Source organism: Micromonospora sp. NPDC002389 (assembly GCF_040296095.1).
In the GTDB taxonomy this organism is placed as follows: Bacteria; Actinomycetota; Actinomycetes; order Mycobacteriales; family Micromonosporaceae; genus Micromonospora.
In genome coordinates this window covers 459,390-517,060 of record NZ_JBEOWP010000002.1, presented here as the reverse complement: position 1 = coordinate 517,060, position 57,671 = coordinate 459,390, and the positions used below count along the sequence as shown (strand labels likewise).

General features: G+C 72.5%; 48 protein-coding genes, 2 pseudogenes and 1 riboswitch (2 of these 51 cut by a window edge). Of the genes and pseudogenes, 16 read left to right on the top strand and 34 right to left on the bottom strand.

Features of this window, described 5'->3' with window-relative positions; all coding sequences use genetic code 11:
• Together ABT008_RS05550 and ABT008_RS05545 are read left to right on the top strand one after the other, a co-directional pair.
• Positions 1-980, top strand: the 3' portion of a protein-coding gene (locus tag ABT008_RS05550; RefSeq protein ID WP_350693867.1) for a DUF349 domain-containing protein. The gene continues 229 nt to the left of window position 1, outside the view; the window shows 980 of its 1,209 coding nt (coding positions 230-1,209); its start codon lies beyond the left edge, outside the window; its stop codon occupies positions 978-980.
• A 419-nt stretch (positions 981-1,399) separates the two neighbouring features.
• Positions 1,400-2,833: a pectate lyase family protein gene (locus ABT008_RS05545; protein ID WP_350693866.1), complete on the top strand. Its 1,434-nt coding sequence runs from the start codon at positions 1,400-1,402 to the stop codon at positions 2,831-2,833.
• 46 nt (positions 2,834-2,879) lie between these two features.
• Here ABT008_RS05545 and miaB read toward each other — a convergent pair whose 3' ends face one another.
• Positions 2,880-4,385, bottom strand: coding sequence for a tRNA (N6-isopentenyl adenosine(37)-C2)-methylthiotransferase MiaB (miaB, locus tag ABT008_RS05540; RefSeq protein ID WP_350693864.1), 1,506 nt, complete (start codon positions 4,383-4,385; stop codon positions 2,880-2,882).
• Positions 4,386-4,388: 3 nt separating this feature from the next.
• On the opposite strand from miaB, the gene ABT008_RS05535 reads away from it, so the two are divergent.
• Positions 4,389-4,655, top strand: coding sequence for a DUF2277 family protein (locus ABT008_RS05535; RefSeq protein WP_350693862.1), 267 nt, complete (start codon positions 4,389-4,391; stop codon positions 4,653-4,655).
• Between the two features lie 169 nt (positions 4,656-4,824).
• Here the strand turns inward: ABT008_RS05535 and ABT008_RS05530 are convergent, their stop codons facing one another.
• Positions 4,825-5,304 carry a hypothetical protein gene (locus ABT008_RS05530; RefSeq protein WP_350693861.1) on the bottom strand — a complete coding sequence of 160 codons (480 nt, stop codon included), beginning with the start codon at positions 5,302-5,304 and terminating at the stop codon, positions 4,825-4,827.
• A 377-nt stretch (positions 5,305-5,681) separates the two neighbouring features.
• Positions 5,682-6,671, bottom strand: coding sequence for a selenide, water dikinase SelD (selD, locus tag ABT008_RS05525; protein ID WP_350693859.1), 990 nt, complete (start codon positions 6,669-6,671; stop codon positions 5,682-5,684).
• A gap of 170 nt (positions 6,672-6,841) precedes the next feature.
• Between selD and ABT008_RS05520 the strand changes: the two genes are divergently transcribed.
• The 4 genes from ABT008_RS05520 (at position 6,842) to ABT008_RS05505 (ending at position 10,272) form a co-directional block, all read left to right on the top strand.
• Complete coding sequence (locus ABT008_RS05520) at positions 6,842-7,609, top strand: amino acid ABC transporter ATP-binding protein (RefSeq protein ID WP_502890347.1); 768 nt, start codon at positions 6,842-6,844, stop codon at positions 7,607-7,609.
• A 64-nt stretch (positions 7,610-7,673) separates the two neighbouring features.
• Complete coding sequence (locus tag ABT008_RS05515; RefSeq protein ID WP_350693856.1) at positions 7,674-8,552, top strand: glutamate ABC transporter substrate-binding protein; 879 nt, start codon at positions 7,674-7,676, stop codon at positions 8,550-8,552.
• Between the two features lie 23 nt (positions 8,553-8,575).
• Entirely contained in the window at positions 8,576-9,283 is a 708-nt protein-coding gene (locus ABT008_RS05510; protein ID WP_350693854.1) for an amino acid ABC transporter permease, read from the top strand.
• Complete coding sequence (locus ABT008_RS05505; protein ID WP_350693853.1) at positions 9,280-10,272, top strand: amino acid ABC transporter permease; 993 nt, start codon at positions 9,280-9,282, stop codon at positions 10,270-10,272. The genes ABT008_RS05510 and ABT008_RS05505 overlap by 4 nt, the downstream gene beginning before the upstream one ends.
• Before the next feature lie 70 nt (positions 10,273-10,342).
• On the opposite strand, the gene rny is transcribed toward ABT008_RS05505, so the two are convergent.
• From rny to ABT008_RS05455, 10 genes and pseudogenes are all read right to left on the bottom strand, one after another.
• Entirely contained in the window at positions 10,343-12,109 is a 1,767-nt protein-coding gene (gene rny, locus ABT008_RS05500) for a ribonuclease Y (RefSeq protein WP_350693851.1), read from the bottom strand.
• 592 nt (positions 12,110-12,701) lie between these two features.
• Positions 12,702-13,451, bottom strand: a complete 750-nt coding sequence (locus ABT008_RS05495) for a regulatory protein RecX (RefSeq protein WP_350693849.1) — start codon at positions 13,449-13,451, stop codon at positions 12,702-12,704.
• A gap of 13 nt (positions 13,452-13,464) precedes the next feature.
• Complete coding sequence (locus ABT008_RS05490; RefSeq protein WP_350694093.1) at positions 13,465-13,965, bottom strand: hypothetical protein; 501 nt, start codon at positions 13,963-13,965, stop codon at positions 13,465-13,467.
• 171 nt (positions 13,966-14,136) lie between these two features.
• A pseudogene (locus ABT008_RS05485) lies at positions 14,137-14,712 on the bottom strand (LAGLIDADG endonuclease); the annotation flags it as partial.
• Positions 14,713-14,751: 39 nt separating this feature from the next.
• Positions 14,752-15,603, bottom strand: a pseudogene (recA, locus tag ABT008_RS05480) (recombinase RecA); the annotation flags it as partial.
• A 185-nt stretch (positions 15,604-15,788) separates the two neighbouring features.
• Positions 15,789-15,989, bottom strand: a complete 201-nt coding sequence (locus tag ABT008_RS05475; RefSeq protein ID WP_131053787.1) for a DUF3046 domain-containing protein — start codon at positions 15,987-15,989, stop codon at positions 15,789-15,791.
• A 5-nt stretch (positions 15,990-15,994) separates the two neighbouring features.
• Positions 15,995-17,380: an MFS transporter gene (locus ABT008_RS05470; protein WP_350693847.1), complete on the bottom strand. Its 1,386-nt coding sequence runs from the start codon at positions 17,378-17,380 to the stop codon at positions 15,995-15,997.
• 66 nt (positions 17,381-17,446) lie between these two features.
• On the bottom strand, positions 17,447-18,586 hold the full coding sequence (locus ABT008_RS05465) for an acyl-CoA dehydrogenase family protein (RefSeq protein WP_350693845.1): 1,140 nt from the start codon (positions 18,584-18,586) through the stop codon (positions 17,447-17,449).
• A 27-nt stretch (positions 18,587-18,613) separates the two neighbouring features.
• Positions 18,614-19,315 carry a UdgX family uracil-DNA binding protein gene (locus tag ABT008_RS05460; protein ID WP_350693843.1) on the bottom strand — a complete coding sequence of 234 codons (702 nt, stop codon included), beginning with the start codon at positions 19,313-19,315 and terminating at the stop codon, positions 18,614-18,616.
• 83 nt (positions 19,316-19,398) lie between these two features.
• Positions 19,399-20,739: an aminotransferase class I/II-fold pyridoxal phosphate-dependent enzyme gene (locus ABT008_RS05455; RefSeq protein WP_350693841.1), complete on the bottom strand. Its 1,341-nt coding sequence runs from the start codon at positions 20,737-20,739 to the stop codon at positions 19,399-19,401.
• Positions 20,740-20,773: 34 nt separating this feature from the next.
• Here ABT008_RS05455 and ABT008_RS05450 point away from each other — a divergent pair, with 34 nt between their 5' ends.
• Entirely contained in the window at positions 20,774-22,018 is a 1,245-nt protein-coding gene (locus ABT008_RS05450; RefSeq protein ID WP_350693839.1) for a bifunctional pyridoxamine 5'-phosphate oxidase family protein/GNAT family N-acetyltransferase, read from the top strand.
• Positions 22,015-22,677 (top strand): leucine efflux protein LeuE, encoded by a 663-nt coding sequence (gene leuE, locus ABT008_RS05445; protein ID WP_350693837.1) that lies wholly within the window; start codon positions 22,015-22,017, stop codon positions 22,675-22,677. The genes ABT008_RS05450 and leuE overlap by 4 nt, the downstream gene beginning before the upstream one ends.
• Before the next feature lie 146 nt (positions 22,678-22,823).
• Here the strand turns inward: leuE and ABT008_RS05440 are convergent, their stop codons facing one another.
• The 11 genes from ABT008_RS05440 to ABT008_RS05390 form a co-directional block, all read right to left on the bottom strand.
• A complete protein-coding gene (locus ABT008_RS05440; RefSeq protein WP_350693835.1) occupies positions 22,824-23,750 on the bottom strand; it encodes a sporulation protein in 927 nt (308 codons plus the stop codon).
• Positions 23,751-23,761: 11 nt separating this feature from the next.
• A complete protein-coding gene (locus ABT008_RS05435) occupies positions 23,762-24,829 on the bottom strand; it encodes a hemolysin family protein (protein ID WP_350693834.1) in 1,068 nt (355 codons plus the stop codon).
• On the bottom strand, positions 24,826-26,175 hold the full coding sequence (locus ABT008_RS05430) for a hemolysin family protein (RefSeq protein ID WP_350693832.1): 1,350 nt from the start codon (positions 26,173-26,175) through the stop codon (positions 24,826-24,828). The genes ABT008_RS05435 and ABT008_RS05430 overlap by 4 nt, the downstream gene beginning before the upstream one ends.
• A gap of 525 nt (positions 26,176-26,700) precedes the next feature.
• Positions 26,701-28,254, bottom strand: coding sequence for a M28 family metallopeptidase (locus ABT008_RS05425; protein WP_350693830.1), 1,554 nt, complete (start codon positions 28,252-28,254; stop codon positions 26,701-26,703).
• A gap of 164 nt (positions 28,255-28,418) precedes the next feature.
• Complete coding sequence (gene mnhG, locus ABT008_RS05420; RefSeq protein ID WP_502890345.1) at positions 28,419-28,841, bottom strand: monovalent cation/H(+) antiporter subunit G; 423 nt, start codon at positions 28,839-28,841, stop codon at positions 28,419-28,421.
• Positions 28,838-29,101, bottom strand: a complete 264-nt coding sequence (locus ABT008_RS05415) for an MrpF/PhaF family protein (RefSeq protein WP_131053511.1) — start codon at positions 29,099-29,101, stop codon at positions 28,838-28,840. Before ABT008_RS05415 ends, mnhG begins: the two co-directional genes overlap by 4 nt.
• Entirely contained in the window at positions 29,098-29,706 is a 609-nt protein-coding gene (locus ABT008_RS05410) for a Na+/H+ antiporter subunit E (RefSeq protein ID WP_350693828.1), read from the bottom strand. The genes ABT008_RS05415 and ABT008_RS05410 overlap by 4 nt, the downstream gene beginning before the upstream one ends.
• Positions 29,703-31,205 (bottom strand): Na+/H+ antiporter subunit D, encoded by a 1,503-nt coding sequence (locus ABT008_RS05405; RefSeq protein WP_350693827.1) that lies wholly within the window; start codon positions 31,203-31,205, stop codon positions 29,703-29,705. Before ABT008_RS05405 ends, ABT008_RS05410 begins: the two co-directional genes overlap by 4 nt.
• A 37-nt stretch (positions 31,206-31,242) precedes the next feature.
• Positions 31,243-31,713: a Na(+)/H(+) antiporter subunit C gene (locus ABT008_RS05400; protein WP_350693825.1), complete on the bottom strand. Its 471-nt coding sequence runs from the start codon at positions 31,711-31,713 to the stop codon at positions 31,243-31,245.
• Complete coding sequence (locus ABT008_RS05395) at positions 31,710-34,547, bottom strand: Na+/H+ antiporter subunit A (RefSeq protein WP_350693823.1); 2,838 nt, start codon at positions 34,545-34,547, stop codon at positions 31,710-31,712. Before ABT008_RS05395 ends, ABT008_RS05400 begins: the two co-directional genes overlap by 4 nt.
• A 283-nt stretch (positions 34,548-34,830) precedes the next feature.
• Entirely contained in the window at positions 34,831-35,169 is a 339-nt protein-coding gene (locus ABT008_RS05390; RefSeq protein WP_350693821.1) for a hypothetical protein, read from the bottom strand.
• Positions 35,170-35,349: 180 nt separating this feature from the next.
• Between ABT008_RS05390 and ABT008_RS05385 the strand changes: the two genes are divergently transcribed.
• Positions 35,350-39,933: an ATP-dependent helicase gene (locus tag ABT008_RS05385; protein WP_350693820.1), complete on the top strand. Its 4,584-nt coding sequence runs from the start codon at positions 35,350-35,352 to the stop codon at positions 39,931-39,933.
• Between the two features lies 1 nt (position 39,934).
• Here the strand turns inward: ABT008_RS05385 and ABT008_RS05380 are convergent, their stop codons facing one another.
• Complete coding sequence (locus tag ABT008_RS05380; RefSeq protein ID WP_350693819.1) at positions 39,935-40,495, bottom strand: hypothetical protein; 561 nt, start codon at positions 40,493-40,495, stop codon at positions 39,935-39,937.
• Between the two features lie 114 nt (positions 40,496-40,609).
• Here ABT008_RS05380 and ABT008_RS05375 point away from each other — a divergent pair, with 114 nt between their 5' ends.
• Positions 40,610-41,443 (top strand): SAM hydrolase/SAM-dependent halogenase family protein, encoded by an 834-nt coding sequence (locus ABT008_RS05375; RefSeq protein WP_350694090.1) that lies wholly within the window; start codon positions 40,610-40,612, stop codon positions 41,441-41,443.
• Positions 41,444-41,467: 24 nt separating this feature from the next.
• Positions 41,468-41,710, top strand: coding sequence for a CPCC family cysteine-rich protein (locus ABT008_RS05370; protein WP_350693818.1), 243 nt, complete (start codon positions 41,468-41,470; stop codon positions 41,708-41,710).
• A gap of 52 nt (positions 41,711-41,762) precedes the next feature.
• Here ABT008_RS05370 and ABT008_RS05365 read toward each other — a convergent pair whose 3' ends face one another.
• The gene (locus ABT008_RS05365) at positions 41,763-42,980 is read right to left on the bottom strand and encodes a DUF8814 domain-containing protein (RefSeq protein WP_350693816.1); all 1,218 of its coding nucleotides are present in this window, start codon (positions 42,978-42,980) and stop codon (positions 41,763-41,765) included.
• Positions 42,981-43,091: 111 nt separating this feature from the next.
• Here ABT008_RS05365 and ABT008_RS05360 point away from each other — a divergent pair, with 111 nt between their 5' ends.
• A complete protein-coding gene (locus ABT008_RS05360; RefSeq protein WP_350693815.1) occupies positions 43,092-43,907 on the top strand; it encodes a zinc finger domain-containing protein in 816 nt (271 codons plus the stop codon).
• A 247-nt stretch (positions 43,908-44,154) separates the two neighbouring features.
• Positions 44,155-47,940, top strand: a complete 3,786-nt coding sequence (locus tag ABT008_RS05355; protein WP_350693814.1) for a hypothetical protein — start codon at positions 44,155-44,157, stop codon at positions 47,938-47,940.
• A 729-nt stretch (positions 47,941-48,669) separates the two neighbouring features.
• Here the strand turns inward: ABT008_RS05355 and pspM are convergent.
• The 7 genes from pspM to ABT008_RS05320 form a co-directional block, all read right to left on the bottom strand.
• Positions 48,670-49,452: a phage shock envelope stress response protein PspM gene (gene pspM / locus ABT008_RS05350; protein ID WP_350693813.1), complete on the bottom strand. Its 783-nt coding sequence runs from the start codon at positions 49,450-49,452 to the stop codon at positions 48,670-48,672.
• Positions 49,453-49,474: 22 nt separating this feature from the next.
• Entirely contained in the window at positions 49,475-50,347 is an 873-nt protein-coding gene (locus tag ABT008_RS05345) for a PspA/IM30 family protein (RefSeq protein ID WP_350693812.1), read from the bottom strand.
• 204 nt (positions 50,348-50,551) lie between these two features.
• Complete coding sequence (locus tag ABT008_RS05340) at positions 50,552-51,010, bottom strand: helix-turn-helix domain-containing protein (protein WP_350693810.1); 459 nt, start codon at positions 51,008-51,010, stop codon at positions 50,552-50,554.
• A 125-nt stretch (positions 51,011-51,135) separates the two neighbouring features.
• The gene (locus ABT008_RS05335; protein ID WP_350694088.1) at positions 51,136-51,624 is read right to left on the bottom strand and encodes a CinA family protein; all 489 of its coding nucleotides are present in this window, start codon (positions 51,622-51,624) and stop codon (positions 51,136-51,138) included.
• A gap of 85 nt (positions 51,625-51,709) precedes the next feature.
• On the bottom strand, positions 51,710-52,303 hold the full coding sequence (pgsA, locus tag ABT008_RS05330) for a CDP-diacylglycerol--glycerol-3-phosphate 3-phosphatidyltransferase (protein ID WP_350693808.1): 594 nt from the start codon (positions 52,301-52,303) through the stop codon (positions 51,710-51,712).
• Positions 52,304-52,359: 56 nt separating this feature from the next.
• Entirely contained in the window at positions 52,360-53,895 is a 1,536-nt protein-coding gene (rimO, locus tag ABT008_RS05325; RefSeq protein ID WP_350693806.1) for a 30S ribosomal protein S12 methylthiotransferase RimO, read from the bottom strand.
• 154 nt (positions 53,896-54,049) lie between these two features.
• Positions 54,050-54,973 carry an ornithine cyclodeaminase family protein gene (locus ABT008_RS05320; RefSeq protein ID WP_350693804.1) on the bottom strand — a complete coding sequence of 308 codons (924 nt, stop codon included), beginning with the start codon at positions 54,971-54,973 and terminating at the stop codon, positions 54,050-54,052.
• Positions 54,974-55,066: 93 nt separating this feature from the next.
• A riboswitch (guanidine-III (ykkC-III) riboswitch) is annotated at positions 55,067-55,132 on the top strand.
• Between the two features lie 60 nt (positions 55,133-55,192).
• Here ABT008_RS05320 and ABT008_RS05315 point away from each other — a divergent pair.
• Complete coding sequence (locus ABT008_RS05315) at positions 55,193-55,507, top strand: DMT family transporter (RefSeq protein ID WP_350693802.1); 315 nt, start codon at positions 55,193-55,195, stop codon at positions 55,505-55,507.
• An 82-nt stretch (positions 55,508-55,589) separates the two neighbouring features.
• Positions 55,590-55,832, top strand: coding sequence for a hypothetical protein (locus tag ABT008_RS05310; protein ID WP_350693800.1), 243 nt, complete (start codon positions 55,590-55,592; stop codon positions 55,830-55,832).
• A gap of 128 nt (positions 55,833-55,960) precedes the next feature.
• Here ABT008_RS05310 and ABT008_RS05305 read toward each other — a convergent pair whose 3' ends face one another.
• On the bottom strand, positions 55,961-57,671 hold the 3' portion of the coding sequence (locus ABT008_RS05305) for an FtsK/SpoIIIE family DNA translocase (RefSeq protein WP_350693799.1). Its footprint extends 743 nt past the window's final position; 1,711 of the gene's 2,454 nt are visible here — the last part of the coding sequence; its start codon lies beyond the right edge, outside the window; its stop codon occupies positions 55,961-55,963.

Genomic DNA, 57,671 nt, shown 5'->3' with positions numbered 1-57,671 from the left:
TCCGCGGGTCGCTGGCCGAGGCGCACGTGGTCGGCGACATCGACGCCCTCGCCGCGCGGCTCGACAAGCTCGCCACGGTGGCCGAGGAGAAGGCCGGCGAGGCGCGGGCCGCCAAGGAGGCCGCCCGCACCGAGGCGCTGGCGCGCAAGACCACGCTGGTCGAGGAGGCGGAGAAGCTGGCCGCCGAGTCGACGGGTTGGAAGACCGCCGGCGACCGGCTCAAGGAGATCCTCGACGAGTGGAAGACCATCCGGGGAGTCGACAAGAAGACCGACGGTGAGCTGTGGAAGCGGTTCGCCGCCGCCCGGGACGGTTTCACCCGCCGCCGGGGCGCCCACTTCGCCTCCCTGGACTCGCAGCGCAAGCAGGCGCAGACGGTCAAGGAGGAGCTGGTCGCCGAGGCCGAGAAGATCTCGGACTCGACCGACTGGGCGTCCACGGCCAACCAGCTCAAGGAGCTGATGAACCAGTGGAAGGCCGCGCCGCGCGCCTCCAAGGAGGCCGAGCAGCGGCTGTGGGAGAGGTTCCGGGCCGCGCAGGACGCCTTCTTCACCCGGCGCAGTGAGGTCTTCTCGGCCCGCGACAGCGAGCAGCGCGCCAACCTGGAGCGCAAGCAGGCGCTGCTCGGCGAGGCCGAGGCGCTCGACGTCGAGGGCGACCCGAAGGGCGCGCAGGCCAAGCTGCGGGACATCCAGGCGCAGTGGCACGAGGCCGGCCGCGTTCCCCGGGAGGCGGCGGCCGGGCTGGAGCGCCGGCTGCGGGCGGTCGACGAGAAGGTCCGCGAGGTGATGGACTCGGCCTGGCGCCGGACCACCCGCGAGGACAACCCACTGCTGGCCCAGATGCGGTCCCAGGTGGCCGAGGCCGAGGAGCGGCTGGCCCGCGCCCAGGCGGCCGGCGACGCCCGACGGATCAAGGAGGCCGAGCAGGCGCTCGCCTCCAAGCGGCAGTTCCTCCAGTTGGCCGAACAGGCCGGCTGAGCGCAGCTCGGACAACCCCGGTTCCCGATGTGGGAGCCGGGGTTTTTCCGTCGCCGAACCTCCTGGTCAGGGCGATGTGAACGTACGACATTTACAGGCAATCGAATCTATGGTTATCTGTGGAAAGCGTTTGCCCTCCGGGGCCAGACACGCCGAGCCACTCCGACCCATTTCGTCCGACGGCAGGCCGCACTCCGCGAACACCACGGCACCGCTGCCACTGGGCAGGGCAGTCACCGGCGCCGGGGCGTACCCCCTGCCGACCGGATGACGCATCGAGGCCGACGCCACGGGACGCACCACCGGCACCCGATCGTGGCGGGCCGCATCGCGGACGCGTCCGGGCAGCGACAGTCGATCCGCGAACACCACGCGTCGTCCGGCCCGTTCCGCGTACCCGAGGATGAGGAGAAATCTCCGTGCTTGCATTCGTCACGCGTCGCCTGACCCGGCGACTCGCGGCGCTGGCCGCCACGGCGGTCGCGCTGCCCACGGCGCTCGTCGCGGTGACGGCCGCCCCGGCCACGGCGGCGACCGTCGACACCAGCGCGTACTACGTGTTCGTGAACCGCAACAGCGGCAAGGCGATGGACCTGTGGAACTGGTCCACCGCCGACGGCGGCGAGATCCGGCAGTTCACCCGCGCCGACGGCAACAACCAGCAGTTCCAGTTCGTCGACGTGGGCAGCGGCTACTACCAGCTCCGCAACCGGCACTCCGGCAAGGTCGTGAGCATCCCCAACTCCAACGACGGCGTGCAGGTCACCCAGGTCACCGCCAGCAGCGACACCAAGCAGCACTTCCGGCTCGTCGACTCCGCCAACGGCGACGTCCGGTTCATCAGCCGGCACAGCAACAAGGCCCTCGAAGTGTGGCAGTGGTCCACCGCCGACGGTGGAATCGTCTCGCAGTACGCCGACATCGACGGCGCCAACCAGCGCTGGCAGTTGGTCCGGCTCGGTGGTGGCACCACTCCCCCGCCGAACCCCGGCCCGCAGACCGGACTGGTCGGCTGGGCCACCCAGAACGGCGGCACCACCGGCGGCGGCAGCGCCGGCACCACCACGGTCACCACCGCCTCGGCGCTGACCAGCGCGCTCAACTCCAGCAGCGCGGCGGTGATCCGGGTCTCCGGCACCATCAACTGCTCCGGGATGCTGCGGGTCCGGTCCAACAAGACCATTCTCGGCAACGCGGGCGCGACGATCGTCGGGTGCGGCCTCACCATCAACGGTGACCGCAACGTCATCATCCGGAACCTGACGTTCCGCAACTGGGGCGACGACGCGATCAACATCGAGCAGTCGGCCACCAACATCTGGGTCGACCACAACACCTTCAGCGCCGGGTACGACGGCGCGGTCGACATCAAGCGCGGCTCCGACTTCATCACCGTGTCGTGGAACCGGGTGTTCAGCCACGACAAGACCATGCTGCTCGGGCACAGCGACGACAACGCCAGCCAGGACGTCGGCAAGCTGCGGGTGTCGTACCACCACAACTGGTTCGACGGCAGCAACCAGCGCAACCCCCGGGTCCGCTTCGGCAACCCGGTGCACGTCTACAACAACTTCTACAGCAACGTGCGCGGCTACGGCGTGGCGTCCACGATGAACGCCGGTGTGCTGGTCGAGGGCAACTACTTCGAGAACACCCCCGACCCGTTCCACCGGGGTGAGGGCGACTCCGGCCCCGGCTCACTGGTGGCCCGCAACAACCACTTCGTCAACTCGGGCAGCGGACAGAGTGGCGGCAGCGTGGCCGGCATCCCGTACGCGTACACCCTGGACACGCCGAGCAACGTCAAGTCGATCGTGACGGGCGGCGCGGGCGCCGGACGGATCTCGGTCTGACCGCGCGGGTCGGTCGGGGCGCGGCACGCCGGGCCCCGACCGGCTCTCAGGGTGCGACGGCGCAGCCGCTCGTCGGCGCGGGCACCGCGGCCGGCGCGCCCACCGACGGCAGCCCGAGCAACACCCCGGGGGTACGCGGCGAGCGACCCGCCTCGGCCGCGTCACCGGCCCGGGTACGCCGGTGCGACAGCGGCTCCCCGTCGGCGTTGAGGTGGTGCGGGGCGGCGTAGGTGATCGCGGTGTGCACGATGTCACCCGGCCGGATCGCACCCGCCTCGACCGAACCGGTCGCGAAGTGCACCAGCCGGCCGTCGCGGGCCCGGCCGGACATCCGGCCGGTGCGCTCGTCCTTGCGGCCCTCGCCGACGGCGACAAGCACCTCGACGGTCTCGCCGACCAGCCGCTTGTTCTCCGCCCAGGTGATCTCCTCCACGCAGGCGATCAACCGCTCGTACCGCTCCTGCACGACCTGCTTGGGCAGTTGGCCGTCCATGGTCGCGGCGGGCGTGCCGGGGCGCTTGGAGTACTGGAACGTGAAGGCGGAGGAGAACCGAGCCTCGCGGACCACGTCCAGCGTGCGCGCGAAGTCCGCCTCGGTCTCGCCGGGGAACCCGACGATGATGTCCGTGGTGATCGCCGCGTCCGGCATGGCGGCGCGGACCTTCTCGATGATGCCCAGGTACTTCTCCGACCGGTACGACCGGCGCATCGCCCGCAGCACCTCGTCGGAGCCGGACTGCAACGGCATGTGCAGCGAGTGGCAGACGTTCGGCGTCTCGGCCATCGCGGCGATCACGTCGTCGGTGAAGTCCTTCGGGTGCGGGCTGGTGAACCGGACCCGCTCCAGCCCGTCGATCTCCCCGCAGGCACGCAGCAGCTTGCCGAAGGCGTACCGGTCGCCGAACTCCACGCCGTATGAGTTGACGTTCTGCCCGAGCAGCGTCACCTCCAGCACGCCCTCGTCGACGAGCGCGCGTACCTCGCTGAGGATGTCGCCGGGGCGGCGGTCCTTCTCCCGGCCCCGCAGCGACGGCACGATGCAGAAGGTGCAGGTGTTGTTGCACCCCACCGAGATCGACACCCACCCGGCGTACGTCGACTCGCGACGGGTCGGCAGCGTCGACGGGAACACGTCGAGGGCTTCGAGGATCTCCACCTCGGCGGCCGTGTTGTGCCGGGCCCGTTCCAGCAGCACCGGCAGCGAGCCGATGTTGTGGGTGCCGAAGACCACGTCGACCCAGGGCGCCTTGCGGACGATGTCGCCGCGGTCCTTCTGGGCCAGGCAGCCACCGACCGCGATCTGCATCCCCGGGTGCCGGTCCTTGACCGGCCGCAGGTGCCCCAGGTTGCCGTACAGTCGGTTGTCGGCGTTCTCGCGGACCGCGCAGGTGTTGAACACCACCACGTCCGGGTTGTCGTCGGCCTCGCCCGCACGGACGTAGCCCGCCTGTTCGAGCAGGCCGGAAATGCGCTCGGAGTCGTGCACGTTCATCTGGCAGCCGTAGGTGCGCACCTGGTAGGTGCGCGGGCCGCCCGCCGCTGCGGTAGTCATGACGTGCAAAGCGTAGCCGGACCCGTGGAACGGTCGGAACGAGGAGGAGCCGTGTGCCGGAGCATCAAGACTTTGCGTGAGCCGTACACCCCACAGGTCACCGACGCGGACGTGGAGGCCGCGGCGTTGCAGTACGTCCGGAAGATCTCCGGATTCCGGGCGCCGGCGGCGCACAACGCCGCCGCGTTCGACGCCGCGGTGGCCGCGGTCGCCGCCGCCACCCGCACGCTGCTCGACGAACTCGTGGTCCGCGGCGCCCGCCCGAACTGACGCCGCACATCGCTGCCGGCAGCTGGCAGTGCAAGGAAGGGCACCTTATTAACGCCTGCGGTAGAGGAAGGGTCCCCTGTTAACGGCAACCCTCGCGCTGACGGCTCGTGCCGTTAAGAGGGGGCCCGTGCTATGCACGAGGCGTTAACAGGGGGCCCTTCCTTACACCTCAGGCGGCGGCGAGGGCGGGGTTCACCGAGTCCGGGGTCCATCGCGAGCCCCGGCACCGGGACCAGCCCCGGCAGCGCGAGTCGGCCTCGGTGCAGAGGCGACGCTCGCTGAGCACCTCACCGTCGTCGGTCTCCCGCACGTCGAAGTGCACCGGCCGGATGCTGCCGTCGGGAGCGACCAGCAGGTGCCGGGTCTCGTCGAGCGTGTCGTCGCGCAGCAGGCAGTTGCGGTCGAGCAGCCGGGCCAGCGCCGCGACGCTGGGCAACTCGGGCAACCCGTCGGGTACGCCGTAGCAGTCCACGATCGTGGCGAACTCCCCCGGTGCCTGCCACACGTCGCAGATCACCGCGTACGTTGGCAACCGGGCCGGATCGGCCACGGCCAGGGGCATGACCACCCGACCGAGCGCCTCGGCCAGTGCCGGGTAGACCTCCGCCGGTCGTACCTGGTCGATTCTCCAGTTCCACAGCTCGGTCATGCCGCCTCCTCGCTGTGCTCGTTCCACCGGCCTCCGGATCGGGCCTTACTGACGATGGTGGGGGGCATTTGCCCCAAGCCGGGGGCAAGTTACCGGTCTGTGACCATTCTGGGCAAAATTTCCCGTCGCCGGATCGCTGCGGGTAGCGGGAAGGTGACAGTTTATCGGGTATGGTCCGCGCTCCCAGGCAGCGGCTCGCCGGGCCGGCGCAGCGCCAACCGATGCTCCGGTCGGGTCGACGCGGCGCTTCACCCGGGCGAAGGCCGACGCAGGGCACCCCTCGGCGCAGGACGATCCGGCGCTCGGCCCGAGGCCCGGCGCAGCGCACCCGGTGCTCGGCGCGGATCAGCGCAGGGATCCGGGCCTCGGCCCCACAGTCAGCGCAGGACGATCCGGTGCTCGCTGCGGGGCCGCAATTCGCCGATCACCGGGGCGCCCGGCACCTCGCCGGCCACCAGCAGACCGCCCGAGGTCTGTGCGTCGGCCAGCAGCAGTCGCTCGGCCTCACTGACGGCGCCGAAGTCGGTCCACGGGGTCACCCATTCGAGGTTGCGGCGGGAGCCGCCGCTGACGTACCCGTCGCGCACCGCCTCGGCGGCGCCGGCCAGATAGGGCACCTGGGCGGTGTCGATCACCACGGTGAGTTCGCTGGCCCGGGCCAGTTTCGACGCGTGGCCGAGCAGACCGAATCCGGTCACGTCGGTGCCGCAGCGCACCCCGGCAGCCACCGCCGCCCGGGCCGCGTCCCGGTTGAGTGTGGTCATCGCGGTGACCGCCTCGGGGAAGCTCTCCCCGGTGTTCTTGTGCCGGGTGTTGAGCACGCCGACGCCGAGCGGTTTGGTCAGCGAGAGTGGCAGCCCGGCCCGCCCACCGTCGAGGGTGATCAGCTCCTCCGGCCGGACCAGACCGGTGACGGCCAGCCCGTACTTGGGGCCGTCGTCGTCCACGCTGTGCCCGCCGGCCAGGTGACAGCCGGCCTCCCGGGCCACGTCCCGGCCGCCGCGCAGCACCTCGCGGGCCAATTCCAGCGGCAGTACGTCCCGGGGCCAGCAGAGCAGGTTGAGCGCCACCAACGGGGTGCCGCCCATCGCGTACACGTCGGAGAGCGCGTTGGCGGCGGCGATCCGACCCCAGTCGTACGCGTCGTCCACCACCGGGGTGAAGAAGTCGGCGGTGGTCACCACGCCGGTCCGCTCGTCCAGCCGGACCACTGCCGCGTCGTCACCGTGATCGAGCCCGACCAGCAGGTCGGCCGCGCCGGCGGCGGGACCGAGCCCGGCCACCATCGCCTCCAGCTCGCCCGGTGGGATCTTGCACGCGCATCCGCCGCCCCGGGCGTACCTCGTCAGCCGCACCCGTTCAGTCATCAGCCCATGATCTCCGTCACTGGGCGTGAGCACCACCGCTGACCGGCAATTTCGGACTTCAGGTCAGGATCCGGGTCGGTGTTACCGCTCCGTGACCAACTGAGTTGTCTACCGACATGTCGCCCCGCCTACAGTGGCCGCTAACCGAGGGTCATCCGGCCCTCAAAGCAATGAGGGGGACGGTGGACGACGTGACGACGGGCGAACCGCTCATCGTGCTGGACTCGGTCAACAAGTGGTTCGGGCCGTTGCATGTACTGGACGACGTCTCGGTGTCGGTGAACCGCGGCGAGGTGGTCGTGGTGATCGGCCCGTCCGGCTCCGGCAAGTCGACCCTGTGTCGCACGATCAACCGACTTGAACCGATCAACTCCGGCACCATCACGTTCGACGGCCAGACGCTGCCGGCCGAGGGCAAGGCCCTGGCGAAGCTGCGCAGCGAGGTCGGGATGGTGTTCCAGTCCTTCAACCTCTTCGCGCACAAGACGATCCTCGAGAACGTCACCCTCGGCCCGATCAAGGTGCGCAAGGAGAAGCCGGCGGTGGCCCGCGAGCGGGGCCTGGCCCTGCTCGACCGGGTGGGCATCGCGAACCAGGCCGACAAGTACCCGGCCCAGCTCTCCGGCGGTCAGCAGCAGCGCGTCGCGATCGCCCGCGCGCTGGCCATGCAGCCCAAGGCGATGCTCTTCGACGAGCCCACCAGCGCACTCGACCCGGAGATGGTCGGCGAGGTGCTGGACGTGATGACCTCGCTGGCCCGTGACGGCATGACCATGGTCGTGGTCACCCACGAGATGGGCTTCGCGCGGCACGCCGCCAACCGGGTCATCTTCATGGCCGACGGCAAGCTCGTCGAGGAGTCCACCCCGAACGAGTTCTTCGCCAGCCCGAAGACCGATCGGGCCAAGGACTTCCTCTCCAAGATTCTCACTCACTAGTCCGACCGAATAAGAGCACGTCGTCCCCCCGGCGGCGGAGCTTTGTCGAAGAAGGAGATGAAAAATGCGTATTAAGCGCATAGCGGCGTTTGCCGCGGCAGCCACCCTCGCCCTCGGCATGACCGCCTGTGGCGGGGACGACGCCGACGACGCCGCCACCGGCGAGACCAAGGACTTCGCCGCCGGCAGCACGATGGAGCGCCTCAACAAGGCCCAGTCCATCAAGATCGGCACCAAGTTCGACCAGCCGCTGTTCGGCCTCAAGGGCCTCGACGGCGACCCGCAGGGCTTCGACGTCGAGATCGGCAAGGTCATCGCCGCCGAGCTGGGCATCCCGGAGAGCAAGATCGAGTGGGTCGAGACCCCGTCCGCGGTCCGCGAGCAGCGGATCGAGGAGTCGGCGGTCGACCTGGTGATCGCGACCTACACGATCAACGACACCCGCAAGGAGCGGATCGACTTCGCCGGGCCGTACTACATCGCCGGCCAGACGATCCTGGTCCGGGCCGACGAGAGCGAGATCACCGGCCCCGACTCGTTCAAGACCACCACCAAGAAGGTCTGCTCGGTGCAGGGTTCGACCCCGGCCAAGAACATCGAGCCGTACCTGAGCAACGTCGCCGAGCAGCTCGTCGTCTTCGACGTGTACACCAAGTGCCTCGACGCCCTCAAGGGCGGCCAGGTGGACGCGATCACCACGGACAACGTGATCCTGACCGGCTACATGTCGCAGAACGAGGGCCAGTTCAAGCTCGCCGGTGAGACCTTCACCGAGGAGCCGTACGGCATCGGCCTCAAGAAGGGCGACAACGACTTCCGCACCTTCCTGAACGACACCCTCGAGGCGTCCTTCACCGACGGCCGTTACCTGGAGGCCTGGAAGAACACCGCGGGCAAGGTCGACTCGGCCGACCCGAAGATCCCGACCGTCAACCGCTACTGATCCCTTAGCTGAAGGGTGATTTCGTGAACGTCCTCGTCGACAACTTCGACGTCTTTCGCAGTGGATTCTTTGTCACTCTTCAGCTCTGCATCCTTTCGGCCACGGGGGCGTTGATCCTCGGCGTCCTCGTGGCCGTCATGCGGATCTCGCCGGTGCCTCCACTGCGGTGGCTCGGCGGAACGTATGTCACGGTGCTGCGCAACTGTCCACTCACGATCGTCATGTTCTTCGCCGCGTTCGGCCTCCCGGCACTCGGGTCCAACGCCGACTTCCTCCGGATCCCGGGGCTGGACTCGATCTTCCAGCGCCTCGGGACCGACCTCCCGTACTTCCGGTTCGCGTTCATCGCGCTGAGCGTCTACACGGCCGCCTTCGTGGCCGAGGCGGTCCGCAGCGGTGTCAACGGTGTGTCGAGCGGCCAGGCCGAGGCGGCTCGGGCCATCGGACTGACCTTCACGCAGAACCTGCGCTTCGTCGTCCTGCCCCAGGCATGGAAAGGAGCGATCGTGCCGCTCGGCAGCGTGCTGATCGCCATGATCAAGAATTCGGCGCTGGCCGGCTTCTTCGGCGTTGCCGGAGACCTCTCCGCCAGCGGCCAGGCGCTCACGAGCGTGGGCGGCCTGCCGATCATCCCCGTCTTCATCGGCATCAGCCTGGGCTACCTGATCCTCACGGTCCCCCTCGGCCTGATGCTGGACCGGATCGAGCGCCGGCAGGCGGTGGCCCGATGAGCAACCAGACGATGTCCGTCCTCTACGACGCTCCGGGCCCGCGCGCCCGCCGGATCACGATCATCTCCAGCGTGCTCGCCGCCGTCGCGGCCGTCGCCGGTGCCTACTTCCTCGTCTACCGGCCGCTCGACGAGCGCGAGCAGTTCGCGATGGAGAAGTGGGGACCGCTGATCGACCCGAGCAACGAGGTCTTCGGCCAGGTGTGGACCCAGCTCGGCCAGGGCTTCCGGGCGACCCTGATCGCCGCCGCGCTCGCCATCGTCAGCTCGCTGGTCTTCGGCACCCTGCTCGCCATCCTGCGGGTGCAGCTCAAGGCGCTGATGCGCCGCCGCTTCACCACCCTGGCGCCGCCGGTGGCCCTGGCCGTCCGCGGGCTGAGCTGGGTGCTCAACGGCGTGACCAAGTTCTTCGTCGAGGTGTTCCGGGGACTGCCGGTCGTCATCACGATCTTCTTCTGCGCCAGCGGCCTGCCGGTGCTCGGCGTGGACCTGGGCAGCATCCTGTGGTACCTGGTGATCGGCCTGACCATCTACAACGGTGTGGTCATCGGTGAGATCCTCCGCTCCGGCATGGAGGGCCTGCCCGGCGGCCAGCGCGAGGCGGCCGACGCGATCGGTCTGACCTCGTTCCAGGCGACCCGGATGATCCTGCTGCCGCAGGCGTTCCGGATCATGCTCCCGGCGCTGATCAGCCAGCTCGTCGTGGTCTTCAAGGACACCTCGCTGGGCTTCATCATCAGCTACGAGGAGGTGCTCCGGAAGAGCAGCTTCATCATCCAGGTGCTGGACAACCCGATCCAGGTGTACTTCGTCGTCGGCGTCATCTACATCGCCGTCAACTACCTGCTGTCGAAGCTCGCCGAGTACGCCCAGCGGCGTCTCGCCCAGGGCCGTCGGACGGCCAAGAAGCCGGAGCCGACGCAGGCCGCCCCCATGACGGGATCGGCCACCCCTCAGGAGACCGAGGCGGTGGCGGGCACCACCACCTGACCTCGATCAGGAGCACCACACGAACCGGATGGCCGGTCGGAGGCGAGAAGCCACCGACCGGCCATCGGCGTCAGCGGGCGATCTCGGTGACCCGGGACTCGCGTACCACCGTCACCCGGATCTGCCCCGGGTAGGTCAACTCCTCCTCGACCTGCTTGGCCACGTCGCGGGCCAGCACCGCCGCGCCGATGTCGTCGACGTCGTCGGGCTTGACCATCACCCGGATCTCGCGGCCCGCCTGCATCGCGAAGACCTTCTCCACACCGTGCTTGCCGGCCGCGATCTCCTCGATCCGCTCCAGCCGCTTCACGTACGCCTCCAGGCTCTCCCGCCGGGCCCCCGGCCGTCCCCCGGAACAGGCGTCGGAGGCCTGGGTGAGCACCGCCTCGACGGTCTGCGGCGGCACCTCGTTGTGGTGCGCCTCGATGGCGTGCACCACGTCCTCGCTCTCGCCGTACTTGCGGGCCACGTCGGCGCCGATGATGGCGTGGCTGCCCTCCACCTCGTGGGTGAGCGCCTTGCCGATGTCGTGCAGGAACGCCGACCGCTTGATCAGCGGCACGTCCAGACGCAGCTCGGCGGCCATCACCCCGGCGATGTGCGCGGTCTCCACCAGGTGCTTGAGCACGTTCTGCCCGTACGAGGTGCGGTAGCGCAGCCGTCCGAGCAGCGTGACCAGCTCGTCGTGGATCTCGGTGATCCCGACCTCGACCAGGGCGTCCTCGGCGGCCCGCCGGCAGAGCTGGTCCACCTCCTGACGGGCCAGGTCGTGCACCTCCTCGATCCGGTGCGGATGGATCCGGCCGTCGAGCACCAGCTTCTCCAGCGTCAGCCGGCCCACCTCCCGGCGTACCGGGTCGAAGCAGGACAGCAGCACCGCCTCGGGGGTGTCGTCGATGATCAGGTTGACGCCGGTGACCGACTCGAAAGCCCGGATGTTGCGGCCCTCCCGACCGATGATCCGACCCTTCATCTCGTCGCCCGGCAGGTGCAGCACGCTGACCACGCTCTCCGCAGTCTGTTCGCTGGCCACCCGCTGGATCGCGTCGACCACGATGTGCCGGGCCCGCTGCTCGGCCGTGGAGCGGGCGTCGGACTCGATGTCCCGCACCAGCAGCGCGGCCTCCCGCTTGGCCTGGGTCTCGATCGCCTCGATCAGCTCGGTCCGGGCCGCGTCGGCGGTCAGTCCGGCCACCCGCTCCAACTCCCGCCGCCGCTGGTTCTCCGCCTCGACCAGCTCCGCCTCTCGGGCGCCCAGAGCCGCCTCCCGGGTCGCCAACGCCGCACTCGCGGCGGTGAGCTGGCGCTCCCGCTCGGCGAGCCGTTCCACCTCCTCGGTGTGCAGCCGCTCCCGCTCGTCCATCCGGGTGGCCCGCCGCTCGACCTCGGCGGCCTGCTCCCGGGTGGTCGCGGCGAGCACCGCCACCTCCCGCTCACCGCTGCGCCGGGCCGCCGTGCGCAACTGTTCGGCGTCCGCCTCGGCCTGCTTGTGCGCCCGCTCCAGCACGGCGTCCGCCTCGGCCCGGGCGTCGTCGAGCACCCGTCGGGCCTCGGCCCGGGCCGACTTCGCCTCCGCCTTGGCCCCCGCCGCCTCGGCGCGCGCCGCCGACGCCGCCGACTTGGCCACGTCGATGGTGCTGTTCACCTCGTCGGCGGCGGTCCGCAACGCCGCCAGCGACTGCTCCCGACGGTCCTTCTCCGCGATGTACGCGGGATCCTCCGGCGCCGGACGTGACTGCATGCCGCGCAGCACCCGCAGCCCGAGGAAGGCCGCGCCGAGCACCACCACGGTCAGCAGCAGGACGGCGACCAGGAGCACCACGTCCAGGCCCCTCATCCGGCGGTCCCCCAGGCTGCGTCACCGGTCGCCGCGATGCGGCGCCTCGGCTGCTCTCCTGACGACCCCGAACTCTGCTCACCGTCGTCGGTGGCCCCCGCACCCGCCTCGGCGCGTGCGCCCGTTCCCCCGCTCATGCCGGCCACCCGATGGACCCGTACCGCCTCGACATGGCGCGCCTCCCCTGAACGTCGCGCCGCAGCAGCATGCCGGTGGGCACGCTCCTACGGCTCTGGACGCCCGACCGGAGCGCCTGGCCGTGGGATGGCTTCCTCCGCCGACGGTCGCTGGGACCGCCGGCGGGCCGGGTGCAGTTGTCCCGTCGACCCGGACCGGCCTGTCCGCAGTCGACGTATGCAGCCGGCGAAACCGGCCAAAGTGATGCTGTTCTGTTACGAGATCTATGTTGTGCGCTTAGCCTGCGCCGGTCGGGCAATGTGAGCCTTTATGGCGAGGCTAGGACTCCAACGCCCTCCGGTCAAGAAGTCATGATCAAACCACCCGGACGGAGAGAAGTTGCACAGTCACCCTGAGCCACGGAAGAGTCGGACTTCGACGGACAAACGCCGCCGATGACCGGCCGAACCTGCGGTCAGTCGCCCGGACCGCCCGCCGCGTCCCCCTCGGCGTCGATCAGGGCGTCCGCGTCGAGCCGCTCGGCGAACTCGGCCGCCTCGGCACTCTGCGCCGCCAGGGCGTCCTTCACCGCCCGGATCGCCACACCCGGTGGATAGCCCTTGCGGGCCAACATGCCGACCAGCCGCCGGAACACCGCGTCCGGCTCGCCCCGGGCGGTGCGCAGCTTCCGCTCGACCAGGGCCCGCGCGGTCTCCGCCTCGGTGGTCTCGTCCAACTCACCGAGCGCCTCGCTGGCGGTGTCGCCGTCCACGCCGCGTCGGCGCAGCTCGTTGGCGAGCGCCCGGCGGGCCAGCCCACGGCCGGCGTGCCGGCTGCTCACCCAGGCCCGGGCGAACGCGGCGTCGTCGATGATGCCGACCTCGTCGTACCGGTCGAGGACCCGGACGGCGGTCTCCTCGGAGATGCCCCGTCGGGCGAGCGCGGTGGCCAGCTCGGCACGGGTGCGCGGGCGCACCGCGAGCTGCCGCAGGCAGATCTCCCGAGCCACCTCGGACTCGTCTCGGGGTGGAGTCGTTCCTCGGCCACCCGCCGTTCCGTCGTCCGACGGCGTGCCGGAGCCCGTCTCGTCGTCGAGCGGACCGGCGGTAGGGCCGGACTCGTCACCGGCGGCGCGGCGACCCCGGCGTGGACGTGGAGTGCCGTCGGCCGTACGAGGCGGACTGGCATCCCAGCCTCGCCCCGTACGCGCGCGTCGTCCTGCCATGAGTCAGATCAGATCAGAAGTCGACCGGCGGCAGCTCCGGGCCACCGGCGGCATCGCCCGCGCCGGCCCCGACGCCGAGCTTCTCCAGGATCTTCTTCTCGATCTCGGCGGCCACGTCCGGGTTCTCCCGGAGGAACTCGCGGGCCTTCTCCTTGCCCTGGCCGAGCTGGTCACCGTCGTACGTGTACCAGGCGCCGGACTTACGGATGATCGCCTGCTCGACGCCGACGTCGATCAGCGAGCCCTCGCGGGAGATGCCCTTGCCGTACATGATGTCGAACTCGGCCTGCTTGAACGGCGCGGCCACCTTGTTCTTCACGACCTTGACCCGGGTGCGGTTACCGACCACGTCGGTGCCGTCCTTGAGGCTCTCGATGCGGCGCACGTCGAGCCGGACCGAGGCGTAGAACTTCAGCGCCCGACCACCCGTCGTCGTCTCGGGACTGTTGTGCACCATGACCCCGTCGACGAAGTAGTTGTGGTTGCCCTCCACCTCGATGTCGAACCGGTTCATGGAGCGGGTCTTCGGCTTGACCCGCACGTCGATGACCCGCGCGGGGACCGGCGTGAGCTCCTCCGGAACGAACTGCGGCTCGACGGCGTACCGGCCACGGAATCGCGGCAGCAGCTTCGACTCCATCGCCACCGGCACGTACGAAGCGACCAGTTCCTGGAACCTCGCCGACGACTCGGTGGTGAAGATGATCGACGCCGTCTGCCGCGCCCCACGGGAGACCAGCTTCACGTCCATGCCGTACGCGTCACGCAGGTGCTCGACCAGCCGATCGCGGCTGCCCTCCGCCATCGCCTCGACGCAGATCTCGATCCGGCCGGAACCGCCGGCCGTGCGCTCCTGCACGCCCTTGGACCGGACCGTGAAGCAGCCGTCGTCCATGTACCACACCGCGAGGGCGAGCGGGGTCAGCGCCTTGAGGTAGTCCCAGCTCAGGTGCTTCTTGCCGTCACCCAGGTAGACGGCCTGCCGCAGCTCGTCCAGCTCCGGCAGGGGAGTGAAGTCGACGAAAGCCGCGCCTCGGGAGTCGGTGTGCCGGGAGTGCCCGATGTTGCCGAGCAGCGAGACCTTCCAGTCGAGGTAGTCGACCTGCTGCGCGCCGTGACCAAGGCGAAAACGGACACCGGAGCGGTCCCGGCGGTTCGGCGAGAGGGCACCGTCGCCCATCAGCGAACCGAGCACCACCTGCCACTGCTGCTCACTGAGGCGCCGCGCCTCGGCCAGCATCACCCGGTCACCGGCGATCACCTCGCCCGCCTCGCGCCAGCCACCGGGGGTGCGGATCAGGTGGTTGGCGGTGGCGGCGAACTGCGCCCGCCCGTTGCCGCCGGACTTGGCGACGGTGAACTGGAGGAACTGCTCGGCCGGACCGTTGTTGAACCAGTTGACGATCCGCTTCGGCTCGACCCGGTCGGTCTCGGGGTCGTAGGAGAGGACCTCGACGTCCATCCGCTGGTTGACGATCTTGCCGATCTTCTCCTGGGTGCCGTCGGCCAGGGTGACCCGGGTCGAGTACGACATGCACCCGAACATGACGCCGATCTTCTCGCGGAGCTGGTTGATGAAGATCGCGGTGGTGCCGGTGTTGTTGAGCACACCGGTGATCTTCCGCAGCGCCTGGCTCATCAGCCGGGCCTGCAGACCCACGTGGCTGTCGCCCATCTCGCCCTCGATCTCGGCGCGCGGCACCAGCGCGGCGACCGAGTCGATCACGATGATGTCGATGGCGCCGGAGCGGACCAGCATGTCCGCGATCTCCAGCGCCTGCTCGCCGGTATCCGGCTGGGAGACCAGCAGGGCGTCGGTGTCGACGCCGAGGGCCTTGGCGTACTCCGGGTCGAGCGCGTGCTCGGCGTCGATGAACGCGGCGATGCCGCCGGCCCGCTGGGCGTTGGCCACCGCGTGCAGGGCGACCGTGGTCTTTCCGCTGCTCTCCGGGCCGTAGATCTCGACGACCCGGCCCCGGGGCAGGCCGCCGACACCGAGCGCGACGTCGAGGGCGATGGAGCTGGTGGGGATCACCGCGGTCTGGATGACCGGCCGCTCCCCCAGCCGCATCACCGAGCCCTTGCCGAACTGTTTATCGATCTGAGCGAGAGCAAGGTCGAGTGCCTTCTCCCGGTCCGGCCCTGCCGCCATCGTTGCCACCCCTGCCTTCGCCGGCGTCTTTCCTGAGCTTCGCGTCACGCGGGACACGCTAGGCGCTGGGTCCGACAGAAAACCAGCCGACGGGCCGTGATCTGTGGACGAGCACCCCGCTGTGGACAATAGCCGAACAGGTGTACGAGTCGGCAAGGGACACGCGGAAGTAACGAATCGGCTGCTCAGCGTAGCCGGGCGGGCACCCGGTCGGGATAGGCGGCGACCACCGCACGCCACACCACGTGCGTCTGCGCCCCGGCCGCGAGCGCCTGCTCGATGGTCCGTCCATCGAGCTGCGCCAGCACCTGGTCGCGGGCGATGCTGGCCGCGTACCCGGGGCCGAACGCCTCCTCCAGCCGCGTCCAGAAGTCGGTCAGCCGCACGTCGATCAGTCCTCCTCGTCCGGTGCGCCCACCGGCACCGGACGCAACGCTAGCGCCAGCAAGGGGGCCACCGCGACCGCCGCCAGCAGGGTCAGCACGGGATATCCCGACACCTGCACGACAAACCCGCTGACCGCGCCGGCCAGCGCACCGGCCAACCCCATGAGCAGGTCGGACAGGCCCTGGGCGCTGGGGCGTACCGCGTCCGGCACGGACTCCGACAGCAGCGTGGAACCGGCCACCATGGTCGCCGACCAGCCGAGCCCGAGCAGCACCAGCCCGACGACCAGCCTGGGGGTGTCATGCCCGGCGGTGCCGGCGACCGCGCAGGCGGCCAGCAGCGTGCCGACCCCGCCGAGGATCACCACGCGGCGGCCGAGCCGGTCGGCGAGCCAGCCGACCACCGGCGCGAGCGCGTACATGCCGGCGATGTGCAGGCTCAGCACCAGCCCCACCACCGGCAGCACCTCGTCCACCGGGTGGAACTCGCGCAGGTGCACCGGGGTCATCGCCATCACGGCCACCATCACCAGGTGACCGACGGCCACGGCGGCCACGCCGAGTCGGGCGGCCGGGCGGGCGCGTACCACCGACCAGGCGGCGCGCATCCCCGCGCCGCGCCGGGCCGACGGCGCCGGCACGGGCACGGGCTCGGCCGCCACCGGGTCGCCGGGCGGCGGCGCGGGGGTGGACCGCGCACCGGCCGCCTCGGGACCGACCTCGCCGGGACCGTCGGGGACGGCCGCCGCGAGACGGCGCGCGGTCAGCAGCGGGTCGGGCCGCAACCGCACCAGGAGTACGCCGGCGGCGAGCACGAACGCGGCGGCGCTGAACGCGAACGGGCCGGACAGCGCCGGCAGCCCCCAGCCACCGGTGACGCGGTCGGCCAACGCGGCGAAGTTCGGGGCGGCCACCGCGCCGACGGTGGTGGCCCAGACGACCAGGGACAGGTGCCGGGCGCGGCGGGCCGGCGCGGCCAGGTCGACGGCGGCGTAACGGGCCTGGAGGTTGGCCGCGGACCCACCACCGAACAGCAACATGCCGAGGAAGAGCAGCGGGATCCACCGGGTCGCCGCGGCCACCACGATCAGCGTCCCGCCCAGCGCCCCGACGCCGTACGCGACGGCCAGGCCCGGCCGACGGCCGTGCCCGGTGATGATCCGGGTGATCGGTACGGCCAGCAGCGCACCGCCGACCACGGCGGCGCTCTGCGCCAGACCGGCCGCGGCGGTGCCGGCGATCTCGGCGACGAGCAGCGCCCCGACGGCGAAGCCGATGGTCACCCCGATCCCGCCGAGCACCTGGGTGCTGCAGAGCAGGCGCAGGGTGCGCCGCTGGAGCGACGCGACGTCGACGGGTGCCGTCGTCGGTGTGCTCAGGTCGGTGGCCAACGAACCGCTCCTCAGTGAGGGGTGCCGATCCTGACGCACCCTACGACGGCGATCGCCCGGGCGTCGTCACAGCCCCAGCTCACGCCCGATGATCTCCTTCATGATCTCGGTGGTGCCGCCGTAGATGGTCTGCACCCGGCTGTCCAACCAGGCCCGGGCCACCGGGTACTCCAGCATGAAGCCGTAGCCGCCGTGCAGTTGCACGCACCGGTCGGCGACCCTGTTCTGCAACTCGGTGGTCCACCACTTGGCCTTCGCCGCGTCGGCCACCGTCAGTCGGCCGGCACCGAACTCGGCGACGCAGTGGTTGACGAAGGTCCGCGCGATGGTGACCTCGGTGTCCAGCTCCGCCAGGACGAACCGGTTGTGCTGGAACCGCCCGATCGGCCGGCCGAACGCCTCCCGGGTGCGGGCGTGGTCGAGCGTGATCGCGAGCAGCCGCTCGGCGGCGGCGACCGCGGCGACCGCGATGCTCAGCCGCTCCCGGGGCAGGTTGGCCATCAGGTGGTAGAAGCCCTGGTTCTCGGTGCCGATCAGGTTCGCCACCGGCACCCGACAGGCGTCGAAAAACAGCTCGGCGGTGTCGTTGGCCTTGAGACCGACCTTGGCCAGCCGGCGGCCTCGGGAGAAGCCGGGGGTACCGGCCTCCACCGCGAGCAGGCTCAGCCCGTGCGCGCCCTCGTCGGCCGTCCGGGCCACCACGATCACCAGGTCGGCCAGTTCGCCGTTGGTGATGAACGTCTTCTGCCCGTCGAGTACGTACGAGTCGCCGTCGCGTACCGCGGTGGTGCGGACGCCGGCCAGGTCGGACCCGGCGCCCGGCTCGCTCATCGCGATGGCGGTGACCAGGTCGCCGGAGCAGAACCGGGGCAGCCAGCGCTGCCGCTGCTCGTCGCTGGTCAACTCGGTGAGGTACGGCGCCACCACGTCGTTGTGCAGGCCGAAGCCGAGCCCGGAACACCCGGCGGCGACGATCTCCTCGACCAGGACCGCGTTGAACCGGAAGTCGCGCTGACCGCCACCGCCGTACGCCTCGTCCACGTCGGTGCCCAGCAGCCCGGCCGCTCCGGCCTTGCGCCAGACCTCCCGGTCGACGATCCCGTCCGCCTCCCACCGGTCGTGGTGCGGCACCGCCTCCCGAGCCAGGAAGGCCCGGCACAGCTCACGGAACTCGTCGTGGTCGCGTTCGTAGAGATGCTGCCGCATGGCGGCAAGTGTGGCACCGCCGGACGGTCAACGGGTGAGCGCGCGAGCGGCCACCTTCAGGTCTGCGACGAGGCCGTCGTAGGCGACGTCCTGGTTGTCGGCGCGCAGCACCGCCGACGGGTGGATGGTGGCCAGCAGCCGGGCGGCGGGAGCGTCGGCGGTGTGCCCGACGCTGTCCACCGGGACCCGCTGGAAGTCCTCGGGGTGCTGGGCAGCGGCCGGCCAGGGCAGCAGTTCGCCACGCTGGCGAGTGACCCGGAACGTCGGGCCGAGCAGCGCCTTCGCGGCGGTCGCCCCGAGCACCACCACGATCTCCGGGTGCAGTCGGGCGAACTCGGCGACCAGCCAGGGCCGACAGGCGGTGATGTGCACCCGGTCCGGCGTCTGGTGGATGCGCCGCTTGCCGCGCAGCTCGAAGCGAAAATGCTTCACCGCGTTCGTGAGATAGATCTGTCGAGGGTCCAGACCCGCGTCGTCGACCGCCTTACGGAGCAGTCGGCCCGCCGGACCGACGAACGGCAGGCCCTTCTGATCCTCCAGGTCGCCGGGCTGCTCGCCGACGAAGACCACCCGGGCGTGGGCGTCGCCCCGACCGAATACGGTCTGCGAGGCGTCCCGGTACAGCTCGCAGCCCCGGCAGCCGGCCGCGGCGGCGCGCAGGTCGTCGAGCGTGTCGGCCTGCGGCGGGATGAACCGTTGAGCGCCGGGCGCGGTGTCGGTGTCGGACATGTCGACTGTTCTACCCGGTGTGGCACAGGCCACGCGAACGAGGCCGGCAGTTCGACCGTACGGGCAGGTCGCGGGCACATCGGTCAGGCGCTGAAACCGGCGGGTGCGGCGGGGCGGGCGGCGCGGGCCAGCGCGTCGGCCAGTGCCGGCAGGTCCTCCTCGTCCAGCGGGCTGACGGTGATCCGCAGCGCGGGCGGGCCGGCGATGCGGTAGAGCGCGCCCGGGGCGGCCAGCCAGCCGGCGTCGCGCAGCAGGGTCGCGGCGAGGGTCTCGTCGGCCACCGGCAGCCACACGTTGATGCCGCTACGTCCGTGCGCGGGCAGGCCACGGGCGGCGAGGGCGGCGATCAGCCCGTCGCGCCGCCGTTCGTAGCTGTCGGCGGCCCGCGCGACGGAGGCGGCCACCGCCGGGTCCTGCCAGAGCGAGAGCACCAGTCGTTGCAGCACGGTGGAGACCCAGCCGGCACCGACCCGGGCCCGCCCGGCCACCCGGGCCACCGTGGTCTCGTCCCCGGCCAACACGGCCAGCCGCAGGTCGGGGCCGAACGGTTTGCTCACCGAGCGGAGGAAGGCCCAGCTGCCGGTCGCGCCGGCCAGCGGGTGCAGCGGCACCCGGGCCAGTTCGGCGGCGTGGTCGTCCTCGATCAGCAGCAGGTCGGCGTACTCGGCGAGCAGGGCGCGCAGCGCGGCGGCCCGGTCGGCGGAGACGGCCGCGCCGGTGGGGTTCTGCGCCCGGCTGGTCACCACCAGCGCCCGCGCTCCGGCGGCGAGCGCGGCGGCCACCCCGGCGACCATCGGCCCGTCGTCGTCGACCGGTACGCCGATCGGCCGCATCCCGAGCGCGGCGATCAGGTCGAGCAGGCTGGCCCAGCCCGGGTCCTCCACGGCCACCGCGTCACCGGGGCGCAGGTGCGCGCCGAGCAGGCGTTCGATGCCGTCCAGCGCACCGCCGGTGAGGGTCACCTCGGCCGGGGGGACCCCGTCGGCGACCAGTCGCGCCCGGGCCGCCTCGGCGACCTCCGGCAGCACGCCGACGTCGGGGTAGCCGACCGGCGTACCGGCGGATTCGGCCAGCCGGGCCAGGTGCGGTCCGAGCGGGGGCAACAGCCGGGTGTCGGGCTGCCCGGCGGACAGGTCGCGCAGCCCGGGGGCGGGAGGTGGACGCAGCGCGGCGCGGCGGGCGGCCACCGGCGGGCGGGGGCGTACCCGGGTGCCGTGTCGGCCGGCGGTGGCGACCAGGCCGCGTCGGCGCAGTTCGGCGTAGGCGCGGGAGACGGTGGCCGGGCTGACCGCCAGGTCTGCGGCGAGCGTGCGGACCGGCGGCAGCGGGTCGCCGGGGACGAGGGCGGCATGGCGGATGCCCGATTCGATGCTGGCCGAGATCTCGGCGGCCGTCGCACCGGTCACCTGATAGCGTGCTGACACAAACAAGAGATTGTACTAGAACAAAGGTGGGAGCATGTACTCGCCGACCCCCCGCACCACCGCCAGTCGCTCCCGGGAGCGGATGAGCTACGACCGCGACGCCGCGCACGCGGTGCTCGACGAGGCGTACCACTGCGCGCTCGCCTTCACCGTGGACGGTGAGCCCCGCGTCCTGCCCACCCTGCACGTCCGCGTCGGCGACACCCTCTATCTGCACGGCTCCACCGGCAGCCGGCCGCTGCTCGCCGCCCGTGGCGACGGCCTGCCGGTGTGCGTGGCGGTCACCCTGCTGGACGGCCTGGTCTATGCCCGGTCGCAGTTCCACCACAGCGCCAACTACCGCTCCGTGATCGCGCACGGCACCGCCCACCTGGTCACCGACACCGACCGGCGGGCCGAGGTCTTCACCGCCCTGATGGAGAAGATCGGCACCGGCCGTGCGGCGGAGAGCCGCCCGCCGAGCCGACGGGAACTGGCCGAGACCGCCCTGCTGGCGCTGCCGCTGCGCGAGGTCTCCGTCCGCACGCGTACCGGCGGCGTCCGCGACGAACCCGCCGACCTGGCGCTGCCCCACTGGGCCGGGGTGGTGCCGCTGCGGCTGACCGCCGGGCCGCCGCAACCCGACGCCGGAGTCACCGCGCCGGTGCCGGCGTACCTGCGACCGGCCGACACGCCCTGGCACGAGCCGGCCGAACTGCGCGGCGCGCACGTCCGGCTGGAACCGCTGGACCTGTTGCACACCGACGAGCTGTACGCGGCCACCGTCGACCCGGAGGTCTGGCGGCACCTGGGCGTCCCGCAGCCGGCCGACCCGGAGGCGCTGCGCGACGAGATCGCGACGGCGCTGGCCGCCCAGCACCGTGGCGAGCGGGTCGCCTGGGCGCAACGGTGCGCGGTGACCGGGGCGGTCGTCGGCTCCACCTCGTACTACGAGATCGACGACGACCGGCGGTCGCTGGCCATCGGCTACACGTACCTCGGGCGGCCCTGGTGGCGTACCGGGATCAACACCGAGGCGAAGCTGCTGCTGCTCGGCCGCGCCTTCGACGACCTCGGCGCGATCCGGGTGGTCTGGCACACCGACATTCGCAACGAGCGCTCGCAGCGGGCCATCGAACGGCTCGGCGCCGCCCGGGAAGGCGTGCTGCGCAAGCACCGGCAGCGGCCGGACGGCTCGTGGCGGGACACCGTGCAGTACTCGATGACCGCCGACGAGTGGCCGAACGCACAGGTCAGGCTTCGGGAAAGGCTTCTCTCGGGGGCCGGCGCGGCCGGATGATGTCGAGCGTGCTGGGGATCACCGACATCTGGACGTACGTGCTGGGCACGGTCGCCATCATCCTGCTGCCCGGACCGAACTCGCTCTTCGTTCTTAGCACCGCCGCTCGGCGCGGGGTGGGCGTCGGGTACCGGGCCGCAGGCGGGGTGCTGGTCGGCGACGCCGTGCTCATGATCCTCTCCGCCGCCGGGGTGGCGTCGCTGCTCAAGGCGTACCCGCCGGTCTTCCTCGTGATCAAGTACGCGGGTGCCGCGTACCTGGTCTATGTCGGGGTGACCATGCTGCGTGGCGCCTGGCGGCGCTGGCGGGACCGCAACGACCCGGACACGCCGCGGCTGATCGACGCCGCGAAGCCGGCGGAGATGCGCAGCCCGTTCCGCAAGGCCATGATGATCAGCCTGCTCAACCCGAAGGCGATCCTGTTCTTCGTCTCGTTCTTCATCCAGTTCGTCGACCCCACGTATGCCTGGCCGGCGCTGTCCTTCCTGCTGCTCGGCCTGATCGCGCAGGTGACCAGCCTGCTGTACCTGACCGCGCTGATCTTCGCGGGCACGTTCCTGGCCGCCCAGTTCCGCAGGCGTCGTCGACTGTCGGCCGGCGCGACCACCGCCGTGGGCGCGCTGTTCCTCGGCTTCGGCTTCAAGCTCGCGCAGGGCTGAGGGCGGCTGCGGCTTGTGTGCTGTGCTGTTCTTGTGAAAGGAGGGGTCCCCTGCTAACGCCTGAGGTATAGCAGGGGACCCCTCCTAACACCGACGGGCGCGAGGTGCCGCGACGCGGGAACGTGCGTGGGATGACGCGACGGGCGTCAGGTGCCGTCGCCACCACCACCGCCACCGACACCCGCGCCGCCGGCCGTGCCGCCCAGGCCGAACCCGGGGGCGATCGGCCGATCGGGCGGGCGACTGACGTGGGCGGACTCGGTGATGGTGGCCGACCAGTCGGCCTGTGCGGCCGCTGCCGCGTGCCGGTTGATCGTCTGACGCAACCAACCGTCCACGACGGAGATCCAGTCGCGCTGATCGGCGTCGGCGTGCCAGATGCGGAACCGGCTGATGCTGGTGTGGGTGATCCCGGCCAGCGCCAGCCGACGGTCGCACCAGAGGATCACCTCGAGGCCGGCGGAGTTGGCCACGAAGATCACCTCCAACTCGGTGATCGGCCCGGCGTAGAGCGGCCCGACCCAGAAACCCCACCGCTGGTGCAACGGCAGGGTCTGCTCCACCCCGGGCAGCCGCCCGTCGACCAGCCCCGACTGGCGCACGCTGAACCCCAGCGTGTCCAGCGCGGCCAGGACGTGCTGCTGGGTGGGCAGCGGGTGGACGAAGACCGGCACCATCGCGCCCTGGTCCAGCGCCGGGTCGAGCGCCACCTCGGTACGCAGACCCATCCGCAGGCTGAGCAGCGGCACCCCGCCGTACGTGGTCACCGGTGTCTCCCACGGCAGCGGGAACTCGAACGGGATCGAGCGCGCCCGACCGGCCCGCAGCACCAGCGCGTCGGCCACCTGTGCCTGGTGGAACTGCACCAGCCGCCGGGGGGCCTCCGGGTCGTCCGGCTCGACCGAGCTGACCAGGCCGAGCCGGACGTGCAGGACCGGCACGTCGACCGCACCGGCGATCAGGTTCACCCGCCCCGGCAGACGTAGGCCGGGGCGGGTGCTCGGATTGGCCAGCGCGGTCTGCACCGTCAGGCCCGTACCGCCCGACTCCGGTGACACCCCCGTCAGCCGCATCCGTGTCTCTCCTACCTCAGGCGGCGTACCGCACGCGGGATCGGATCGGTCTCGTCGTCGAACTCCCCGATGACCTCCTCCAGCAGGTCCTCGAGGGCGACGAAGCCGACCGGTCGGGCCGGACCACCGCCGTTGCGCACCAGCGCGAGCTGCGAGCGGCGGGCCCGCATCACGGCCACCGCCTCGGTCACGCTGGCCGTGCCCGGCAGGGTGATCGCCTCGTTCATCAGGTCCACCGCCCGGGCGTCCGGCCGGACGGCGGTGGCCCGCACCGCCTCCCGTACGTGCACCAGGCCGCAGACGTCACCGGCGGCGTCCAGGACCGCCAGCCGGGACCGGCCGCTGTCCCGGCTGACCTGCTCGATCCGGTCCACCGGGTCCTCCCGACGGACCGTCACCATCCGGTCGAAGGGCTCCATCACCTGCGCCACGGTGGTCGCCTGCAACTGGAGCATGCTGGTCAGCAGCTCGTGCTGCGCGGCGCCGAGCAGACCGTGCTCGTGCGACTGCTCCAGCAGCATGCGCAGCTCGTCCGGGCCGTGCACCTGGGCCAACTGGTCCTGCGGGTTGACCTTGAACAGCCGCAGCATCGCGTTGGCCACCGCGTTGAGCACCGACAGCACCGGCCGGGCCACCCGGGCGAAGGCCCGGAACGGCAGGGCCAGCAGCAGCGCGGACCGCTCCGGGTGGGTGATCGCCCAGGACTTCGGCGCCATCTCGCCGACCACCAGGTGCAGGAAGGTGACCAGGCTGAGCGCGAAGATCAGCGCGATCACGTGGCTGGCGCCGGAGGGCAGGCCGACGGCGTGCAGCAGCGGCGCCAACAGCCGTTCGATCGCCGGCTCGGCCAGCGCACCGAGGCCCAGCGTGCACAGGGTGATGCCGAGTTGCGCGCCGGCCAGCATGAGCGACAGTTCGCGTACGCCGTCGAGGGCGGCCTTCGCCGCCCGGCCGCCGCCGGCCGCCGCCTGCTCCAGTCGGTACCGCTTGCTTGCGACCAGGGCGAACTCGGCGGCGACGAAGAACCCGTTGAGCGCCAGCAGGACCACCGAGGTGATCAGCGCGAATCCGGTGCTCACGCGCCCACCTCCTCAGGGCCGCCGGTGAGCTGGAGCCGGACCGAGTCGGCCACGTGCCGGTCCACCGCGAGCACCTCGACCAGGGCACGCGGCCCCGGCCCGTGCTCACCGTCGGCCGGCAGGCTGATCTCCAGCCGGTCACCGACCTCGGGTACCCGGCCCAGCTCCCGCATCACCAGCCCGGAGAGGGTGTCGTACTCGGGGCCCTCGGGCAGGGCGATGCCGGTGCTGTCGGCGACCTCGTCGATGCGCCAGCGTGCCGGCACCACCCACGAGCCGTCCTCCTGCCGCGCCGGGGCCCGCTCCGGCGGATCGTCCTCGTCGCGGATCGGGCCGACCAGTTCCTCGGCGATGTCCTCCAGCGTGATGACGCCCGCGAAGCCGCCGTACTCGTCGACCACGCAGGCGAGCTGCCGGTGCCCGGACCGGAGCCGGTCCAGCACGATGGGCAGCGGCAACGTCTCGGGTACGAGCAGCGGCGGACCGGCGACCGTACTGACCGGGGTGGTGGCGCGTTGCGCCGGCGGCACCCCGAGTACGTCGGCGATGCCGATCACGCCGACCAGGTCGTCGACGCCCTCGGTGCCGCGTACCGGGAAACGGGACCGGCCGGTGTCGAGCAGCTCGACCACCCGGCTGATCGGCTCGTGGGCCAGGACGGTGTGCACGTCGACCCGGGGCACCATGGCCTCACCAGCGGTCAGTTGCCGGAAGTCGAGCCCCCGGTCCAGCAGCTCGGACATCTCGGCGTCGAGGTGACCGCCCTGCCGGGACTCGGCGATGATCTGCTCCAGGTCCTCCGGCGTGGCGCCGCTGGGCAGCTCCTCGATCGGCTCGATGCCGACCCGGCGCAGCAGGCGTACCGCGGCCCGGTCGAACAGCTTGATGACCGGCCCGGCGACGGCCAGGTAGACCAGGGTGGAACGGGACAGCGCCCGGGCCACCGGCTCGGGCCGGGCGATGGCCAGGTTCTTGGGGGCCAACTCGCCGACCACCATCTGCACCACGGTCGCGATGACCAGGGCCAGCGCCACCGACAGTGGCAGGCTGACCGCGGTCGAGACGCCGGAGACGCCGAGCAGCTCGGCCAGGCCCGCGCCGAGGTACGGCTCGGCGAGGTAGCCGACCAGCAGGGTGGTGACGGTGATGCCGAGCTGCGCGCCGGAGAGCATGAACGACAGCCGTCCGGTGACCTCCAGAGCGCGGGCGGACGCCTGGTCGCCTTCGTCGGCGCTCTGCTTGAGCTTGCCCCGGTCGACCGCGACGTAGCCGAACTCCTGCGCGACGAAGTAGCCCGTCGCGATGGTCAGAACGATGATCAGTACGAGACCGACGGTGATCAACACGGGAGGCTCAGGGCTCCCGGGGTCGTCGGGTCGTGTGGATGCCGGGGCTTACCCGGCTGGCTACTGCTGCCCTCCTGGGCAGAAGAGTCGATCATCCCGTCATTCTACCGGCGGGGACGCCCCGCTCGCGGGCTGTGGAGGCACTGTCCCGGCCGCGTGGCACGCCGCCGTCGGGCCGCCCCGCCCGACGCAGCACGCGGAGCTCAGCGCCCGGTGCCCGGTGTGCGGTGCCCGGTGCCCGGTGCCCGGTGTGCGGTGCTCGGTGTGCGGTGCCCGGTGCCCGGTGTGCGGTGCCCGGTGTGCGTGGCAGTGCAGCTACTGTGCGCACGGCGTGTCGAACAGCTGCGCTGCCACGCTCTTTCCGATCGGTCAGGCGGCGATGGGCGCGGTGAGCCAGGGTGGCGATGTGGCCGGCCAGGGCGTCCGGGGCGTCAGCCGGATCGAGCTTCCGCTGTTCGGATGTTAGGAAGGGACCCCTGCTATACCGGAGGCGTTAACAGGGGGCCCTTCCTTACATCCGGGCGGTCAGCTCTGCACGATGCGGACGTCGTCGACGGCGGCCTCGACCAGACTGGCGGTGCTGGCGTCGGCGGCGTCGACCACGATCCGGACGGTCTGTCCGCGCAGGGCCGAGATGTCCGCGCTGCCGGTCTGCCAGGACGCCGCCCGGTTGGTGGCCGCGCCGGCCGCGCTGAGCGCGGTGACCGTGCTGGTGCCGACGACGCGTACCCGTAGGTAGTCGGCGCTGCTGGAGTTGTTCAGGTGGGCCAGGTACCAGGAGAACGACAGCGTCAGCGTGCCGGTGGACGGCAGGGTGATCGTCGGGGACTGGACGGTGCTGACGCCGCCGTCGAGGTCGTGGTCCCCGGCGCTGCTGCCCGCGAGCGGGCCGGTGACCAGGTCGAAGCTGCCGCTGACCGTGGTGCCGAGCTGGGTGGCGACACCGGAGCTACTGGTGGCGGCGGGGTCCGCGCGCTCCCACCGGCCGGCGGTGGCGGTGTCCGTACCGGCCGGGTTGACGGTCCAGCCGGTGGCGGTCTCGAAGGTGTCGCTGTAGACCGTGGTGCCGGGCGGTGGGGTCGCCACCTGGGCCAGCGTCCAGACGGTGTACGCGATGGCGTCGGCGTTGCGGTCCAGCGCGGTGTCGTTGATGTTGGTGAGCGTGTCGCAGGCCCGGTGGTAGCAGGGGTCGAAGGCCTGCCCGGCGGTGCCGCCCCAGAGTGACGCCTGGGCGCTGGACTTGGTGCCCTCGGCGCCGGTGAAGGTGCCGCCGGCCGGGATGCCCACGCTGATGAACGGGCCGTAGTCGCTGCGTCCGTCGAAGTCGGTGCCCCGGGTCGGTACGCCGATCGAGGTGAAGTAGGCCTGGATGGTCTGCTCGATCTGGGCCGAACCGGCCGGGCCGGGGCCGGAACCCACCCCGTCGGAGTTGTCCCCGTCGTAGACGAAGTAGCCGGCGTTGGGCGAGCCGACCATGTCGAAGTTCAGGTACTGCTTGATCCGGCTCCGCTCGGCGGTGGGCAGGTTGTTGACGTAGTACTGCGAGCCACGCAGCCCCAACTCCTCCGCGCCCCACCAGGCGAACCGCAGGTGCCGGTCGGGTGCGAACCCGGTCCGGGCGACGGCGAGCGCCACCTCCAGGATCGCGGCCGAGCCCGAGCCGTTGTCGTTGATGCCGGGCCCCGCCGTGGTGCTGTCCAGGTGCGCCCCGGTCATCACGACCGCGTTGGGGTCACCGCCGGGCCAGTCGGCGATCAGGTTGTAGCCGGTGGCGCCGTTGTAGGTGAACGACTGGACGGCGGTGGTGTAACCGACCGCGTCGAGCTGGGCCCGGACGTAGTTGACCGAGGCGAGGTAGCCGGGTCGGCCGTGTGCCCGGTTGCCGCCGTTGGCGGTCGCGATCGACTGGAACTGGTTGAGGTGTCCCTTGACGTTGGTCAGGGAGATGTCGGGCGCGGCGACGGCGGCGGTGATCGGCGCGGCGCCGGCCACGGGCGCGCCCGCGAGGGCCGACGCGGCGAGGGTCGCGGTGGCGACGACCGCGGCGAGCCCGGCGGTACGGAGGGTGCGGGGTCTCATGGGTCCTCCCGGTTCGGGGGCGAGCACCGGCCGACCGTGTGTGCACGGGTGGCCGGAGGACGGCCACTTGATCGATGCCCGTCATTGCGAGAGGTTGCTGGGCGCCGCCCCGGCGGGCAAGACGCAAGGTGCCGGATTGATCGCTCCGTCCGAAATCCGGCGTGTCACCGGTCGGCGAGATCGTCGGCCTCCAGCAGTTGCCGGTCCAGCCGCCCGCTGCGGTACGCCGCCCGGCCGATCATCTGCGCGGCGACCGGCGCGGTGGCCAACTGGAAGACCCCGACCAACGCGATCATCCCGAGGTCGGAGACGGTCCGTAGCCGCAGCCCGACCCCCAGCAGCAGGAGCAGGACGCCGAGCACCTGCGGTTTGGTGGCCGCGTGCATCCGGGTCGGCGCGTCCGGGAAGCGCACCACCCCGATCGCGGCGGCCAGGCTCAGCAGCGCACCGGCGATCAGGCTGGTCGCGCCCAGCCAGTCGGCGACGGCTCCCGGCGTCACCCCGTCCAGCCAGTCGGCGACGGCTCCCGGCGTCACCCCGTCCAGCCAGGTCGCCGCCGACACCCCGGCCGGCCAGGCGGCCGTCACGGCTTTTCCCGGACCGCGAAGCGGACCATCGACACCGAGCCGACGAAGCCGAGCAGGCCGAGCGCCACCAGCACCGGCAGCGTGGTGGCGTGCCGGTTGATCGCGGCCTCCGCGCCGACTGCACCGATCATGGTGGCCAGCAGCATGTCGGCGGCGATCACCCGGTCCAGCAGCGACGGTCCCCGATAGAGCCGGGCGAGGGCGAGCAGCGCGGTCACCGACAGCAGACCGGCGAGTACGACGATGAGGACGGTGTTCACGGGGACTCCTTGTCGGCCGGGTCGGCGCGCAGGCGGCGGACCTCTGCCGTCGACCCCACCGCCTCGATGATCCGCTGTTCCACGGCGCGTACCTGCTCGCGCGCGTCGGCGAGATCGCTGCGTCGGCGTACGTCCAGCACGTGCACGTAGAGCGTCGCGCTGGCCCGTTCCACGTCCACGATCAACGTGCCCGGCACCAGCGAGAGCGCCTCGGCGGTGAGGGCCAGGTTGAGGTCGGTGCGGACCCGCAGTCGTACCGCCACGATGGCCGAGCGGGGCACGTACCCGGGCTGCACCGCGATCCGGGCGACGTGCAGGCTGGCCCGGACCAGTTCGACGACGAAACGGCCCGCGAACACCAGCAGACCCCGGGGCCGGAGCCGGCCGGCGAAGGTCACCGGCGGGAGCGGGAAGAACACCAGCACCGCCACGCCGACCAGGATCCCGCCCAGCAGGTTGCCCCAGGTGAACTCGCCCCAGAGCAGGTTCCAGACCAGCACCAGCCAGCCGACCGCGATGGCCTGGTCCCGCCACCGGCCCGCCCGGCCGCGTACTTCCCGGCCCGGCCCGTCGGCCGGCCCGCCGTCGAGGTCGGTCCCGGTCACGGTGGGCCGTCCGGGAGTACGGCGTGGATGTACGGGGTCCGGTCGCGCAGGTCGACGGCCGCGCCGGTGGTCACGTCGAACAACGGTCCCGCCACCACGGTCAGCGACACCCCGAGGGCGACCAGGGCGATGGTGGCGCCGACCGTCAGCGCGGGCAGCGGGGCGGTCGACTCGACGGTCTGGCAGGGCGTACGCCAGAAGGCCAGGTTCCACACCCGACTGGCCACGTACAGGGTGAGCAGGCTGGTCAGCGTGCCCACCGCCACCAGCGTCCAGGGCAGGGCACCGCCGACGGCCACGCCGGCCTGGAGCAGCCCGAGCTTGCCGAGGAACCCGGAGAACGGCGGGATACCGGCGAGGTTCATCGCCGAGACGAAGAAGAGCACGGCGAGCAGGGGCGTCAGCCGGGCCAGCCCGCCGAGCCGACGCAGGTCGGTGCTGCCGGTGCGTTGTTCGATCAGGCCGGCGACCAGGAACAGCGTCGTCTGGATGGTGATGTGGTGGACCACGTAGAAGATGGCGCCGACCAGCCCGGCGACGGTGCTGAGCCCCACTCCGAAGATCATGTAACCGATGTGGCTGACCAGCGTGAACGAGAACAGCCGCTTCAGGTCCGACTGGGCCACCGCGCCGAGGATGCCGACCAGCATGGTCAGCCCGGCCACCACCATCAGCACCCGATCGGCCTGCTCGCCGGGGAAGAGCAGGGTCTGGGTCCGGATGATCGCGTACACGCCGACCTTGGTGAGCAGGCCCGCGAAGACGGCGGTGACCGGGGCCGGGGCGGTCGGGTAGCTGTCCGGCAGCCAGGCGGACAGCGGGAAGACCGCCGCCTTGATGCCGAAGGCCAGCAACAGCATCAGTTGCAGGCTGAGCCGCACCCCCTCGGGCAGCCCGTCGAAGCGGGCCGCCAGGTGGGCCAGGTTGAGCGTGCCGGTGGCCGCGTACACCAGGCCGACCGAGATCAGGAAGATCATCGAGGCCAGGACGTTGACCACCACGTACGTCGAGCCGGTGCGGATGCGCAGCCGGGTGCCGTTCAGCGTGATCAGGACGAAGCTGGCGGCGAGCAGCATCTCGAAGCCGACGAAGAGGTTGAACAGGTCCCCGGCGAGGAAGGCATTCGTCACGCCGGCGGTCAGCACCAGGTAGGTCGGGTGGAAGATGGCCAACGGCGCGGACTCGCCGGTCTCCGCCTGGCCCTGGCCGATCGAGTAGAGCAGCACGCACAGGGTCACCGCCGAGGAGACCACCAGCATCAGGGCGGCCAACTGGTCGGCGACCAGCACGATGCCCACCGGTGCCGGCCAGGCGCCGATCTGCACCACCAGCGGTCCGTGCCGGTAGGCGTGTAGCAGCAGCAGCACCGCCACCACCAGCGTGGCGGCCAGGCAGAACACGCTGACGATGCGCTGCGGCACCGGCCACTTCGCCAGCAGCAGGGTCAGTGCCGCGCCCAGCAACGGCAGCAGCACCGGCAACGGCACGAGGGCGGTCATCGGTGTCCCCGACGCGGGCGGGTCGACGCGTACCGGCTCATCCCGGTCCCCCCTCACCGCGGCGCTGCCACGGCGCGGGCGCGTCGACCTGCTCGGGGTCGGCCTCCGGCGGCTCCCCGCCGAGGTCTGCGGTGGAGACCTCCCGGCGCGCGGCCCGGCGCACGATCTGCTGGTCCTCCAGGTCGTCGGGCACCTCGTCGTCACCGGTCAGATACCAGCTCCGGTAGCTGATGGCGAGCAGGAAGGCGGTGAACCCGAAGGTGATGACGATGGCGGTGAGCACCATGGCCTGGGGCAGCGCGTCGCTCATCCGATCCGGCTCGGTGACTCCGGCGACCGGTGCCCGCCCGGACCGGCCACCGAAGATGATCAGCAGGTTGACGCCGTTGCCGATCAGGATGATGCCGAGCAGGATCCGGCTCAGGCTGCGTTCCAGCAGCAGGGTCACCCCGCAGCCGACCAGCACCCCGATCGCCACGAACGAGACCAGGTTCGCCCCGGCGCTCATCGGGTGCCGCCCCGACGCTCGACGGCGAGCCCGCCCTCGGGTCCACCGGCCGCCTCGATGTGCCGGTCCACCTCGGCACCGAGACTGCGCAGCACGTCCAGCGCCAACCCGATCACCACCAGATAGACGCCGACGTCGAAGAAGAGCGAGGTGATCAGGTAGAAGTCGCCGATCACCGGCAGCCAGAGGTCGATCCGCGCGCTCTGCAGCACGGCGCCGCCGGCCAGCAGGGAGGTCACCGCGCCGCCGACCGCCAGGCCCAGCCCGGCGCCGAGCACGGTGCCGGCGGAGACCGGCGCGGCCTCGGCCAACTCGTACCGGCCGCCCGCGAGGTAGCGCATGGTCAGCGCCAGGCTGGCCACCAGGCCACCGGCGAAGCCGCCGCCGGGGGCGTTGTGGCCGGAGAACAGCAGGTAGAAGGAGAAGAGTACGGCGGTGTGGAAGATCAGCCGGGTGACCACCTCCAGCACGATCGAGCGGTTGCGTTCGATCAGCGTGGCGCCGCCGCGCAGCCACACCGGCCGCCCGGCCAGGCTCTCCCCCCGGTCGGCGTCCAGGCGGCGGGGCCGGGGACCGGTGCGGGACTGCTGGAAGACCAGGCTGGCCACCCCGGTCGCCGCGGCCACCAGCACCGCCAGCTCGCCCAACGTGTCCCAGGCCCGGATGTCGACGAGCGTCACGTTGACCACGTTGCGGCCGTACCCCTGCTCGACGGCGAGCCGGGGGAAGTCCTCGGAGATGGTGCGGGTGTGCCGGGCCGCCGTGGCGGCCTGGGCGAGCCCGGCCACGGTGAGGCCGACCAGGGCGCCGATGGACCGGCGGATCCAGCGGCTGCGGCGCAGCGGGCGCACCGAGAACCGCTCCGGCAGGCGACGCAGCACCAGCACGAAGACCGCGATGGTCACGGTCTCCACCAGGAACTGGGTGAGCGCCAGGTCGGGCGCGCCGTGCAGCACGAAGAACATCGCGGTGCCGTAGCCGGTCACCCCGACCAGCAGCATCGCGGTGAGCCGACGGCGGGCACCGACGGCGAGCAGCGCCGCCATCGCGATCACCAGCAGCACCACCGGTTGCGCGGGTGAGCCCCACAGCTTCAGGGACTGTTCCCATGGCCGGATCACCAGCAGCACCCCGCCCGGCACGGCGGACAGCACGATCAGGATGAGACCGAGGTACTGCGGCAGCGAACCCCGCTGGGTGACGCTGGTGACGTCCACGGCGGTCCGGTCGAAGCGGTGGACGAGCCACTCGTAGCCCTGCTGGCCGGTGGCCGGGGACCGCAGCCGGGCCAGCACCGGGGCCAATGGACCGCGCAGCAGGAACAGCACCGCGCCCCCGGTGAGGGTCAGCGCGGAGAGGCCGAGCGCGAGGTTGACGCCGGGCCAGAGCGTCAGGTGCGCGTGGACCGGTCCGAGGAGGCGCGCGTACGGGCGGATCAGGTGGTCGAGCGCGCCGGCCGCCGGCCCGGCGACGAGCCCCGCCCCGGCGAGCACGGCCGGTGGCCACAGCATCGCCGCCGGGATCCGGTCCACCTCGGTCGGGGCCAGGCCCGGACGGGTGCCGAACGCGCCCCAGAGGAACCGGATGCTGTAGGCGACCGTGAGGACGGTGCCGACCACCAGTACGGCCAGCGCCACCGGCCGGTCGGTGAAGGAGGCGAAGATCGCCTCCTTGGCGACGAAACCGAACAGCGGCGGCACCCCGGCCATGGAGGCGGCGGCGAGTCCGGCCACCACCGCCAGGAACGGGGTACGCCGACCCAGGCCGGACAGCCTGCGCAGGTCGCGGGTGTGCGCGCCGTGGTCGATGATGCCGACGACGAGGAACAACGCCGCCTTGAACAGGGCGTGTGCCACCAGCATCGCCACGCCGGCCAACGCGGCGTCCGGGGTGCCCACCCCGACCGCCACCGCCACCAGGCCGAGTTGGCTGAGTGTGCCGTACGCCAGCAGCAGTTTCAGGTCGTTCTGCCGTAGCGCGGCCCAGCCGCCCAGCACCATCGTGGCCAGCCCGGCCGCCAGCACCATCGGACGCCACGGACCCACCTGCGCGAGCAGTGGGGCGAGCAGGCCGAGCAGGTAGACGCCGGCCTTCACCATCGCCGCCGCGTGCAGGTACGCGCTGACCGGCGTCGGCGCCGCCATCGCCACCGGCAGCCACGAGGTGAACGGCAGCAGGGCCGACTTGGACAGCGCCCCGAGCAGGATCAGCACCACCGCGACGACCAGGTACGCCCCGTGGGGCAGCGGGTGTTGCGACAGTTCCGACAGGCGGTAGGTGCCGGCGTGGTGGCCGAGCATGATGAACCCGACCAGCATGGCCAGGCCGCCGAAGGTGGTCACGGTCAACGCCTGGGCGGCGGCCCAGCGGGCGGAGCGCCGCTCGGCGCTGTGCCCGATCAGCAGGTACGAGAAGACCGTGGTGAGTTCCCAGCAGACGTAGAGCAGCAGCAGGTCGTCGGCGAAGACCAGGCCGAGCATGGCCCCGGCGAAGCCGACCATCACCCCGGCGAACTGGGCCGTACCGACGGCCGGCGGCGGGAAGTACCGCGCGCTGTAGACCAGCACCAACGCGCCGACGCCGCCGATCAGCAGCGTCATCACCCAGGACAGGGTGGTCGTGCGGAAGGCCAGGTCGAGACCGAGCTTCGGGATCCACGGGTACGTCTCGACCACCGCACCGCCGTCGAGCACGTCGGGGGTGCGGTACACCGCCCAGCCGAACGCGGCGGCCGGTGCCAGCGCCAGCGGATAGCAGGCGCGCGCACCCCACCGACGGACCAGCAGCGGTGCCGCCAGCGCCGCCACGAGGTGCAGGATCAGCAGTACGAGCACGCGCGCTCCCGGTCGAGGTGGCAGCGGCGCCCGTTCCGCGTGCACGGCGCCTACCTGCGATCAGACGACATCTCCGGGGCGCAATAGACGGTTTTGCCGAAAAAAGCCCATATTCGCCTTTGCCTGGAGCGAAGCGGCTCGACGGGCCCGGCGCCGGGCGTCCACCTCGCCCCGGCACCGGGAGACAATCGGCGACGCTCGGGCGAGAGCGATGCGGCACGAACCTCGGGCGCTCGGGCAAGGCGGGGCTGCGCCGGCACCGCAGGTGGGGCGGTCACCCGCCTTACCCCGCGCGGGTCTCGACCATCAGGTCCGGACGGCCGAGTTGTCGCGCCGCCTTGTTGACCAGTCGCTGCGCGGCGGCGAGGGAGCGCACGGAGAGTAGCCGGCCTCGACTCTCCCGGCGGAGCACGAAATAGTGCACGGCGACCCGCACCCGAGCCCGGTCGGCGGCGCTGGCCTGGGATGTCGAGGCGATCAGCTCTCGCAGGCAGCCGGCGAGACGCTCGGCAAGCTCCAGATCGGGGCCGTGCAGGCCGGTGCGGAGAGTGGCGACATGACTGTCGACCTTGCGAATCAGGACGTCGGTGCCGGACGCTGGACTCCGCTCGTCGACGTCCATCCGACCTCCTCACCGCGCGCGCTACACCGCGAGTGAAGTTACTTTATGTTGCAGGACGCAAGCAAGCAGTTAAGTAAGACTTAACGGATTCTACGGGCAAGACGACTGCAACGCCTTAAACAGACATACTCTCCGCCGGCGTACCCCGAGTATGTCGGTCCCCGGGGGCAGGATGGGGTCGTGGCGGATTCCAGCGGCAGGTCGACCGGGGTGCTCTCCCGCTTCGGTCCGGCGACCCGGGAGTGGTTCGGGGCGGCCTTCGCCGCACCCACGGCGGCGCAGTCCGGTGCCTGGACGGCGGTCGCGGCCGGGCGGCACGCCCTGGTGGTGGCACCGACCGGGTCCGGCAAGACCCTCGCCGCCTTCCTCTGGTCGCTCGACCGGCTGGCCCGCGAGCCGGCCCCGGACGACCCCCGACACCGGTGCCGGGTGCTCTACGTCAGCCCGCTCAAGGCGCTCGCGGTCGACGTCGAACGGAACCTGCGCGCCCCCCTGGCCGGCATCCGGCAGGCCGCCACCCGGCTCGCGCTCCCCCCGCCGGAGATCACCGTCGGCATGCGGACCGGCGACACCCCGGCCGACGAGCGGCGGGCCTTCGCCCGGACTCCCCCGGACATCCTGATCACCACCCCGGAGTCGCTGTTCCTGCTGCTCACCTCCGCCGCGCGGGACGCACTCCGGGGCGTCGAGACGGTGATCGTCGACGAGGTGCACGCGGTCGCCGGCACCAAACGCGGCGCCCACCTCGCGCTCTCCCTGGAGCGTCTCGACGAGTTGCTGCCCGCCCCGGCGCAGCGGATCGGGCTCTCCGCCACGGTCCGACCGGTCGACGAGTGCGCCCGCTTCCTCGGCGGTGCCCGCCCGGTCGACGTGGTGGCCCCGGCCAGCGCCAAGACGATCGAGGTCAGCGTCCAGGTCCCGGTGGAGGACATGACCCGCCTCGACGAGCAGGAGCAGCCGGAAGACGACCTCGGCCGCCCCCGGTCGGCGTCGATCTGGCCCGCCGTCGAGGAACGCGTCTACTCGCTGATCCGGGCCCACCGCTCGACCATCGTCTTCACCAACTCCCGGCGCAGCGCCGAGCGGCTCTGCGCCCGCCTCAACGAGCTCGCCGTGGAGGAGAGCACGGAGGAGACCACCGACGGGGCGACCCCGCCGGCCGGGCGTCCGGTGCGGACACCGGCGGAGATGATGGCCCAGGCCGGGGCGGTGGCCGGTGTCCCACCGGTGATCGCCCGCGCGCACCACGGCAGCGTCTCCCGCGAGGAGCGACGGCACATCGAGGAGTCGCTCAAGGCCGGTCAGCTCCCGGCCGTGGTCGCCACCTCCAGCCTCGAACTCGGCATCGACATGGGCGCGGTCGACCTGGTGGTGCAGATCGAGGCGCCGCCCAGCGTGGCTGCCGGCCTGCAACGTGTCGGCCGGGCCGGGCACCAGGTCGGCGCGGTGTCCCGTGGCGTGGTGCTGCCCAAGCACCGGGGCGACCTGCTCTCCTGTGCCGTGGTCGCCGAGCGGATGGGCGACGCCGCGATCGAGGAGCTGCACCATCCGCGCAACCCGCTCGACGTGCTCGCCCAGCAGATCGTGGCGATGGTCGCGCTGGACGAGTGGCCGGTGGCCGACCTGGCGACGGTGGTCCGCCGGGCGGCGCCCTTCGCCGAGCTGCCCGACTCCGCGCTGCACGCCGTGCTCGACATGCTCTCCGGCCGGTACCCGTCGACCGCCTTCGCCGAGCTGCGTCCCCGCCTGGTCTGGGACCGCGCCACCGACCTGCTGACCGGCCGGCCGGGCGCCCAACGGCTCGCGGTGACCAGCGGCGGCACCATCCCCGACCGGGGCCTGTTCGGCGTCTTCCTGGCCGGCGCCGAACGTGCCGCCCGGGTCGGCGAGCTGGACGAGGAGATGGTCTACGAGTCCCGGGTGGGCGACGTCTTCCTGCTGGGTTCGTCGTCCTGGCGGATCGAGGAGATCACGCCGGACCGGGTGCTGGTCTCCCCCGCACCCGGTCAGGCGGCGAAGATGCCGTTCTGGAAGGGCGACCAACCGGGCCGTCCGGTCGAGCTGGGTCGGGCGATCGGCGCCCGGGTACGCGGCCTGCTGCGCCAGGGCGACGAGGAGGCGACCGCCGCGCTGCGCACCACCGGCCTGGACGACTGGGCCGCCGGCAACCTGATGGCGTACCTGCGCGAGCAGCAGGCCGCCACCCGGGCCCTGCCCGACGACCGGACGGTGGTGGTCGAACGGTTCCGCGACGAGTTGGGCGACTGGCGACTGGCGGTGCACAGCGTGCTCGGCGCGCGGGTCAACGCGCCGTGGGCACTGGCCGTCGGGCGACGGCTGTCCGAGCGGTACGGCGTGGACGCCCAGGTGCTGCCCGCCGACGACGGCATCGTAGTCCGCCTGCCGGACACCGCCGACACGCCGCCCGGCGCCGACGTGGTGGCCTTCGACCCCGAGGAGATCGTCCAGCTCGTGGAGGAGTCGGTCGGCACCTCGGCGCTGTTCGCGGCCCGGTTCCGGGAGTGCGCCGCGCGGTCGCTGCTGCTGCCCCGCCGCGACCCGCGCCGCCGCCAGCCGCTCTGGCAGCAGCGGCAACGCGCCGCCCAACTGCTCGACGTCGCCCGCGAGTACGCCGACTTCCCGGTCACCCTGGAGGCCGCCCGGGAATGCCTCCAGGACGTTTTCGACCTGCCCGCGCTGACCCAGGTGATGCGGGACCTGGCCGGTCGCCGGGTCCGGCTGGTCGAGGTGGAGACCCCGCGCCCGTCGCCGTTCGCCCGTTCGCTGCTCTTCGGGTACGTGGGCGCCTTCCTCTACGAGGGCGACTCGCCGCTGGCGGAGCGCCGGGCAGCGGCGCTGGCGCTGGACTCGGCCCTGCTCGGCGAGCTGCTCGGTCGGGTCGACCTGCGCGAGCTGCTCGACGCCGAGGTGCTCGCCGAGACCGAACGGCAGTTGCGCTGGCTCACCCCGCAGCGCCGCCCCCGCGACCCCGAGGACGTGGTCGAGCTGCTGCGCCAGGTCGGCGACCTGAGCGACGACGAGCTGGCCGAACGCGGAGTGCCGGTGGACTGGCTGACCGAGCTGGCCGCCGCCCGGCGGGTGCTGCGGGTCCGGATCGCCGGGCAGGACCGCTGGGTCGGGGTGGAGGACGCCGGCCGACTCCGGGACGCGTTGGGCGTGGCCCTGCCGGTGGGCGTCGCCGAGGCGTACCTGGAACCGGTCGCCGATCCGCTCGGTGACCTGGTCGCCCGCTACGCCCGTACGCACGCGCCGTTCGCGGCGAGCACCTGCGCGGCCCGGTTCGGGCTGGGCGTCTTCGTGGTGGAGCAGGCGTTGCGTCGGCTGGGGGCCACCGGCCGGGTGGTCTCCGGCGAGTTCACCCCGGAGTCGGTCGGCACCCAGTGGTGCGACGCCGAGGTGCTGCGCATGTTGCGCCGCCGTTCCCTCGCCGCGCTGCGCCGCGAGATCGAGCCGGTGCCGCCCCGGGCGCTGGCCACCTTCCTGCCCCGCTGGCAGCAGGTCGGCTCGTCGGCGCGGGGAGTCGAGGCCGTGGCCGCCGCCGTGGAGCAGTTGCAGGGCGTCTCGGTGCCCGCCTCGGCCCTGGAACGGCTGGTGCTGCCGGCCCGGGTGGCCGACTACTCCCCCGCCCAACTCGACGAGCTGTGCGCCAGTGGCGAGGTGCTGTGGGCCGGCGCGGGTGCGATCTCCGGCGGCGACGGCTGGGTCGGCCTGGCGTACGCGGACGCCGCCGCGCTGCTGCTGCCGCCGACGGACGACACGCTGGCGCGTACGCCCCTGCACGACGCGGTGTTGGACGCGCTCGGTGACGGACAGGCGATGTTCTTCCGTCCGCTGGCCGACCGGGTCGGGTCCACCGACGACGCCGCGCTGACAGCGGTGATCTGGGAACTGGTCTGGTCCGGTCATCTCACCAACGACACGCTGGCACCGCTGCGGGCGCTGCTCGGCGGCGGTGGCGCGCACCGGTCCCGACCGAGCGCCGCGCGGGGCCGCTACCGGCGGCCGGGGCGGGTGGCCCTGCCGGCCCGGGGTGGCCCGCCGACGGTGGCGGGGCGCTGGTCCCGGCTGCCGGAGCGGGACACCGACCCGACCCGTCGGGCCGCCGCCCTGGCCGACGTGCTGCTGGAGCGGCACGGTGTGGTGACCCGGGGCGCGGTCGTCGCCGAGCAGGTGCCGGGCGGGTTCGCGGCGGTGTATCCGGTGCTGGCGGCGATGGAGGAACGCGGCGCGGCCCGACGGGGGTACTTCGTCGACGGGCTGGGTGCCGCGCAGTTCGCGGTGCCCGGCGCGGTGGACCGGATCCGGGCCCTGGCGGAGCCGCTCGACAGCGGGCGGGCGGGCCGGGGTGCCCCGGCGGTGGTGCTGGCCGCGACCGACCCGGCCAACCCGTACGGCGCGGCGCTGCCCTGGCCGGAGCGGGTGGTCGACTCCGGTGACGCGTCGACACCGGCGCCCACCGGGCACCGCGCCGGGCGCAAGGCCGGTGCCCTGGTCGTGGTGGTCGCCGGTGACCTGGTGCTCTATGTCGAGCGTGGCGGCCGGACGATCCTCAGCTTCACCGACGACGCCGACGCGTTGGCCGCCGCCGGCAAGGCGCTGGCCGACGCGGTCCACTCCGGTGCGCTCGGCCCGATGTCGGTGGAACGCGCCGACGGTGAGGCCGTCCGCTCGTCGCCGCTGCGGGACGCCCTCACCGCCGCCGGATTCCGCACCACCCCGCGCGGCCTGCGGCTACGCGCCTGACTCAGTCGAGCGCGGTCAGCGCCTTCTCGTAGGCGGGGCGGTCGGCGCGGGGCGTCTTGGCCTCCAGGTAGTTGAGCACGACGGTGCCGGAGCGGAACGAGGCACCGGCCCACACCTCGGCCATGTCGGTGGCGCTGACCTCGTCGGGGAAGACGTAGACGGCCACCCCGTCGGTGACCACGATCTCCGAGCAGCCCAGGCCGAGCCCGTCCGGTCCACAATCGACGGAGCGGTCCTTGGACTTGCCCGCCTTGAGCCCGGCGCTCCGGAACGCGGCGACGACCTCCCGCGCGCTGGGCTCGCCGGCCTTGCGGGGCGGCAGTTCCACCGGGGGCGGGCTGGGCGGACGGCGTTCGGTGCTGCCGGTGACGGTCGGCTCGGCGGTGGACGGCGCGCTCGACGGGGCGTCCGACGGGGCCGGCGCGGTGGCCGGCGCGCCGGCCGTGGGCGGCGCGCTCGTCGGGTCGGCGGCGGACGGCTGTTCCTTCTCCCCACCACCGCAGGCGGCGAGGGCGGCGGTGACCGCGACGAGGACGAGGGCTGGCAAGATCCGGTGGCTCACTCCGAGCAGTCTGCCGGGCGGGCGGCGCGCTGTGCAGTGGCCGGTCGGTCAGGCGGCCTGTCACCTATCCGGCACCCGCACCGGACCGTACGATGCGGTGCCGTGACCAGCAGCGTGGACCGCGTCGTCTCGTTCACCACCGACTACGGCCTGACCGACGGATTCGTGGCGGCCTGCCACGGGGTGATCGCACGGCTCGCCCCGACGGTGCGGGTGATCGACGTGACGCATCTGGTGCCGCCGGGCGATGTCCGGCGGGGCGCGACGGTGCTCGCCCAGACGGTGCCGTACCTGCCTGGCGGCGGGGTTCACCTGGCGGTGGTCGACCCCGGGGTGGGGACGGCCCGGCGGGGCGTCGCGCTGGCCACGCCCGGGGGCCTGCTGGTGGGGCCGGACAACGGCCTGTTGTGCGACGCGGCCGACGCGCTGGGCGGGGTGCGTGCCGCCGTGGAGCTGACCGATCAGGCGTGGCTGGCCGCGCGGGTCTCCGCCACGTTCCACGGCCGGGACGTGTTCGCGCCGGTGGCGGCCCGGCTGGCCACGGGAGCGCCGATGGCGCAGGCCGGTCCGGCGGTCGATCCGGGAACGCTGGTACGCCTGCCGGAACCGGTGGTCGAGTCGACGTCGGACGGTTTCGTCGCCGAGGTGCTGAGCGTGGACCATTTCGGCAACGTGCAGGTGGCCGCGTCGGCCGACCTGCTCGCCCCGCTGCCGGGCCGGTTGCACGTACGCCCGCAGGACACCGAGTCGGCGCGGGTGGCGGTGCACGGGCGGACGTTCGGTGACGCGCCCGTCGGTGGGCTGGTGGCGCACGCCGACTCGGCCGGCCTGGTGGCGCTGTCGGTCAACGGTGGACGCGCGGTGGACCTGCTCGGGGTGGTACCGGGTACGCTGCTGCGGGTGTGGGCGGCCCCCGCCGACGAGGTGCCCCGCGCCACACGCCCGTAACGTCTACTGTGGAAAGCTGTTCCGGTGAACGATCGCTGGGTTCCCGCCGCCTGCCCCTGCTGCGCGTACCGGACCGGCGGCGGCACCTGTCCGGTCTGCTTCTGGACCGACGACGGTCAGGCCGACGCCGACGCGGACGTGGTCCGTGGCGGCCCGAACGGGGACCTGAGCCTGTCGCACGCCCGGCTGAACTTCGCCGTCTACGGCGCCTGCCACCCTCGCTACCAGGACGCGGTCCGGGCTCCTCGACCGGACGAGCTGCCCTGAGCCCAGGCCGGGCCGGCGTGGGAGGACACCGGCCCGGCTCCGCGCGCGGAGTTCAGCAGCGCGGCACCGTGGGGCCCCAGACCGCCGAGACGTACGCGTGGCTGACGAACTGCCCGCTGGCGAGACGGTTCCATCGGTTGGTGGTGCGGTACGGCCCGGTCACGGTCTGCCCGGTCACGTAGCACTCGACCGGTACGTGGGCGTAGCGGGCGGCCAGCCCCCGGCTGGCGTAGTTGGTGCCGGCTCCGGCGCGCACGTTCAGCGGCCCGTCGCCGATCACGGCGCGGCTGCCGGTGCCGGTCCACAGGTAGGCCACGTCGACCCAGGCGTTGGTGGTCAGTTGCAGCCCGTCCCAGAAGGTGCCGTCGGCGAGGTCGATCCCGGCGGGGTTCAGCACCGTACGGCCGAACTGGTCCCGCCCGCCGTGGTAGCCGTTCTGGTAGGCGGCCTGTGCCTGCGGACGACCCTGCGGCAGGTCCTTCCAGTTCTCCCGGACGGCACTGGGGTTCCAGTAGTCGTCCCGGGTGTTCCACGGTCCGACGTCCCAGACCGGCGCGTACGTGCACCGACTGCCGCTGGTGGTGCAGACCCGGACGGTGTAGTCGCCGCTGTTGCGCGGCGAGAGACTCCGCCGCGACGGCAGCGCCACGAAGTGGTCGCGGGGCGCGACCGTGTGCCCGTTGGCGGTCACCTCGCCGACCAGCCCGATCCGGGTGGTGAAGACGCGGTAGATCCGGCCGGGCGTGGCGGCGGCGACGGCCACCCCGCCGGTGTCGGCGGTGAACCGGACGGCGCGGACCTCGGCGGTGGCGCCCGCCGGACCGCCGGTGAGCACCACCCGGGTCTGCACCCGGGCGACGGGACGGTCGAAGACCGCCGCCGGGACGGCGTCGCGCCATTCCGTCCAGCCGCTGTCGTGCCAGCCGCGCACCTGGGCGCTCACGGTGGCACCGGACCGGGCGGTGGCGGTGACCTCGGCCCGGAACCGGGTGGCCGGGCGGGTCAGGGGATACGGCGCGGTCACCAGCATCCCCTCGGCGACAGCGCTGCGGCGGGCCGGTACGCCGGGTGGCCGGGCGTCGGTCAGCCGCAGCCCGGACCGGGTGTGCCGGACGTTGACGTCGTCGGCGTCGACGGTGGACAGGTTGGCGTTCCAGGTGTCGGCGCGGGCGGCCGAGGCGGGCGTGGGCGGTGCCAGGGTGACGGCCAGGACAGCGGCCAGGACGGCGGCCGGCGCGGTCGCCAGCCCTGATAGACGAATGCCATTCATTCGTTTTCCTCCTCAGATCTCCCCGATAATGCCTATATAGGGAGATCGAACCGAAGTGCCATACAAATAGCGATACATGCGAATTCGGTTCGACTGAGGGAGGATGGTGGCGTGCCCGAAGGTGACACCGTCTGGAACACCGCCCGCGTCCTGGACCGCGCCCTGGCCGGCGCCCGGCTGACCGGCAGCGACTTCCGGGTGCCCCGGCTGGCCACCACCGACCTGACCGACTGGGCCGTACGTGGGTGCGCCAGCCGGGGCAAGCACCTGCTGCTCCGCCTGACCGCCCCGGCTGGCACCGGCACTCCCACCGCCACCGGCCCGGTGCACTGGACGCTGCACTCGCACCTGCGGATGGACGGCACCTGGCGGACGTACGCCCCCGGGGAACGCTGGACGGCCCGGCCGGCGCACCTGATCCGGGTGGTGCTGCGGGCCGCCGCCGCGACCGCCGTCGGCTACCACCTGCACGACGTGACACTGGTGCCCACCGCCGACGAGGACCGACTTGTCGGGCACCTCGGCCCCGACCTGCTCGGCACCGACTGGGATCCGGCCGAGGCGGTACGCCGACTCGGCGCGCATCCGGACACCGCGATCGGTGTCGCGCTGCTCGACCAGCGCAACCTGGCCGGGGTCGGCAACCTCTACAAGTGCGAGGTGTTGTTCCTGCGCGGCGTGCATCCGCGTACCCCGGTCCGCGAGGTGCCCGACCTCGACGGCCTGGTCCGGCTGGCGCAGGAGCTGCTGGCCGCGAACCGGGGGCGGTGGACGCAGAGCAGCACCGGCTCGTTACGGCGAGGCCAGACCAGTTACGTGTACGGCCGCCGGGCGCAGCCGTGCCGCCGCTGCGGTACGGCGATCCGCAAGGAGGAGTTGGGCGAACGGGTCACCTACTGGTGCCCGGTCTGCCAGCCCGCCGCCTGACTTCCGACGGCGTGGAAGTTCCGCCGCTCCGGACGCAAGTTCCACCAGTGTCTGCGCAGGTGGCGGGCCGGGTCGGAGTGGCGCAGCCGACACGCCGGGTGGTCGGCAGATAGGGACGATTGGGTACTTCCTAACCGCCCCCCGGTCGTCGCATGCTGCGGTTGAGCGCTCACGGAAAGTCAAAGTCGCGCGCCGAGCCTGCCACGTCGCGGTGGTGGCCGCCGCGCCCCGACCCCGGGGAGAGCCAATGGCCGTGTTCCGCAGATTCCGGTCGACCTGGCGGGATCGCGCCACCCGCAACGGCGAGTCGAGCCCGGGGGCCGTCCCCGAAGCCCGCACCGACCCGGACCACGCGGACCCCGGCTCCGTCCCGGCACCACAGGGCGCATCGTCTTCCCCGGCACCGCCCGCCCCGCCGCGGAGTGCGCGACCCGCCACGGCCCGAAGCGCATCCCCGGCGGAGGCGTCACCGCACGCGCCCGGCCGGACGGCACCGCACGCGCCGGCCCGGAGCGCGCCGGGCGAGCGACCGTCGGCTCCGGCCAGTCTGGACCCGGCGGCGGCGCCCCGGCTGTTCGGCGCGGTGCCGAACCACGCGTACAGTCCGCTGCCGGTGGTCGACTCCGACGGCGCGGTGGTGGGCGGCACCGGCATCCGCAAGTTCGTCGACCCGCTGCCCGGTCTCGGCCCGTTGGGGCGTACGCCGCTCGGCGCGCACCTGCCGGTCGCGGTGCCGGACACCATCAGCTACCCCGGCTGCGACTACTACGAGATCGGCCTCGCCGAGTACACCCAACGCCTGCACACCGACCTGCCGGCGACCCGGATGCGCGGCTACCGGCAACTGAACCTCGGCACCGACGTCGACGGGCACAACACGGTGGTCCCGCCCCGCCAGCCGTGGCACCTCGGGCCGGTGGTGCTGGCCCGACGCGGCCGACCCGTACGGATCAAGTTCATCAACCAGCTTCCCGCCGGGCCGGCCGGCGACCTCTTCCTGCCGGTCGACCCGACCGTGCCGGGGGCCGGGACCGGGCCGCTCGGCGGACCGGCACCGTACCCGCAGAACCGGGCGGTGCTGCACCTCAGCGGCGCGTCGACCGGTTGGGCCAGCGCCGGCAACCCGTGGCAGTGGATCACTCCGGCCGGGGAGATCACCCCGTACCCGACCGGGATCGGGCTGACGCACGTCCCCGACATGCCGCCCCCGGGGCAGGGCGCCACCACGCTCTACATCCCGAACGAGCAGAGCGGGCGGCTGCTCTGGTTCCACGACAACACCGCCGGGTTGTCCCGGCTGACCGTCTACTCCGGACAGGTGGCGCTCTATCTGCTCACCGACGAGGCGCAGGAGCGGCTCGTCGACGACGGGGTGCTGCCGAGCGAACAGTTCCCGCTGGTCTTCGAGGACAAGACCTTCGTGCCCGACGACGCGCAGCTCGCCACCCAGGACCCTACCTGGGACCGCAGCCGCTGGGGGACACGCGGCAGCCTCTGGCACCCGCACGTCTACCAGCCCCGGCAGGACCCGCACCGCCCCGAGGGCGTCAACCCGACCGGCCGCTGGGACTACGGCCCGTGGTCGCGTACCGCCGTGTCGGCCGGGCCGGAGGTCACCGCCGCCACCGTGGCCAACCCGCACCACGACCCGGTCACCGACCCGGACGAGCCACCGGAGGCGCCGGGCGTGCCGCACCCGAGCGCGGTGCCCGCCGCGTACGGGGACACGGTGCTGGTCAACGGCGCCGCGTACCCGTACCTGGAGGTGGAGCCGAAGGTCCATCGGTGGCGGATCCTGAACGCCTGCACCGACCGGTGGCTGAACCTCCAGCTCTACCGAGCCGCCTCGGACGCGCCGATGTGGACACCGGAGGGCAGGCTGGCCGACGCCGACGCGGGCGAGGTGCCGATGGTCGACGCGGTCCGGGCACCCGGCCGGCCGACGGGCTGGCCGACGGACGGCCGCCCCGGTGGCGTACCGGACCCGTCCGCCGCCGGACCGGAACTGATCCGGATCGGCAACGAGTGCGGCCTGCTGCCCGAGCCGGTGGTGATCCCGAACCGCCCGATCGGATTCCGATACGACCGGCGCGAGGCGACCGTGCTCAACGTCGACGGCCACGCCCTGCTGTTGGCTCCCGGCGAACGCGCCGACGTGCTGGTGGACTTCGCCGCCGTCGCGCCGGGCAGCACGTTGATCCTCTACAACGACGCCCCGGCACCGCTGCCCGCGTTCGACCTCCGACACGACCACCACACCGACGGCCCCGACCGCACCGCCGAGGGCGGCGCGCCACCGACCCGTCCCGGGTACGGCCCGAACACCCGCACCCTGGTGCAGTTCCGGGTGACCGGCTCCCCCGCGTCCCCGTACGACCTGGACCGGCTGCGCGAGCGGCTGCCCGGCGCGTACGCGGCCAGCCAACGTCCCCCGGTCGTGCCGCAACCCGCCTACGACGCCGGCTTCGGCACGGTCTCCGCGCCGACCCGGATCCCGGTGCACGCCGCCGCCGTCACGTTCACCCCGACCGGCGGCACCACACCGGTGACGCTGCCGCTGGCGGTCAAGGCCGTCCGGCAGGTCTTCGAACCCGGGCACGGGCGCGCCACCGGCCGCCTCGGCGTAGGCCACCCGCACGCCGGTCCGCTCGACGAGCCCACCCTGCCGCTCGGCCCCGCCGACCCGGCCACCGAGACCCTGCACGTCAGCGACCCGGCCGTCCCGATCGGCGCACCCGGTGACGGTACGCAGCTCTGGCGGGTACGCGGCACCGGCCGACACACCCACCCGGTCCGCTTCGACGGCCTCGACGTGCAGGTGGTCAGCCGGGTCGGCCGCGACGGTCGAATCCGGCCACCGCACCCCGGCGAACTCGGCTGGAAGCAGGTCGTCCGGGTCGACCCGGGCGAGGACGTGCTGGTCGCGCTCCGCCCCGAGGCCCCGCCGCTGCCGTTCAAGCTCGGCGACAGCATCCGGCTGCTCGACCCGACCCGACCGGCCGGCGTACCCACCGGCTCCACCGAGATCAGCCCGCTCGACGGGCGTCCCGCCTCGGTGGTCAACCGCCTGGTCAACCTGGGTTGGGAGTACCGCTGGGGCAGTGCCGCGGCGGGCCTTCGCGACCAGGGCATGAGCCGCCCGCTGGTGGTCCGCGTCGCGCCCCGCTCTCCCACCGGCCTGAACGCCACCCCGGCCCCCGGCTCGGCCACCGCCCTGCCGGCGATCAACCTGACCTGGACCGGCAACGGCAGCCTGCCCGCCGCCACCAGCCACCTGCTGCACCGGGCCACCGACTCCACCTTCGCCGGCGGCCTCACCGAGATCACCGTGGCCGGCACCGCCACCCGCTACACCGACGCCACCATCACGCCCGGCGTCACCTACCACTACCGCCTGCGCGCGGAGAACACCGTGAGCTGCTCCGCCTGGTCGAACAGCGTCCCGGCCGCGGTGCAGCTCACCGCCCCCACCGGCCTGACCGCCACCATCCCACCGGCCGCCCCGCTCCGGGCCGCGCTGCGGTGGGCCAACCGCTCCTTCGCCACCGGCATCGACGTGCAGCGGGCCACCAACCCCACCTTCACCAGCGGCCCCGGCACCACCGCCATCGGCGTCGGCGACCACCACCTGGACACCGCGCTCGCCCCCGACACCACCTACTACTACCGGGTACGCACCACCTACCTGGGCGTCGCCTCGCCTTGGTCCACCGTGGCCACCGTGGTCACCCCTCCGGTGCCCGGCGTACCCACCGCGGTCAGCGTCGCCACCAGCACCCCCGACCCGGACACCGCGACCGTCGTACTCGGTTGGGCGGCGAGCACCCCCACCGGCGCGGGAGCCGGCTTCACCGTGGAACGCGCCCTGGACGCCGCGTTCACCCGCGAACTGGCGACGTTCACCGTCACCGGACGCGGCTTCACCAACACCGGCCTGGCCCGAGGCGTCACCTACCACTACCGGATCCGCTCGTTCAACGTGGTGGCCGCGTCCCCGTACACCGGCCCCATCCCAGTGACCACCCCGAAGTAGCCCGGTGGCCCCCCATGTCCCGCCCCGCATGCCCGCCAGCCCCGCATGCCCGCCGCCCCACATGCCCGCCAGCCCCGCATGCCCGCTGGCCCCGGCGATCATGGAGTTGTGGCTGCGACAAAAGGTGCACATCGCCAGGTAATCACGACCTCAACTCCATGATCGACGTGTCAAGGGAGACGGCGGCCAGGTGGGGACGACGCGCTCGGCAGGCTTCGGGCGTGCCGGGGGCGGTGGGTAGATCTGTTGTCGCCATGGCGACAACAGATCTACCCACCCACCTCCTCAGGCGCGACGGCACGGCGGCAACCGCCCGATTTGCCGCACGCGACGAACCCCAACTCCATGATCGGCAGGGCGACGTGCCTGCCCGCGCACGGGCGCAGCGGCATCAGCGTCGCGCCCGGACGACGACGAGAGATGTGACCAGCCCGGACAGACGGACCCGACCGGCGACGAGCCGTTCGGGCGACGACAGCTCCGACCAGCCCGGGCAAGGGGTCCGACCGGCGACGAGCCGCTCGGACGACGACAACCCGGACCAGCAGGCCCAACCAGCGACGACGACAGGTACGACCGGCCCGGACCGACGCGATCCAACGGGCACGGACCGACGCGAGATCCAACCGGCACGGACCGACGGATACAGCCAGCACGGACCGACGCGATCCAACGAGCACGGACCGAGGGGTCCAACCGGTGCGGACGCCGACGACGGGAGTCCGGCGGTCAGGAAGTGGTGGCGGGGCGGCCGACGGCCCGTAGCTCCGACAGCGCCGACGCGAAGCCGTGCAGCATGTCCGTGGCCTCGGTCAGCCGCGCCGCGGAAGGGTGCTCGCTGTTCGGCCGGTACTCCTCGGCCAGGTAACCGGCCGCCGCCACGACCAGCCGCTCGTACGCCCCCACACCGGCGTCCAACTGCCCGGTCAGCGCCTCGTGCGCCTCGGTGAGCGCGGGACGCGCGTCCGGGGGCGCGAGGCGGACCGCGCGTTCCACGCTCGCCACCCGGTTCGCCAGTTCGCGCAGCGACTGCTCGGCCACGGCAGCCTCGGCGACGGCGGGTTCGGCGAAGCCGGTCAGCCGGCCGCCCATCGACGCCAGGGTCGACGCCGCCCGGTCCAGCCGTTCCCACGGCTGGGCCGCGCTGGTGCCGCGCAGGGCACCACGGGACCGTGCCCGGCGCACCTCGGCCACCACCCCGGCCCCGACCGGTAGCCGTTCCACGGCGGCGACCAGACGGGCGCGGCTGCGGGCGGCGGCCTGGGCGGGGTCGAGGGCGGGTGGGGCGGGCTGGGCGGACAGCGCCCGCAGGTCCACCCAGCGCCAGGCGGCCAGGGCGGTGGAGGCGCCTGCGGCGGCGGCCCAGAAGGCGTCGGCGAGGCCGATGCCGGCGTACGGGGTCAGGATGACGGTGGCGCCGCCGAGCCCGCCGGCCAGTACGCTCCACCGGCGGGCGGAGCGACGGAGCTTGCCCAGCCGGCGGAAGTAGCGGGTGCGCTCGTCTGCTGCCACCGTCGCCTCCTTGACGCCTCGGTCAGCCGGCGGCGCTGGCGTCGCCGGTGTTGCGATCCCGGTTCATGCTGGCCCGCAGCTCGTCGAGGCGGGCCACGCCCGGGTCGTTGGTCTGTGCCGCCTGCTGCTGGCCGCCACCGACGGCGTTCTGGTCGGCGGTGCCGCCGAGCTGCTCACCGGCCATGCTGGCGCGGATCTGGTCGAGTCGGGCCGACCCGGCCACGTCCAGCGTAGCCTTCTGGATCTCCAGCATCCGGCCCTCGGCCGAGTTGCCGGCCAGCTCGGCGCGGCCCATGGCGGTGGAGTAGCGGCGTTCGATGCGGTCGCGGACCTCGTCCAGGCTGGGCGTGCTGCCGGGGGCGGTGAGCGCCGACATGGACTCCAGCGAGGAGGCCACGGTCTCCTGCATCTTGGCCTGCTCGAGCTGGCTGAGCAGCTTGGCGCGCTCGGCGAGCTTCTGCTGGAGGATCATCGAGTTGTTCTCGACCGCCCGGCGGGCCTGGCCGGCGGCGGCGAGCGCCTGGTCGTGCAGGGTCTTGAGGTCCTCGGCGGCCTGCTCGGAGGAGACGAGCTGGCTGGCGAGAGTCTGTGCGGACTGCTCGTAGCGGCCGGCCTCGGTCTCGTCGCCCTTGGCGCGGGCCTGGTCGGCGAGGACCAACGCCTGCCGGGCGTTGCTCTGCAACCGCTCGACGTCGGACATCTGCCGGGAGAGCTTCATCTCCAGCTGCCGCTGGTTGCCGATCACCGCGGCCGCCTGCTGCACGAGCGCCTGGTGTTGCCGGTGCGCCTCGTCGATCGCCTGCTGGAGCTGCACCTTGGGATCGGCGTGCTCGTCGATTCGGGCGCCGAAGAGCGCCATCAGGTACTTCCAACCCTTGACGAACGGGTTCGCCATCTCCGCCGTATCCCCTCAGTCACGTCGCTGCGCCAACCGCCATGGCCGGCCGGCCCAGCTCGGCCACCGGCGATGGTGGGTCCATCGTCCCAGCCGAGCGCCAGCACGGCATCCGTACCGGCGCGAGGGGGACGCTGCGATCAACCCTACGCGGCGGTCGCCACCTCGACCATCGGCCGGCGGCTCACGCGGTGTGGAACACGCTCAGGCGGCGCAGACCACGTCCCGCTCGGTGCGCTCGGTGGACCGGACCCGGGTGCTGCGCAGGGTCGCCTTGAGCGGGGACTCCTGGCGCACCGCGACCGCGACGGAGCCGTCCGAGCTGACCTGGCGTACGGGTCGACCGGTGGACTTGTGCACCGCCGTCGCGCCGACCGGAGTCGCCTCGGCCGGCTCGTCCTGCACCGGCACCAGCACGCCCGGTAGCTGCTCGGCGAGGGCGACGGTGTCGCTGACCTCGCGCAACAGCTCGGACAGGCGAGCGCCGAGCGCGTCGCAGATCGCGGCGAGCAGTTCGCTGGAGGGTTCCTTGTGGCCGCGTTCGATCTCGGACAGGTAGCCCAGGCTGACGTTGGCGGCGGAAGAGACCTCGCGCAGCGTGCGGTGCTGCCCCTGCCGGCGCGCCCGTAGTGCGTCACCGATCACCCGGCGTAGCAGGACCATCGCACCTCCCCTGAGGGACACAGTTCGCCCGGCCGCCGGCCCGGTGGTGCGCACCGGCTCCGACTGTCGGAGCTTTCCCGCAACCGTACCCGTTGCGGGCCGCCACGACATCCCGCCCCGCCCTCCTAGCTTGCGGCGGCGACGTCCCGCTCCACGTGGGCGGCGACCATTCGAAGCGCCTCGGTGACCGTTTCACCCCGAATATGGTCCCGGCTACCGTCCAGGTGGAGTTCGCGTACCTCGTTGCCGTAGGGACCGGCGACCGCGACGTAGACCAGCCCGACCGGCTTGCCGTCCTGCGGCTCCGGCCCGGCGACCCCGGTGGTGGCCAGGCCCCAGTCGGCACCGCAGCGCTTCCGCCCGCCCTCGGCCAGGGCGGCGGCGACGTCGCCGTCCACCGGGCCGCGCTCCGCCAGCAGATCCGCCGGCACGTCGGCGAGCTGCTCCTTCAGCTCGGTCGCGTACACCACCAGCCCGCCCCGGTAGACCGCGCTCGCCCCGGCGACCTCCACGATCGTGGCGGCCAGCAGTCCACCGGTCAGCGACTCGACGGTGGCGAGGGTCTCCCGCCGCTCGGTGAGCCGGTGCACCACGCCGGCCGCCGCGCTGCCCATCTGTCCTTCGCCTTCTCTGACACCCACGCTCTGCATCCTTCCCGACAAGTGGGCGGTCTACTCGCCGCACCGCCGGGGCGGACGGTCAGCGGGTCCGCCGCAGCCGCAGGGCCTGGGCGATGTAGTCGAACCCGGTGGCCACCGTCACCGCGACCGCCGCCGCCATGATCCACGGGCCGATCGCGGCCAGGCCGTCGGGCATCGGCCAGAGGTACCAGGTGATGGCGAGGATCTGGAGCGCCGTCTTGACCTTGCCGCCCCGGCTCGCCGCGATCACCCCGCGCCGGATCACCCAGAAGCGCAACGCGGTGATGCCCAGCTCGCGGGCGAGGATGACCACCGTCACCCACCAGGGCAGTTGGGCGTACCAGGAGAGCAGCAGCAGGGCGGCGCCGGTGAGCGCCTTGTCCGCGATCGGGTCGGCCACCTTGCCGAACGCGGTGACCAGCGAGAACCGGCGGGCGATCCAGCCGTCGACCAGGTCCGTCGCCGAGGCCACCACGAAGATCACGCAGGCGACGCTGCGCCACCCGGCGTGCGTCATGCCGGAGACCACCACACAGGCGGCGAAGACCGGTACGAGCAGCAGCCGCAGCCCGGTCAGCGCGTTGGCGGCGTTGACCACCGGGACCACCCGGGCCACCACGGGCAGCGGGGTGGACTCCGTCGCCTCGGTCATCGGCGCGTTCTCCGGCAGCACACCTGGTCGCTCCCCCGCTTCGTCCTGGTCGGCGGTCACCGTGTCGCGCCGGGCGCCGCCGAGATCATCTCATCGGGTACGGCGACCAGGTCGACGCCTTCGGTGTCGGTGACGGTGGCCCGGACCAGGTCACCGGGGCGCAGCGCGGCCAGGTCGACCCCGCCGCCGTCCGGGGCGACCAGGGTGGTCGAGCCGTCCACCTCGGGAGCCTGGTGTGCGGCCCGCCCCTCGACCACGCCGCCGTCGACCGAGTCGACCAGCACCTCGACCGTGGCGCCGAGACGGTCCTCGGCCCGCTGCGAGCACAGCTCGTCGGCGAGGGCGCTGAGCTTGTCGTACCGGCGCTTGATGGTGGCGGCGGAGACCTTGCCGGGCAGTCCGGCGGCCTCGGTGCCGTCCTCGTCGCTGTAGTCGAAGACCCCGATCGCGTCGAGCCGGGCCTCGGTGAGGAAGCGGACCAGCTCGTCGTAGTCGGCGCGGGTCTCACCGGGGAAGCCGACGATGAAGTTGCTCCGCGCGCCGGCCTCCGGGGCCAGGGCCCGTGCCGAGGCCAGCAGTTCCAGGAAGCGGTCGGTGGAGCCGAAACGCCGCATCCGGCGCAGCACCGGCTCGCTGGAGTGCTGGAACGACAGGTCGAAGTAGGGCGCCACGCCGGGCGTGGTGGCGATCGCCTCGACCAGACCGGGCCGGGTCTCGGCCGGCTGGAGGTAGCTGACGCGGACCCGGACGATGCCGTCGATCACCGCGAGCTGCGGCAGCAGCTTCTCCAGCGCGCGGGGGTCGCCCAGGTCCTTGCCGTACGACGTGGAGTTCTCGCTGACCAGCACCAGCTCGCGGACACCGCTCTTGGCCAGCCACTCCGCCTCGGCGAGCAGCTCGTCCGGCGTACGCGAGACGAACGCGCCCCGGAACGCCGGGATCGCGCAGAACGTGCAGCGCCGGTCACAGCCGCTGGCCAGCTTGAGCGAGGCCACCGGGCCGCTGTCCAGGCGGCGACGCAGCACCGGACGCAGGTGCGCCGGGGTGTGCTCGTCCACCTCGGCCACCGTGCCGTGGCCGGGCAGCGACACCGTGCTGTCCCGCCGGGCGACCGGGGTAAGCGGCAGCAGTTCCCGCCGGTCGCGGGGGGTGTGCGCGGCGAAATCCCGCCCGGCGACGACCGCGTCCAGCCGGGCCGCGATGTCCGGGTAGTCGTCGAAGCTGAGCACCGCCTGCGCCTCGGGGAGGCTGTCGGCCAGCTCCCGGCCGTACCGCTCGGCCATGCAGCCGGCCGCGACCACCTTGGCCCCGGTGTCGGCGGCGGCCAGCAGCGTCTGGATCGAGTCCTGCTTGGCCTTCTCCACGAAGCCGCAGGTGTTGACCACCACCACGTCGGCGCCCTCGCCGTCGGTGGTCACCTGCCAGCCGTCGGCGTGCAGGCGGGCGGCCAGCTCTTCCGAGTCGACCTCGTTACGGGCACAGCCCAGGGTCAGCAGGGCGACCCGGCGGCCGTCGGCGGGCTGCTCCGGGTCGCGGGGCGACGCCGGACGCACCGCCTGGGAGTCGTCGACAGGAGAGGTGGCAGACACCATCCGAGGGTACCGGGCCACCGGCCCCCGACCGACAGCCCGGCCGGCTCCCGCCCCACCGGACACCGACGGGCCGGGCGGGCTCGGGCCGACCGGGCAGGGCTCGGGCCGACGGGCAGGACTCGGGCCGACCGACCGGGCACGGCAGGGCCGGACGTCAGGCGGCCGGGGCGAGGACCGAGACCAGGCGGTCGAGCAGGAACACCTCGGTGCCGGCCAGGCCGACGGAGCAGAAGACCGAGATCTGGTCCGCGTCGGTGCGGCCGGGTGCCGTGTCGGCCAGCACCGCGCCCAGGTCGCCCAGGCGGGCGGCGTACGGCGGCTGGGCGGCGAGCATCGGCGGGACGTACGCGCCGGCCTGCTCCGGAGAGTCGCTGGCCAGCACGGCGGCGGCGTCCAGCAGGTCGGTGCCGAACTCGGCCCGGTCGCACTGCTTGAAGCCGACCGCGTTGACGTGCGTACCCGGGGAGACGTCGGCGGCGGTCAGCACCGGCGTGGTGGACGTGGTGGCCAGCACCACCACGTCCCGGTCCCGGGTGGCCCCGCGCACGGTGTCCACCGCACGAGCCGGGATGCCGAGTTCGGCGCGGACCCGGGCGGCGAACGCCTCCCGGCGGGCCACCGAGCGGCTGTGCACGGTCACCTCGCGCAGCGGTCGGACCGCCGCGGCGGCCCACACCTGGGTCCAGGCCATCCGGCCGGCACCGATCACGCCGAGCGAGGCGGCGTCCGGGCGGGCCAGCGCGTCCACCGCGACCCCACCGATCGCACCGGTACGCCGTGAGCCCAACTCCTCCCCCACCGCCACCGCCCGCACCACCCCGGTACGCCCGTCGTGCAGCACCACCACCTGCTCGGCGCCCGGGTGCCCGAAGGTGTCGTACGACCGGTAGCCGTACCACTCGTCGCGCAGGTGCCCGGCGGTCAGCACCATCCGGCCCCCGCCCAACGACGCGGCGGCCCGGGGCGGGGCCACCAGCCGTCCCTCGTAGGCGGCGAGCAGGGCGTGGCGCATCGCGTCGACGGTGGTCGCGGCGTCCAGCGCGGCGGCGACCTCCGGGTCGGAGATGAGGACCGTCATGCCTGCCATCGTGCAAGTTGAAGTCACGTTGAGGTCCACCCCCGGTGAGCGTTCTCACCCGAGCCGTCCGTCGCGTCCGGTGCTACGGTCGGTCCCGACGGCCCGCGTGGCCGTCCCGGACGAGTCGTGGGCGTACCCGGTGAGCCAAGACGCCCCGCGTGATGGACCCGACTCGTCCCGGCGCCCCGGTGGCCCGGGCGGCCCTGAAGAGGTGACCCGATGGCCTGGATCGCACTGGTGATCTCCGGACTTCTCGAAACGGCGTGGGCGATCGCCCTGGACCGCAGCGCCGGTTTCACCCGCCCCGTCCCCTCCGCGATCTTCGCGGTCACGCTGGTGCTCAGCATGGCCGGCCTGGCGTATGCGCTGCGCGAGATCCCGGTCGGCACCGGCTACGCGATCTGGGTCGGGATCGGCGCGACCGGCACCGCCCTGGTCGGCATGCTCGCGTTGGGCGAGTCGGCCAGCGTGCCCCGGCTGCTCTGCCTGCTGCTCGTCGTCGCCGGTGTGGTCGGGCTCAAGGTCTATCACTGATCCGTGTCCCGGCGTGCTGTTTGGACGGCACCCCGGCATGGGTACTGGCCGATCAACGACGAGTTGACCACCGGAGGAGATCATGGCCAACATGCACGCCGGCACCCGCCCGCGCACCAACGCCGCCCGCATCTGCACGATTGCAGGCTTCGTCTTCGCCGGTCTCGCGCTGTTCCTGTTCCCGCTGCTGTTCGGCCTGGTCGCCGTCGGGCTCGGGGTCGCCGGCGCGGTGCAGGGCGACAAGCCGCTCGGCTGGTACGCCGCCGGGGCGGGCGTGGCCGCGATCCTGCTCAACATGATCCTCGCGGCAGTCCTGCTCGGCTGACCCGCGACACCGCACACGAGGAAGGGCCCGCCGGACGTCCGGCGGGCCCTTCCTCGTGTGTCGGTCGGCCCGCAGTGGCGGTGCCGACGGGTCAGCCCGGCGGTGCCGAGGTCAGCCCGGTGCCGGGGTCAGCCCTCGGCGCCCCGCAGTCCCTCCAGGACCTCTTCCAGCTCGTCCGGCTTGATCAGCACGTCTCGGGCCTTGGAACCCTCGGAGGGTCCGACCACACCCCGCGTCTCCATCAGGTCCATCAGGCGACCCGCCTTGGCGAACCCGACCCGCAGCTTGCGCTGGAGCATCGAGGTGGAGCCGAACTGCGAGGTGACCACCAGCTCGACCGCCTGCACCAGCAGGTCCAGGTCGTCGCCGATGTCCTCGTCGATCTTCTTCTTGCTCTCCTGGGCGGCGGTCAGCACGTCCGAGCGGAACTCCGGCTCGCGCTGGTCCTTGCAGAACTTCACCACGTCGACGATCTCGCGCTCGGTGACCCAGGCGCCCTGGATCCGCACCGGCTTCGACGCGCCCATCGGCAGGAACAGGCCGTCGCCACGCCCGAGCAGCTTCTCCGCGCCCGGCTGGTCCAGGATGACCCGGGAGTCGGCCAGCGACGAGGTGGCGAACGCCAGGCGGGACGGCACGTTGGCCTTGATCAGGCCGGTCACCACGTCGACCGAGGGGCGTTGGGTGGCGAGCACCAGGTGGATGCCGGCGGCCCGGGCGAGCTGCGTGATCCGGACGATCGAGTCCTCCACGTCGCGCGGCGCGACCATCATCAGGTCGGCCAGCTCGTCCACGATCACCAGCAGGTACGGGTACGGGCGCATCTCCCGCTCGCTGCCCGGCGGCGCCTTGATCTCGCCGCTGCGGACCTTGCGGTTGAAGTCGTCGATGTGCCGGACCCCGTTGGCCGCCAGGTCGTCGTAGCGCATGTCCATCTCGCGGACCACCCACTCCAGCGAGTCGGCGGCCTTCTTCGCGTTGGTCACGATCGGGGTGACCAGGTGCGGGATGCCCTCGTAGCCGGTCAGCTCGACCCGTTTCGGGTCGATCAGCAGCAGCCGCACCTCGTCCGGCGTGGCCCGGGTCAGGATGGACATGAGCAGCGTGTTGAGGCAGCTCGACTTGCCCGCGCCGGTGGCGCCGGCGATCAGGATGTGCGGCATCTTGGCCAGGTTGGCCACCACGAATCCGCCCTCGATGTCCTTGCCGAGGGCCACCACCATCGGGTGGTGGTCGCTGGTGGCCGCCCGCGACCGCAGCACGTCGCCGAGCGCCACGTTCTCCGGGTCGGTGTTCGGGATCTCCACGCCGACCGCGCTCTTGCCCGGGATCGGGCTGAGGATGCGGACGTCCGGCGACTTCACCGCGTACGCGATGTTGCGGGAGAGCTGGGTGATCCGCTCGACCTTGACGCCGTGGCCCAGCTCGACCTCGTACCGGGTCACCGTCGGGCCCCGGGTGAAGCCGGTCACCGCCGCGTCCACGTCGAACTGGTCGAAGACGCCGGTCAGCGCCGCGATCACCTCGTCGTTGGCCTTGCTGCGGCTCTTCGGTGCGGCACCGTTGCTCAGCATGTTCGCCGGAGGCAGCGTGTAGTCCCCGGCCATCCCGGTCAACGCGAGCTGCTCGGCGCGGGTCGGCGCGGGCGAGTGCTCCGGCGGCTCGGCCGGCTTGCGGCTGGCCGGCACCCGGGACGGCGCCTTGCGCGGCAGGACCACGGTCTCCTGGAGGTCCACCCCGTCCAGGTCCTCGAAATCGTCCGGGTCGATCGGCGGAGGCGTCCGCTTCGCCGGCCGTCGTTTCGGCGGAGTGGCGGGCGTCTCGGCCTCGTCCTCCTCG

Bases quoted from the DNA above. Each gene is read 5' to 3' on its own strand.
- ABT008_RS05315 (WP_350693802.1), top strand. From the start codon at position 55,193: ATGGCCTGGATCGCACTGGTGATCTCCGGACTTCTCGAAACGGCGTGG.
- ABT008_RS05400 (WP_350693825.1), bottom strand. From the start codon at position 31,713: ATGAGCGCCGGGGCGAACCTGGTCTCGTTCGTGGCGATCGGGGTGCTG.
- ABT008_RS05425 (WP_350693830.1), bottom strand. From the start codon at position 28,254: ATGAGACCCCGCACCCTCCGTACCGCCGGGCTCGCCGCGGTCGTCGCC.
- ABT008_RS05335 (WP_350694088.1), bottom strand. From the start codon at position 51,624: ATGGGCAGCGCGGCGGCCGGCGTGGTGCACCGGCTCACCGAGCGGCGG.
- leuE (WP_350693837.1), top strand. From the start codon at position 22,015: ATGATGTCGAGCGTGCTGGGGATCACCGACATCTGGACGTACGTGCTG.
- pgsA (WP_350693808.1), bottom strand. From the start codon at position 52,303: ATGACCGAGGCGACGGAGTCCACCCCGCTGCCCGTGGTGGCCCGGGTG.
- ABT008_RS05505 (WP_350693853.1), top strand. From the start codon at position 9,280: ATGAGCAACCAGACGATGTCCGTCCTCTACGACGCTCCGGGCCCGCGC.
- ABT008_RS05320 (WP_350693804.1), bottom strand. From the start codon at position 54,973: ATGACGGTCCTCATCTCCGACCCGGAGGTCGCCGCCGCGCTGGACGCC.
- ABT008_RS05465 (WP_350693845.1), bottom strand. From the start codon at position 18,586: ATGCGGCAGCATCTCTACGAACGCGACCACGACGAGTTCCGTGAGCTG.
- ABT008_RS05440 (WP_350693835.1), bottom strand. From the start codon at position 23,750: ATGCGGCTGACGGGGGTGTCACCGGAGTCGGGCGGTACGGGCCTGACG.
- ABT008_RS05390 (WP_350693821.1), bottom strand. From the start codon at position 35,169: ATGGACGTCGACGAGCGGAGTCCAGCGTCCGGCACCGACGTCCTGATT.
- miaB (WP_350693864.1), bottom strand. From the start codon at position 4,385: ATGACTACCGCAGCGGCGGGCGGCCCGCGCACCTACCAGGTGCGCACC.
- ABT008_RS05530 (WP_350693861.1), bottom strand. From the start codon at position 5,304: ATGACCGAGCTGTGGAACTGGAGAATCGACCAGGTACGACCGGCGGAG.
- selD (WP_350693859.1), bottom strand. From the start codon at position 6,671: ATGACTGAACGGGTGCGGCTGACGAGGTACGCCCGGGGCGGCGGATGC.
- ABT008_RS05450 (WP_350693839.1), top strand. From the start codon at position 20,774: ATGTACTCGCCGACCCCCCGCACCACCGCCAGTCGCTCCCGGGAGCGG.
- ABT008_RS05345 (WP_350693812.1), bottom strand. From the start codon at position 50,347: ATGGCGAACCCGTTCGTCAAGGGTTGGAAGTACCTGATGGCGCTCTTC.
- rny (WP_350693851.1), bottom strand. From the start codon at position 12,109: ATGAGGGGCCTGGACGTGGTGCTCCTGGTCGCCGTCCTGCTGCTGACC.
- ABT008_RS05495 (WP_350693849.1), bottom strand. From the start codon at position 13,451: ATGGCAGGACGACGCGCGCGTACGGGGCGAGGCTGGGATGCCAGTCCG.
- ABT008_RS05405 (WP_350693827.1), bottom strand. From the start codon at position 31,205: ATGACCGCCCTCGTGCCGTTGCCGGTGCTGCTGCCGTTGCTGGGCGCG.
- ABT008_RS05365 (WP_350693816.1), bottom strand. From the start codon at position 42,980: ATGAATGGCATTCGTCTATCAGGGCTGGCGACCGCGCCGGCCGCCGTC.
- ABT008_RS05520 (WP_502890347.1), top strand. From the start codon at position 6,842: ATGAGGGGGACGGTGGACGACGTGACGACGGGCGAACCGCTCATCGTG.
- rimO (WP_350693806.1), bottom strand. From the start codon at position 53,895: ATGGTGTCTGCCACCTCTCCTGTCGACGACTCCCAGGCGGTGCGTCCG.
- ABT008_RS05340 (WP_350693810.1), bottom strand. From the start codon at position 51,010: ATGGTCCTGCTACGCCGGGTGATCGGTGACGCACTACGGGCGCGCCGG.
- ABT008_RS05460 (WP_350693843.1), bottom strand. From the start codon at position 19,315: ATGTCCGACACCGACACCGCGCCCGGCGCTCAACGGTTCATCCCGCCG.
- ABT008_RS05355 (WP_350693814.1), top strand. From the start codon at position 44,155: ATGGCCGTGTTCCGCAGATTCCGGTCGACCTGGCGGGATCGCGCCACC.
- ABT008_RS05490 (WP_350694093.1), bottom strand. From the start codon at position 13,965: ATGAACCGGTTCGACATCGAGGTGGAGGGCAACCACAACTACTTCGTC.
- ABT008_RS05310 (WP_350693800.1), top strand. From the start codon at position 55,590: ATGGCCAACATGCACGCCGGCACCCGCCCGCGCACCAACGCCGCCCGC.
- ABT008_RS05515 (WP_350693856.1), top strand. From the start codon at position 7,674: ATGCGTATTAAGCGCATAGCGGCGTTTGCCGCGGCAGCCACCCTCGCC.